This window comes from Longimicrobium sp. (genome assembly GCA_036389795.1).
GTDB lineage: Bacteria > Gemmatimonadota > Gemmatimonadetes > Longimicrobiales > Longimicrobiaceae > Longimicrobium.
Window position 1 is genome coordinate 1 of the sequence record DASVWD010000025.1, and the last position, 50,521, is coordinate 50,521.

The 50,521-nt window shown below is 71.0% G+C and carries 44 protein-coding genes and 1 riboswitch; of the genes, 9 read left to right on the forward strand and 35 right to left on the reverse strand.

Annotation, left to right across the window (positions count from 1 at the left end):
• The 3 genes from VF746_03080 to VF746_03090 form a co-directional block, all read left to right on the forward strand.
• Positions 1-682, forward strand: a 682-nt coding sequence (locus VF746_03080; GenBank protein ID HEX8691402.1) for an ATP-grasp domain-containing protein, incomplete at its 5' end; no start/stop codon positions are given.
• A 170-nt stretch (positions 683-852) separates the two neighbouring features.
• Positions 853-1,086, forward strand: coding sequence for a hypothetical protein (locus VF746_03085; GenBank protein ID HEX8691403.1), 234 nt, complete (start codon positions 853-855; stop codon positions 1,084-1,086).
• A 624-nt stretch (positions 1,087-1,710) separates the two neighbouring features.
• A riboswitch (cyclic di-GMP riboswitch) is annotated at positions 1,711-1,785 on the forward strand.
• 64 nt (positions 1,786-1,849) lie between these two features.
• Positions 1,850-2,584 (forward strand): sigma-70 family RNA polymerase sigma factor, encoded by a 735-nt coding sequence (locus tag VF746_03090; GenBank protein HEX8691404.1) that lies wholly within the window; start codon positions 1,850-1,852, stop codon positions 2,582-2,584.
• Between the two features lie 184 nt (positions 2,585-2,768).
• Here VF746_03090 and VF746_03095 read toward each other — a convergent pair whose 3' ends face one another.
• The gene (locus VF746_03095; protein ID HEX8691405.1) at positions 2,769-3,575 is read right to left on the reverse strand and encodes a hypothetical protein; all 807 of its coding nucleotides are present in this window, start codon (positions 3,573-3,575) and stop codon (positions 2,769-2,771) included.
• Positions 3,576-3,807: 232 nt separating this feature from the next.
• On the opposite strand from VF746_03095, the gene VF746_03100 reads away from it, so the two are divergent.
• From VF746_03100 to VF746_03110, 3 genes are all read left to right on the forward strand, one after another.
• A complete protein-coding gene (locus tag VF746_03100; GenBank protein HEX8691406.1) occupies positions 3,808-4,437 on the forward strand; it encodes a hypothetical protein in 630 nt (209 codons plus the stop codon).
• 118 nt (positions 4,438-4,555) lie between these two features.
• Positions 4,556-4,801: a hypothetical protein gene (locus VF746_03105; GenBank protein HEX8691407.1), complete on the forward strand. Its 246-nt coding sequence runs from the start codon at positions 4,556-4,558 to the stop codon at positions 4,799-4,801.
• A gap of 193 nt (positions 4,802-4,994) precedes the next feature.
• Entirely contained in the window at positions 4,995-7,454 is a 2,460-nt protein-coding gene (locus VF746_03110) for a hypothetical protein (GenBank protein HEX8691408.1), read from the forward strand.
• Positions 7,455-7,457: 3 nt separating this feature from the next.
• On the opposite strand, the gene VF746_03115 is transcribed toward VF746_03110, so the two are convergent.
• The 5 genes from VF746_03115 to VF746_03135 form a co-directional block, all read right to left on the reverse strand.
• On the reverse strand, positions 7,458-8,357 hold the full coding sequence (locus tag VF746_03115; protein HEX8691409.1) for an NBR1-Ig-like domain-containing protein: 900 nt from the start codon (positions 8,355-8,357) through the stop codon (positions 7,458-7,460).
• Between the two features lie 916 nt (positions 8,358-9,273).
• On the reverse strand, positions 9,274-10,500 hold the full coding sequence (locus tag VF746_03120) for a cysteine desulfurase family protein (protein HEX8691410.1): 1,227 nt from the start codon (positions 10,498-10,500) through the stop codon (positions 9,274-9,276).
• Positions 10,497-11,294, reverse strand: a complete 798-nt coding sequence (locus VF746_03125) for a phosphoadenosine phosphosulfate reductase family protein (GenBank protein ID HEX8691411.1) — start codon at positions 11,292-11,294, stop codon at positions 10,497-10,499. Before VF746_03125 ends, VF746_03120 begins: the two co-directional genes overlap by 4 nt.
• Positions 11,287-14,790 (reverse strand): hypothetical protein, encoded by a 3,504-nt coding sequence (locus tag VF746_03130; GenBank protein HEX8691412.1) that lies wholly within the window; start codon positions 14,788-14,790, stop codon positions 11,287-11,289. Before VF746_03130 ends, VF746_03125 begins: the two co-directional genes overlap by 8 nt.
• Positions 14,787-15,782: a DUF4007 family protein gene (locus tag VF746_03135; protein HEX8691413.1), complete on the reverse strand. Its 996-nt coding sequence runs from the start codon at positions 15,780-15,782 to the stop codon at positions 14,787-14,789. The genes VF746_03130 and VF746_03135 overlap by 4 nt, the downstream gene beginning before the upstream one ends.
• Before the next feature lie 361 nt (positions 15,783-16,143).
• On the opposite strand from VF746_03135, the gene VF746_03140 reads away from it, so the two are divergent.
• Genes VF746_03140 through VF746_03150 form a run of 3 tightly spaced genes read left to right on the forward strand, consistent with a single transcriptional unit; the run spans position 16,144 to position 18,913 of the window.
• Positions 16,144-16,686 (forward strand): hypothetical protein, encoded by a 543-nt coding sequence (locus VF746_03140; protein HEX8691414.1) that lies wholly within the window; start codon positions 16,144-16,146, stop codon positions 16,684-16,686.
• Positions 16,686-17,123 carry a hypothetical protein gene (locus VF746_03145; protein ID HEX8691415.1) on the forward strand — a complete coding sequence of 146 codons (438 nt, stop codon included), beginning with the start codon at positions 16,686-16,688 and terminating at the stop codon, positions 17,121-17,123. The genes VF746_03140 and VF746_03145 overlap by 1 nt, the downstream gene beginning before the upstream one ends.
• A complete protein-coding gene (locus tag VF746_03150; protein HEX8691416.1) occupies positions 17,120-18,913 on the forward strand; it encodes an ATP-binding protein in 1,794 nt (597 codons plus the stop codon). Before VF746_03145 ends, VF746_03150 begins: the two co-directional genes overlap by 4 nt.
• A 96-nt stretch (positions 18,914-19,009) precedes the next feature.
• On the opposite strand, the gene VF746_03155 is transcribed toward VF746_03150, so the two are convergent.
• The 29 genes from VF746_03155 to dnaN all read right to left on the reverse strand — a co-directional run.
• Complete coding sequence (locus VF746_03155) at positions 19,010-19,423, reverse strand: hypothetical protein (protein ID HEX8691417.1); 414 nt, start codon at positions 19,421-19,423, stop codon at positions 19,010-19,012.
• A gap of 187 nt (positions 19,424-19,610) precedes the next feature.
• Positions 19,611-20,111 carry a hypothetical protein gene (locus tag VF746_03160; protein HEX8691418.1) on the reverse strand — a complete coding sequence of 167 codons (501 nt, stop codon included), beginning with the start codon at positions 20,109-20,111 and terminating at the stop codon, positions 19,611-19,613.
• Positions 20,112-20,136: 25 nt separating this feature from the next.
• Positions 20,137-20,466 carry a hypothetical protein gene (locus VF746_03165; GenBank protein ID HEX8691419.1) on the reverse strand — a complete coding sequence of 110 codons (330 nt, stop codon included), beginning with the start codon at positions 20,464-20,466 and terminating at the stop codon, positions 20,137-20,139.
• Positions 20,467-20,581: 115 nt separating this feature from the next.
• Complete coding sequence (locus VF746_03170; GenBank protein HEX8691420.1) at positions 20,582-20,836, reverse strand: hypothetical protein; 255 nt, start codon at positions 20,834-20,836, stop codon at positions 20,582-20,584.
• A gap of 51 nt (positions 20,837-20,887) precedes the next feature.
• Positions 20,888-22,009 (reverse strand): hypothetical protein, encoded by a 1,122-nt coding sequence (locus VF746_03175; GenBank protein HEX8691421.1) that lies wholly within the window; start codon positions 22,007-22,009, stop codon positions 20,888-20,890.
• Entirely contained in the window at positions 22,000-22,290 is a 291-nt protein-coding gene (locus VF746_03180; protein ID HEX8691422.1) for a hypothetical protein, read from the reverse strand. The genes VF746_03175 and VF746_03180 overlap by 10 nt, the downstream gene beginning before the upstream one ends.
• 78 nt (positions 22,291-22,368) lie before the next feature.
• On the reverse strand, positions 22,369-22,719 hold the full coding sequence (locus tag VF746_03185; protein HEX8691423.1) for a hypothetical protein: 351 nt from the start codon (positions 22,717-22,719) through the stop codon (positions 22,369-22,371).
• A 25-nt stretch (positions 22,720-22,744) separates the two neighbouring features.
• Positions 22,745-23,095, reverse strand: coding sequence for a hypothetical protein (locus VF746_03190; protein ID HEX8691424.1), 351 nt, complete (start codon positions 23,093-23,095; stop codon positions 22,745-22,747).
• Positions 23,096-23,299: 204 nt separating this feature from the next.
• Positions 23,300-24,211 (reverse strand): hypothetical protein, encoded by a 912-nt coding sequence (locus tag VF746_03195; GenBank protein HEX8691425.1) that lies wholly within the window; start codon positions 24,209-24,211, stop codon positions 23,300-23,302.
• Positions 24,212-24,249: 38 nt separating this feature from the next.
• Complete coding sequence (locus VF746_03200) at positions 24,250-26,415, reverse strand: hypothetical protein (GenBank protein ID HEX8691426.1); 2,166 nt, start codon at positions 26,413-26,415, stop codon at positions 24,250-24,252.
• A gap of 160 nt (positions 26,416-26,575) precedes the next feature.
• The gene (locus VF746_03205; protein HEX8691427.1) at positions 26,576-27,199 is read right to left on the reverse strand and encodes a hypothetical protein; all 624 of its coding nucleotides are present in this window, start codon (positions 27,197-27,199) and stop codon (positions 26,576-26,578) included.
• Positions 27,196-29,802 (reverse strand): DNA cytosine methyltransferase, encoded by a 2,607-nt coding sequence (locus VF746_03210; GenBank protein HEX8691428.1) that lies wholly within the window; start codon positions 29,800-29,802, stop codon positions 27,196-27,198. Before VF746_03210 ends, VF746_03205 begins: the two co-directional genes overlap by 4 nt.
• 307 nt (positions 29,803-30,109) lie before the next feature.
• Entirely contained in the window at positions 30,110-30,427 is a 318-nt protein-coding gene (locus tag VF746_03215; GenBank protein ID HEX8691429.1) for a hypothetical protein, read from the reverse strand.
• Between the two features lie 8 nt (positions 30,428-30,435).
• Positions 30,436-30,720, reverse strand: coding sequence for a hypothetical protein (locus VF746_03220; protein HEX8691430.1), 285 nt, complete (start codon positions 30,718-30,720; stop codon positions 30,436-30,438).
• A 70-nt stretch (positions 30,721-30,790) separates the two neighbouring features.
• A complete protein-coding gene (locus VF746_03225; protein ID HEX8691431.1) occupies positions 30,791-32,572 on the reverse strand; it encodes a hypothetical protein in 1,782 nt (593 codons plus the stop codon).
• 437 nt (positions 32,573-33,009) lie between these two features.
• On the reverse strand, positions 33,010-33,495 hold the full coding sequence (locus tag VF746_03230) for a hypothetical protein (protein ID HEX8691432.1): 486 nt from the start codon (positions 33,493-33,495) through the stop codon (positions 33,010-33,012).
• A 59-nt stretch (positions 33,496-33,554) separates the two neighbouring features.
• Entirely contained in the window at positions 33,555-34,955 is a 1,401-nt protein-coding gene (locus tag VF746_03235) for a hypothetical protein (protein ID HEX8691433.1), read from the reverse strand.
• The gene (locus VF746_03240) at positions 34,952-35,512 is read right to left on the reverse strand and encodes a hypothetical protein (protein HEX8691434.1); all 561 of its coding nucleotides are present in this window, start codon (positions 35,510-35,512) and stop codon (positions 34,952-34,954) included. The genes VF746_03235 and VF746_03240 overlap by 4 nt, the downstream gene beginning before the upstream one ends.
• A gap of 114 nt (positions 35,513-35,626) precedes the next feature.
• On the reverse strand, positions 35,627-35,854 hold the full coding sequence (locus VF746_03245; protein ID HEX8691435.1) for a hypothetical protein: 228 nt from the start codon (positions 35,852-35,854) through the stop codon (positions 35,627-35,629).
• Positions 35,855-35,964: 110 nt separating this feature from the next.
• Positions 35,965-36,363 carry a hypothetical protein gene (locus VF746_03250; GenBank protein ID HEX8691436.1) on the reverse strand — a complete coding sequence of 133 codons (399 nt, stop codon included), beginning with the start codon at positions 36,361-36,363 and terminating at the stop codon, positions 35,965-35,967.
• Between the two features lie 4 nt (positions 36,364-36,367).
• On the reverse strand, positions 36,368-37,273 hold the full coding sequence (locus tag VF746_03255) for a ParA family protein (GenBank protein ID HEX8691437.1): 906 nt from the start codon (positions 37,271-37,273) through the stop codon (positions 36,368-36,370).
• Between the two features lie 141 nt (positions 37,274-37,414).
• Positions 37,415-38,248 carry a hypothetical protein gene (locus tag VF746_03260; protein HEX8691438.1) on the reverse strand — a complete coding sequence of 278 codons (834 nt, stop codon included), beginning with the start codon at positions 38,246-38,248 and terminating at the stop codon, positions 37,415-37,417.
• A gap of 4 nt (positions 38,249-38,252) precedes the next feature.
• Positions 38,253-38,582, reverse strand: coding sequence for a hypothetical protein (locus VF746_03265; GenBank protein ID HEX8691439.1), 330 nt, complete (start codon positions 38,580-38,582; stop codon positions 38,253-38,255).
• A gap of 56 nt (positions 38,583-38,638) precedes the next feature.
• The gene (locus VF746_03270; protein HEX8691440.1) at positions 38,639-43,789 is read right to left on the reverse strand and encodes a hypothetical protein; all 5,151 of its coding nucleotides are present in this window, start codon (positions 43,787-43,789) and stop codon (positions 38,639-38,641) included.
• Between the two features lie 174 nt (positions 43,790-43,963).
• Entirely contained in the window at positions 43,964-44,386 is a 423-nt protein-coding gene (locus VF746_03275) for a hypothetical protein (GenBank protein ID HEX8691441.1), read from the reverse strand.
• Between the two features lie 82 nt (positions 44,387-44,468).
• A complete protein-coding gene (locus tag VF746_03280) occupies positions 44,469-45,665 on the reverse strand; it encodes a toprim domain-containing protein (protein HEX8691442.1) in 1,197 nt (398 codons plus the stop codon).
• Positions 45,666-45,736: 71 nt separating this feature from the next.
• Positions 45,737-47,599 carry an ATP-dependent DNA helicase RecQ gene (locus tag VF746_03285; protein HEX8691443.1) on the reverse strand — a complete coding sequence of 621 codons (1,863 nt, stop codon included), beginning with the start codon at positions 47,597-47,599 and terminating at the stop codon, positions 45,737-45,739.
• Positions 47,600-47,692: 93 nt separating this feature from the next.
• A complete protein-coding gene (locus tag VF746_03290) occupies positions 47,693-48,958 on the reverse strand; it encodes a DNA methyltransferase (GenBank protein ID HEX8691444.1) in 1,266 nt (421 codons plus the stop codon).
• A 78-nt stretch (positions 48,959-49,036) separates the two neighbouring features.
• Positions 49,037-50,521, reverse strand: a 1,485-nt coding sequence (gene dnaN, locus VF746_03295) for a DNA polymerase III subunit beta (protein HEX8691445.1), incomplete at its 5' end; no start/stop codon positions are given.

Consider the following 50,521-nt stretch of genomic DNA (forward strand, 5'->3'; position numbering starts at 1 on the left):
GGCGGTGATCCGAGGGCCCGCGGACGCCGACGCCGCCTACAACGAGGTGGCCGCCCACGGCGACGAGCTGATCCTGGAGGCGTTCGTCCGCTTCACCCTGGAAGTCTCCGTCGTCGTCGCGCGGTCGGCGACCGGCGAGACCGCGTGCTTCCCGGCGGCCGAGAACGTCCACCGGCGCGGCATCCTCCACACCAGCGTGGCCCCCGCGCGCATCCCGCCCGCGCAGGCCGAGGAGGCCCGCCGCATCGCCTCCGCGCTGGCCGAGGGGCTGGGCGTCGTGGGCCTCCTGGCGGTGGAGATGTTCGTGGGCGAAGACGGGGTGATCCGCATGAACGAGATCGCCCCGCGCCCCCACAACTCCGGGCACTACACGCTGGACGCCTGCCCCGTCTCGCAGTTCGAGCAGCAGCTCCGCGCCGTCTGCGGGCTCCCGCTGGGCTCCACCGGGCTGCTGCGCCCCGCCGCCATGGTGAACCTGATGGGCGAGGACGCCGGCACGGGCCTCGGCCGCGCGGGCGTGGCGGCGGCGCTCGGCGTCCCCACCGCGGCGCTCCACCTCTACGGGAAGGCCGAGGCGCGCCCCGGGCGGAAGATGGGGCACCTGACCGCGCTGGGAGAAACGGTGGACGAGGCGCTCGAGCGCGCGCTCCTGGCATGGCGTCTGGCCACGGGGAAGCCGTGATGGAGGGGCGTTGGACCGTCGTCCCCGTGCCGATGCTGCGGGATGCGGCAAGGCAGGCGGTGGCGAGGGCCAGTCTGCGGCAGGTAGCGCGCGCCATCGGCGTGAGCGCGCCAGGGCTCCGTCTATTCCTGGAAGGAGGCTCTCCGCGTCGAGCGACGCAGCGGAAGCTGATGGAGTGGTACATCAGGGGGATTGAAACGCAGGAGATCGCCGCGGACGTGGCGGCGATCGCGATGGCCTTGCTCGTTGCCCGTTTACCCGACGGTCCGCTCAAGCTCGAAACCGAGCGCGAGATCCTTGCGGCAATCCGCAGCGGCCACGAAAAAGCTGGTATCTTACCACCAGAGTGGGTCCGAATGCGCACGGATGCCGATCTTACCGGGTCTGGAGGGAACGACGGGTAATCAGGCTCGAAGAAGAGGTGACATAGTATCCGGCCGGCCGTACGACGTCCGCCCGGATCACACGAGGTGACCGACGCCCTCGATTGAGCGCTCAGCATGTCCACTCCCGTGGGCAGTCGCGTGTAAACTTTATCTATTCTTAACGTTAGGTTTAGAAGGCGGCCCCACCCTATTGGTCTGCTGCGCGGCGTATTCGGTGCGCGGATGGTTCATGTGCACCGGCACCGGTCATGTGATGGAAATTTTCTCGAGCCGAGACGTGCAAATAGATTGCAGTTATCTCCACCGGCGTGTTCAGCTTTACACTAGCTTACACAGCCAATCCGTTCGTCGTGAAATGGACGCGGATTGACGCTTTCCCCATACTCACCAGATTAAACGCGGAGCAATGGAGTTGGCGTTGTTGGAAGGCCCAACCCCTTCGCTCCTGCTCTCGTGACTGCTTGCCAGCAGAAGTTTCGTAGCCTTTGGGAAAGGTGGCATACACGACAAATCCGGGTATTTGCCCTGCACCATGCGACCCATCGACGCACGGATACTGAATCCATTCCTCCAACCGCTGGCGACCGGCTCGGAGCATTGCACCGTTTCCGGTCCCCCGCGCAGTTCCACAGCAATTGCCCCACTCCTGAAGAGCACCCCGGTCGCGAGGCCGGTCCGCAAAGCCAGGGGTCTCACTGAGACAGCCCGGTTGCCGAAGAGTGGCGAGGCTGGCACCACCCAGGGCGCCAGCCACACCCTCCGATCCAAGGAGCATCGTTCAGTGGCCACAGATACGACGCGCGCAGCAGCGCGCGAGCACGACCAGACCCAGGCCGTTATTGCCGATGCAGTAACTGTCGAGCCGGGTTCCGATTCCGTCCAGCCACGCGGGGCGACGCTTCCCCCGCCGCCCAGGCTCGCCGCCCTTCCCGAGAGCGACGAGGAGCTCTTCCGGTACTATGCCGACACCGACTCGGACCGGGCCCTGCGCGAGATCGTCAACCGGTACCAGCCGAAGATCGTGCGGTTCTTCCTGCGAAACTCCGCCACCAGGCATTGTGCGGAGGACCTCACGCAGGAGGTGTTCATCCGGCTGATCCGCAATCGTAAGTCGTACGATCCGACCCAGAAGTTCTCCACCTGGAGCAAGACGATCGCCGAGCGGATCGCGATCAACGCGGCCCGCGGCGTCCAGCGCAGCCGCGTCACCAGCTTCTCCGACCTGCCGCTCGATCCGGAAAACGAGGGAGGGTGGAACCTCGACCCCGGAGACCCGGCGCCCCTACCGGATGAAGTCGCGGAGCGGCGCCAGACCCGGGCCATCATCGACGACGCGCTGATGCGCGTCGAGGAGCGGTACCGCGAGCCGGCGAGGCTGCACTTCTTGGAGGGGCTGACGCACACCGAGGCCGCCCGGCGCCTCGGCATCCCCGTCGGGACGGCGAAGAGCCGCACGCACCACGCGCTCGAGGATCTGCGCTCTCTGCTGAGGGAGCGCGGCTTGGCCGCCGCCTAAGACCGTTTGGGATCGAGCGCGTCCCGCGCTGACTGGACGGTGTGGCGAGAGGAGGGGAGGTGGGGCGGGTTGCAGAGGGGGGAAGGGGAGGGGTCCAGCGGGAGCAGGAAGTCGCGCCAGGTATCCGCGCGGCGAGGCCTTGAGCTTCGCCGCGCGGTCGCGTTCGTTCCGAGCGTCGACACCGTCAGCCAGCACGGCCGCGGAGATCTGCATCGAGAGGCCGCCCGCGTTCCATTTCCCAATCGCGTCCGATCCGGATCACGTATAGCCTCTTGCGGCTGACCATGTGGCGCTGGCCGTTCCCGGCCGGGTAGAGGTCGGGCGAGAGGGTGGTGAGGACGGCCAGCGCCCGCACGTCCCGGCGAGCGGAGCAGCGCCGGAGGCGCTCGATGGCGGGCAAGGTGCCGCCCGCGTCCAGCAGGACCGCGACGCCGGCGCCGGCGAGGAAGATCTCGACGCGCTCGTCCAACTCGCCGTCCCTCAGCCGCGCGTCGCGTTCATACACGATCTCGTCTTCATCCAGCGCACGCGCGAGCAGGTCGATCGCGTCCGCCGGGTCCGCGTACGCGATCCACCGTGCCTCCACCCGCGTCAGCAGGCATCCGACCAGACGGTCGGCTTCTTTGCATCCAGACATTGCGGCGGCCTGGCGGAGAGAGAGAGTCCATTCGCAGAGATAGCGGGGCTGCGAGGCCGCCTGGCGCGCGTCGCGGAGGCGGACGAGCGCCGCCCGGGTCTCGCCAATGGCGCCGCGCTGGACGAGCCAGGGGTCGCTCCGCTTCCCGGTGCGGATGAACACGGTGGGAACCTCCGCCCCCTCCGCGAACGCGAACCCGCCCGCGAACATCGCCACCGGCGGCAGCACTTCCAGGAAGTAGTCGGCGATGCTCTCCGACACGAGCGCCGGCTCGCCGCTGTGCATCGCCTGCAGCACTGCGCGCCAGTCGTCCTCGCTGACACCGTCGTACTCGATGGCGCTCAGGTCCAGCACCTGCGTCGCTGGTCCGGCCATACCTGGTCTCTCCACGGCTGAATGGGAATCGCGCCGGGCCATCCCTGGCCCGTCAAGCGCCTCCGTTTTTCTCTGCCGGGTGTGTGCGATGGTGGATAGGGGGCGGGCCTGATCAGACCGTCGGCCCCTGAGCCCGCACGCAGAGAGTCCGGTGCTCTGGAATAGCGGTTGCTGTGCAGCAGCGGTGTCGGTTTCCGCCCGTGAGGTCTGAATGCCGCGTATCGAACTTCCGTCTCCTCCAGCCCGTGAGTTCCCGGACTTCCCGCTCCCCCTACGGGATCTTAAGACGGCGTGGGAGGGGTTCTCGCCCGAGCGCGAGTTTCACCGCGTCGCGTTTGGCGATTGGCTGGAGTACTTGCTTCCGCAGGCGGATGTGCCTGCCCTTGAGGCCGCTCTCACCGGCGCATCGGGCCGGCCGGACAGTGCCCTCCTGCAGCGGCATTTCTACTGGAGCGCCACGTGCTTCGTCCGGTGCTTCCACCTCTTCCTCAGCTACCTCGTCCTGGATGTCCGCGGGCTGTACTCCTGGGGCGTGGTGACCGGGTACTATTCCAGGTTCTATTTCGCGAAGGCGTTGCTGAACCTGTGGCTCAGCACATGGGTGTGGGCCGAGACCCAGACACCCAAAGGGCTGCGCCCGCAGCAGTTCCTGCTGTACATGGGAACCGGCGGCGTTCGTCTCTTGAGCGGAAATGGCATCCCGTCAGGCCTGAGTCCGCGGAATCGCACGGATCGTGGTGGCGCCTGTTCGGGCAGCTCCAACACGTTCCTGATTTCTCCGAGGACTTCAGCTACGTCCTCTCGGATCCGACCTTCGACCAGGAGCGGCGGCACGAGATGAATTATTCGGATCGGTGGATGGAGGGCTTCCCTGAGCTGGAGTGGTTCGATCACACCCTCGACCAGATGCTGGCGCATGCCGGTTTTTCCGAGGGCGGCAGGACCGGGATTTCACCGACATGGACCGATATTTCGAAGGGTACAGCCCGGAGGACGCAGACGTGGCCGACTTCTATACGGACCCGGTGCAGTCGCTCTGGCAGTCGGTGATGTGCTACCTGGACGTCCTTGAGCAGCTTTCCATTCGACAGGATTTCATTACCCGGGAGAAGCTGGTGACGCTGAGCGAGCGGGCGCTCGATGGGGTGCTGCCCGAAGGGCTGGAGGGAATCAGGCGAGCGCTGGAGGGATCGAATGCAGGGTAACGAACACTCCGCCGTGTGAACCTCCTCCGCGGTAGCCGTACCAGCCCGGATTGCGTCCATTCATAAGTTTGCGCAAATTTCCTTTCTGTTGGTGCACTCTGCCTACGCGTCCCGGGCCCCCAGGCGTGGAAGCCACTCCTCATCTCCGCGATTGTCCTCAAGCCCTGCCCCGCAGCTACTTCCCGCACTACCAATGACCCCTGAGAAACTGTTTCGAGAGCTGTTCGCGGCCGGGTGCGAGTCGGACGTCGATGCCATCGTGGCCAGGCATGAGCATCTGTTCGCGCCGGCGAACTGGAGGCCCTACGGGGGGAACGACAACAACTTCGGCGTGGTGGAGAACCAGCAGGCTTCACCGATTCCGGCGCTGGCCGAAAAGGTGATCAACTCCATCGACGCGGTGTTGATGCGCCGCTGCCTGGAGGAAGGAATTGATCCCCGCTCCGCCGCAGCTCCTCAATCCGTGCACGAGGCGGTGCAGCGGTTCTTCCCCGACTCCCAGCACTGGGACTTGGGGCACGTGCGGAGGGCGCAGGCCGAACGGATCCAGATCGTGGCGGACGGGCCGAAGCGGGATACCTCCGTCATCATCTACGACGAAGGCGAGGGGCAACACCCCGAGGATTTCGAGGCCACGTTCCTGTCGCTGCTGCGCGGCAACAAGAATGAGATCCACTTTGTGCAGGGCAAGTACAACATGGGCGGTGCCGGCGCGATCGTCTTCTGCGGCAAGCACCGCTATCAGCTGATCGGGTCGAAGCGCTACGATGGGTCCGGACGCTTCGGCTTCACGCTTCTGAGAAAACATCCGCTGCAGGGCGCGGAACGGCAGACGAAGAAGTCGACGTGGTACGAGTACTTTATGATGGATGGGGTCATCCCGGCGTTCGAGATCGACGAGCTCGAACTGGGGCTGCACAACCGGCGGTTCCGGACGGGCACCGTGATCAAGCTGTACTCGTATGACCTGCCTGGGATCAGCGATCTCTCGCGTGACCTGACGCTGAGCCTGAACGAGTACCTCTTCAGTCCCGCGCTCCCGCTCTATGTGGTCGAAAAGGCGGAGCGCTACCCGAGGCAGCAGCGCCTAGAGCGTCCGCTGCAGGGCTTGCGCTATCGGTTGGAGGAGAGCGGGAGTCGGAAGTACTTGGCGGAGGAGCCGTTCTCGGAAGAGTGCGAGGATGCGCGGATCGGGCGCGTGAAGGTGACGTGCTACGTCTTCAAACCGCGCGTCGACGATCTCTCGACGGCTGAGACGAGGAAGCGGGTCCGGGACGAGTTCTTCGTCAACAACATGTCCGTGCTGTTCACGCTGAACGGCCAGGTGCACGGGAGCTTCACGTCGGAGTTCATCACCCGCTCGTTGAAGTTCCCGCTGCTGAAGGACTGGCTGCTGATCCACGTGGACTGTACCGAGGTCAACCTCGAGGTGCGCAATGAACTCTTCATGGCCTCGCGCGACCGGCTGAAGGAAGGCGACGAATCCCGCCGCCTGCGCCAGATGGTGGCGGAGATCCTGAAGCGCGGCCGCCTCAAGGAGATCCATAAGGAGCGTAAGGACGCGATCACGGTCGACGCCGGAAAGGACACACAGGACCTGCTGCGGAGCGTGACTCGCCAGCTGCCCCTGAACAGCGATCTTGCGAAGCTGCTGGACCAGACTTTTCGCCTCGGGCGGCAGGAGCCGGGCAAGGGCCCTTCCGGGAACGGGAAGGAGAAGAGTCCACCGAAGCCGCCGCCGACGCCACGCCCGGAAGCACCGCCCTTCATCCCGCGCCGGTTCCCTTCGTTCTTCCGGCTGGAAGCAAAGTCGCCACAGGATGGGGACGGCATCCCCACGGTGAAGCTGCCGCTCGGCGGCCACCGCACGATTCGATTCTCGACGGATGTCGAGGATCAGTACTTCGACCGCACCAGCGAGCCCGGTCACCTGCAGATCGCCTTGCTGGACTACTCCCCCACCCGGACGAAAGGCGGTACCGCGCCGGGACTGCCGGACCGTCCGACCGCTTTGTTGGATGTGGTGAAGTCCAGTCCCAGCAAGGGTACGATCCGGGTCACCGTCTCACCGAACCAGGAGGTTTCGGTCGGTGACGCGGTGAAGGTGCGCGCCTGCCTCTCGGGTGCAGGGGAGGAATTCGATCAGGTGTTCTGGGTGAGGATCACCGACCCCGAGAAGCCGCCGAAGGAGCCGGAACCGGAGCCAGTGAAGGAGCCGGAGCTGGGCCTTCCGCAGCTGATCCGCGTCTCGCGGACGGGGGAGGGGATCGAGATGAGCTGGGAACAACTGGAAAACCAGGGGGTCGAGGTCGGCCCCGAGGTTGTGGTTGTGCCTCAGGGCGACGGGGAAAAGCTCACCACGATCTACCTGAACATGGATAGCTCGGCGTTCCTGAGTTACCGGGCGAAGTACTCGGGAGAGAAGGCGCTGCTGGTCGCCGAGAAGAGGTACGTGACGTCCGTGTACTTCCACACGCTGTTCCTGTACGCCATCACCAGGAGCCAGGGCTTCAGTGTGCAGCGGACGGAGAACGGGCACGGCGAGACCCCGGTAGCCATAGAGGACTACATCAGGGATGTATTCAGGAACCACTACTCGGCGTTCCTGCTGAACTTCGACACTGCGGATCTGCTGACGAGCTTGGAGGAATAGTTCTCAACCGGGTGAGGGCGTATGCGTGTGAGGAGGTGGCGGAGAAAGACCGACGCCCGTCTTTGCTGAAGGAACCGTTATTTCGGCAAAGATCGTTTCAGCTCCACCTACCCGAATGGTATTGCCGTAAGGGTCGACCAGCTTCCACTCCTCACGGTACGTGCCGGGAGAGGCAGGCGCCATCATTGGCACGCTAAAGATATAGGTGCCGTCTGGCTCTACGGGCTCGCTGACCGCAATGTCGGCCTGCGACGTGCTTAGGAGCCCGGCCGTGTTGGAGAAGTACTGCAGCCTAATCGGTGAGTCCCAAACGCAGTTGCTACCTTTGTTCCGTAGCGTCCATGTCTTGGTGAAGCTCTGCCCTGCTGGAACTTCCGTTTTCTGAGGATGGCTTTCACTCACGAGAACCGCTGCCGATGCCTCGGTGCACAGTGGCCTGATTTGCTTTCTCGGAACGCCAAGCTGGAGCTGACCACGTTCATGACGGAGTTGTTCTATTTCGCCGCGTAACTCGGCTCTGATCCGCTCAGGGAACACTAGATCTTCGAAGCGCGTCGGCCCTCCGCTCAATTGGCCACGCGCAGCTGCACGTAGCACGCGAAAGTGAGCTCCAGCGGTTGCGAGGGTGAGGTGAAGACCCGCATTTGTCACAATACCATTATAACGCATGATCAGCTTATCTATCTCTTTTGTGACAAGCATGATCTCTCTCAGCAAAACAGCATCGTTTCCTGAGAAGGTGTGGCCATCGAGTAGCTTGGTTAATGTACGGAAGTCTTTGCCATTCTTAAATGTTTTGTGAAGGACGTCGCTGATACCTAACAGCTGTAGCATCGGGCCGTAGAACTCATTCAGCTGCCGCGTAATCTCGTCAGACCTCTCGCGATTGCTCTGAACGGTCAATGTCCGTTCGTTGACCCTGAGCGTCCATCGAGCCGTCAAATAGGTAAGCAGTAGTGCGACGATGGCAACTGCTGTCGGGCCCAAGTCCTTTGCATAGCTGACCCAATCGGGCGAGCTGGCGGGAGCTGCCTGCGTTATCGTTACCTGAATTATCATAGGTCACAAAGAATGAAGCGTTCAAGAACGACGGGACTAAACACATAACCGCGCAGCATCCTCTGCGCAACGAGAAAGACTTGCTGCACCGTCAGAAACTAAGCCACGCTTATCGCGCGGCCAAAGAAACGATCCACGAGATTGGCTGCGTAGTCTCGCTTGTGACAACCGGTGGTTTGATGCTTAACCCACAATGCTCGACCGTGAACCCGCTTTCAATCATGAGGTTCTTCCAGTCGTCCACGCTATATAGCGAAAAATATCGTCCATTTGCGTCAATGAGATCTCCAGTTCCCTCGCGGACCGATGCGATGAATACACCGCCGGTTCCGAGAACTGCGTGGACCGCCTGTAGAATCGCTAATATTTCGTCCCGATGAACGTGCGACAACGAGGCAACGGACCACACCACGTCAAAGGAAGCCGATCTAAATGGGAGAGCACGCATGTCTGCGACGATCATAGGCTGGCAGGACACGCGTTTCGCAATCTTGGCTAGAGCGAAGGAGAGGTCCATCCCAATGGCTCGGTATCCTCGGGCTCCCAGCTCTTTGAGGTCGCGTCCTGCTCCCGCACCAAGATCCAGGACCAGCGATCCCGGCTCCACCCTGCCGTCGAGAAGCGACCAGAGTTCCTTTACCTCCCCAGCAAGCGTAAGCTCGGCATATGCGTCGGCATTGGACTCGTAAAATTCGTGAGTCGAGTGATGCAATCCCAAACTCTCCCTCTCTTAGTGCACCCGTGAGCGCCGGTCGATGCGTCATCGCAACGAATGCCGTATCTTCGTCACGGCCTCCGATACCCACTTGCCCGCGACTTCGATCTCGGTGTCCGTAGTCGATCGTCCCAAGCCGATCCGCAGAGAGCCCCGTACTACTGCATTGGTGAATCCAAGTGCAGTTAGCACGTGCGAAGGGGCGTCGACACTGGACGCACAAGCCGAACCGCGTGCGAGGGCTACCCTGCCCCGGAGTTGCGCGACCACGGCAGAACTCGGCACATCCGGGACGGAGATGTGCAGGTTGCCCGCGAGGCGATGTTCAAGATCGCCGCTCACCATCAGGCCGGTGATGGAATCCACCAGGGAGGCTTGCAGCCGGTCGCGCCGGCGCGCGATGGCCGGCTCATCCTGCGCCATCTCGGCGGCGCGCAGCCGGCACGCTTCGCCGAGTCCAGCAATGCCCGGGACGTTGAGGGTACCGGAGCGCAGGCCGCGCTGGTGCCCTCCGCCGCGGAACAGCGGCTCCAGGTATAGGTCCGGATCCACGATCAGTGCGCCTACGCCCTTGGGGCCGTACATCTTGTGGCCGGCAAGCGCAAGCATGGAGATGCCCCAGTCGCGGACGCGAATCTCCACCTTGCCGGCGGCCTGCGTGGCGTCGGTGAGGAACGGGATGCCGTGCCGCCGTGCGATAGCCCCGATCTCCGCGAGCGGGTAGAGGTTGCCGATCTCGTTGTTGGCCGCCATTACGACGAGCAGGTCGATCCCGTCCTGGCAGGCGTACTCGACCGCCTCTAGGTCGATCCGGCCGTGGCCGTCGACGGGCAGCATCCGGAGGCTGGCTTCGCCGCGGTCCGCGAGGTATTGGCAGACCTCGAGGACCGCGGGATGCTCCACCGGTGGGAGCGCGATACGCACGAGGCCGGACGAGCCGGTACGAGCGAGTTGTGCGCGGACGAAGCCCTGCAGTGCTAAGTTCAGGCTCTCGGTCGCCCCAGAGGTGAACACGACACTTCGCGGAGAAGCGTCGAGCAGCGTGGCGACGTGGCGCCGTGCCGCGGCTACGGCCGCGTCAGCCTCGTCGCCGTACTCGTGGTCCTTGCTGCTGGCGTTGCCGAACGCGGTCGTCATGTGGTGCATGACGACCGCGGCGACTCGGGGATCCACAGGAGTGGTGGCGTGATGGTCCAGATAGATCGGCAGCCGAAGACCATCGGCGACGATGTCGGCCACTCCTGCCGGACCGGAAGCGGTCAGCACGCTCATAGGTGGCACATCAGGCATCCCAGCTCGTCGTCCTCCTCGTCTAGCGCGGCCGCGAGGACCTGAGCAAGGGGGCGGTTGGGCTGCCGAGCGCGCTCGCGCTCCTCGAGCTTCTCGTGCGCATCCAGGATTTCGTCGCGGCGCGCCAGGAGATCGCGGAGACTTTCGCCGTGCGACCAGGTGAACGTGCGGCCGTCGCGGTGCTTCTCCTCGTACTCCACTGCCTCCCAGAAGAGCTTCGGGTGCTCGTCGTGGAGCCTCACCCACTCCGCCTTCCGCTGGAAGAAGCAGAAGAAGCACCCGGAGCGGGTCCTCCACTTGTAATAGGCCGGGATGCCGATGCCGCTCTCCTCCAGCAGGCGGAAGATGTCCGCTTTGACCAGGCCTTCTTCCTTGAACGGGTAAACGGCGCGGATGGTCGGCTTGGTGGAGATGTAGCCGGCCCGGTTCTCGTCCGCGCGAATGCCGACGTAGCTGATCGCCTCGTCGTCCCCGATCCACTCCTCCAGCGGCTCGATCTTGAGCACCTCCGTGCACCACCGGATGTTGGGCGACGGAAGGAAGCCACCCTTCACGTCCAGCCAGTAGTCGAAGCCACGCTGGGCGTTGAGCCGCACGATCTTGATGCCGAGGCGTGCCTCCAGACGGCCGAGGTATTCGTAAGTCTCAGGAAGCTCCTTGTGCGTGTCGCAGAAGAAGTACTCCATCTCGGGAACGCGCTTGTGCATCAGCACGGCGAGGGCGGCGCTGTCCTTGCCGCCGGAGAGCCCGAGGATGTGCCGTACGCGCTTACCCATGTCTTCTCTGTGCCTCCATGCCGGGCGCCTCATCTCTCCGCGGCGCGGGCGGCGCGAGCACCCGCTCGGCGAGCCGGACGATAATGGCCTGGCGCTGTTGTTCGGATCGGATGTGCTCCAGCTGCCTGAGCACCGCCTCGACCTGCTGCTCGATGAGATCGCCGTCCTCGCCCGCGATCCACACCATCTGCTGTAGCCTCGTCCCGTCCGGCTCCATGATGGTGATCCGCCGCGGGTGGAATCCGGCTCGCGCTTCGGCGAGAGCGTCCTCCTGCATGGCGTAGAGTGCCAGGAACCGGCTGGCCAGCTCGCTCAGGTTTAGCTCGAAGACCAGGAAATCCTCGTCGCTCCAGATGTCGACGGGCTTGTCGGCGATCACCATGGCGACCGATTCCAGCCACCGGTCCTTTTCGGTATCCTGTTCGACTAAGGCCTTGATGAGCGCGTGCAGGCGGTCCTCGATCACGCGACCGTCCAGGAACCGAGCCCGGACGCGGACATCCTCACGCGTGTCGGCCAGGGTCCCCGCGCAGCGGAAGGCCTGGTGCAGCAGGCGATGGCAGCTATCCAGCACCGTGTCGTAATACCCCTGCAGTTCTCGGAGGGCGGTGAGCAGCGCGCGGCGAAAGGCGTCGCGCCGGTGCGTCTCCACTTCGCCGTCGATGGGTTCGCTGCCGAAGGGATCGAAGCCGAGCGCACGGGGCAGTTCTTCGAACAGCAGGCGGTCGGGCTCCTGCACTCGCAGCAGTGCGTCGAGCGCCGCCACCGTGGTGGCCGGTAGCCGGCGCGTCCCGCGCGTGACGGCGGGCAGCTTGAGGGCGAATCTCGTGAGCGGCCTCACGACGGAGAGCACGGTGGCGTTGCGTACTCCGGCAGGCACCTTCCGCGCGCCGGGCGCGGTGAGGATCGCCTCCATGTCACGGAAAACGTCCAGGCGGAGACCTTCCAGGCGGAAGTGCTTGACCGCAAACTCCGCCGGGTGCTTGATCAGCAGGTCGAAGTGCTCGATGCCCAGGATGGGGAGGAAGCTGCCGTGCCGGTACACGCTGACATCGTCGGCGTGGTACAGGAGCACGGCTGCCAGAAAGACCGGGATGACGCCGGACTTCACTCCGTAGGGAGGGCGGCCGAGGAGGTCGTAAAGCTCGCTGACCGGCCGCGGCCGGTCGACAGCGGATTGGCAAAAGTTTTCGATCGCTTCCCAGAGGGGGACGACGCCGTCGTCGTTCGGCCGCTCGATGCGCCACCCGTCGGGGCCATGCCGGTGAATGCCCGTCCGATCGAGGAGAGAGGCGTACATCGCCACTTCCGGGCCGTGGCCCGACAGGCCGAGTTTCTCCTTCTCGGGCGAGTTGAGGAGCGCCGCGATCAGGGTTTGCCGGGCGCGAACGCCTTGCGCGGTCAGTTCACGGCGGTTGACGAGTTCGTTCCAGATGATGGGTGTCTGCCCGTAAGCAGCATCGCATGCATCCGAAAGCGCCTCGTTCAGCCCCGTGCCCGAACGGGCTTCGCCCCTGACCCAGAATGTCCGTCCGTCGCCCGGCGTGAATGCCGTGGCAACCGCCTCGTCGAGCGCACGGCGGGCGAGCACGAGCCTCTGACGCACTTCGCGCTTGGCGACGCCGTCGTTCTGGAGCGACGACCTGTCGCGGTCGAGCTCAGCAAGGGCGATGAACTCACGAACGGCGGCGCTGAGGGTGCGGAGCCCGTGGGCAGGCAGCACCACGAGGGGCTTTCCGTCGCGCGTCTCCGCGGGGACGCGCGCGGGGCTGGCGTCGCCCACCCAATGGGCGATCACCCCGTCTGCGTCCGGTACCCGGCACTCCACCGCCGCGAGCGCGTCAGCCGACCCGACGTAGTGCCGCTCGAAGTAGCGCAGGGTGCCCGACTTGTAGCTGGCCCGCTGGGCGACGGCTGGCTGGAGCGGTGCTGCCTCCGACAGCAGTTCCTCGACCGGGCGCCGCTCGGCCTCCACGCGCTGCCGGAGCAAGAGGGATACGTCGTGGTGGGAACCTTCCCAAACGCGAAGCTCATCGACGCTCTCGCGATAGGTGACCGAGCCTCGCGCGATCAACCGGTCGATGACCTCCGTCCAGGCCGTTTCCTCGCGCTCGTCACCAGGGGTTTCACTGAGCGCGGCGATCACGAGCGCGCGTCCAGCCCGGAGCGCCCCCGTGGAGCCGACCAGATTCAGGGTGCCGATCGTCTTGAGGACCTGGAGTTCGTGCGGGTCCTGTCCGAGGGCGTCACGGACGATGCTGTGGATCTCGGCCCACCGCTGGAACTGCGGCCGCGCGTAAAGCGCGATCCCCGCCACGTCCACGAAGTAATCGTACACGTCGGCCAGCCGGAGCCACGGCAGCTTATCCTCGCCGGCCTCGCGCTCCGTGAGGAACCGCGTCATCGAGTGCGGTTCGGGACTCGCGAGGAAGGTGAACAGGGAACGCTCGTTCTGGGCGTAGCGCGCGCATAGCGTCGGCAACGCGAGCGCCGCCAGCGGGTGCAGCGGATAGAGCTGCCGGATCCGGTCCGGGGGGAGTGTCTCGCAGATGTAGGAATCCGTCGAGACGCGGCTCAGGCGCTCATGCCAAGCGCCTGATGCCGAGTGGATCAGGTCCGCGATCGGCTGCGGCGGGTCCGCCTGGATGGCGGCGGCCGCCAGGCGCAGCATCTGACCCGGCGCCTCGGCGAAGGGCACGTCCGCGAAGCGCCCATGCACCTTCTCCCACTCGCTCCTGCTGGAGGCTGCGAGCCCGTCCGCATATTCGACGAACGCGTGGTGCATCAGGCCCAGCACCAGCACCGGCGGGTCCGACTCTCCGTTGGGAAGCTCGGCCAGCTGCTGGAGGAGGTAGAGGTCTTCGCCCCCGCCGCTACGGGCAGCTGTCTCCAAGTTCTTGCCCAGCTCGTCAAGCACGATCAGCACGCCCGTACGGCTGACGGACGCCAGCTCGCGGACGAGCTCGGGCAGGCCAGCGACGTCTGGCTGCTCGCCGCGCTCGATGGCGTCGAGTAAGGCCCTGACCCGCTTCAGCGCGCGGGGCCGCGGTCCCTGACGGTTGCGCCAGAACCGGTCGGCGCCACCAGCGAGCGCGCGGACGAGCGTGTGCGCGAGCCGCTCGCGGCGCCCCGCGGCTACGGCGCAGATGAACCCGTCGGCCGGGACCGAGTCGCGGAACTGCTCGGCGAGCGATTGGGCGCCGTCTGCTCGCAGCAACTGGAGGGCGAGACGCCGTGCCGGGTGCTCCGCGGGAGCGTAGAGCGAGGACAGGAACTGCGCGAATGCCGACTTGCCTGTGCCGTAGACACCTGTGAGAGTCCAGGCGCGCTGGGCGCGCACCTGGACCTGCGCGGTGACGATTCGTTCGGCGAGGTCGCGGATGCGTGGAGTCAGCAGATAGCCGTCCAGCGCTTCGGCCGATTCCAGGTCGCGCTCGATGTTGACCGAGCGCGCGTAGCGGCGCCCGATCCTGAAGTGATCCGCGAGCAGGGTCATGCGGCCTCCTGACGGCCGGGACGGCCCAGTCGCCGGGCGTAGTGTTTCTCCCGGAGTTGCTCGGCCAGTTGCAGCGGATCAGCCTCGTAAGCGAGTTGGACTACGCCGGCGGCTTCGGACAGGGAGATGCCGACGGATCGCGCGGCGACGGCCTCCAGGGCCGCGTAGACGGCGCTCTCGGTCAGCTTGAAAGCCATCCCGGGACTGCCGGGCTCGTACACCAGCCTGGAGAGCGCGATGGTGCGGGCCTCCGACACGGAGGCTGCAAACTCAAGGCATGCCGAGGCGATCACCGCGTCGGGCAGGGAGAGCTTCGGTCCGATGGAGAAGGCATAGCCGCCGTGCAATGTGCGGCGGAGAAGCCCAAGCTCCGTGAAGGGTGACTGGAAGGTTTCCTCGCTTGGCCGACCGCCCGTTTCCTGGAACGCGTACATGCGGGCGAGGCAGGAAGCGTCCTTCTCATACGACGAGCGTGCGTACCGGGCCTCCGGGAACGTGCGTGCGACGTAGCCTTCCAGCGCCTCCTGGAGCGCGGGCACGGTGAATTCCGTCCGGCCGAAAAGGAAGAACGTGTAGTACCAGGCGGTCGCGAGGTCTGGCCGGTTCACCAGCCGCCAGTGGAGCAGCCAGAGCGAGGCCGGGTCTTCGAGAAACGGGTCGTAGCCGCCGTCGTCGGCCAGCAGGCTGAGCCCGAAGTCGGTTGGGCGTGCGACGGTGTGGCCAGCCTCGTCGATCGCGGTCTCGAGCACGCCGAAGGCGTGGCACCAGTACCGGATCGCCCGGACCATGTTTTTCCCTACGCCCAGCACCACGGGAGCGTCGGCGCGGGTGAATAGGTCCGGCTCCCGGCGCGCGAGGTCGAAGCCCTTCTTGATCCAGCCGTACCGGGGCGCGAAGGTGTCGTGACGGGCAAACGCCGGTCCGGCCGGCGCGGCACCCGTAGAGGACCGGGGCCTACCGACCGCGGGGTCGATCTTGATAGAATCTGACATTTGGACAGTCTGGGAGGGTGGGGTGCTCGCCCGACGGCTCGGTGCGGGAAACCCTGCGGGAATAATACGGCAATCGCGCATGCTAGTAAACACGGTAGCATGTCGGCATGCCGGCATGCCGCTTTCCCGTCCCACCAGTTGATGGGTGGCGTTGAAGCTCGCCTGCCTGTCCCATGTAGGTACGGAGGGCAGCCACGCGGGCGCGCAAGGGGTTGCGGCCGGCGGAGCGGCTCTCCAGATTTACAGCGTCCCATTTTCCCGGCCGCCGATTTCGCGGCGCCCGAGGGCGGGACGAAAACCATCAGGGGCGAACCGTGGTCTCGTAGAGAGGCCGGCTATTCGTACCCGGGAAGGAAAACTGATGTACTTCTCCTCGCCTGGCGCGTCGAGCGCCGGCGACGGCGTCCGGTACGCCGTCGTCACCCGCCTGCAGGACCAGCTCACCCGAAAGAAGCCGGGGAGCCGCGCGTACGAGATCCTCGACCGCGCCATCTCCCTGACCCTCAGCTCCCGGCGCGCCGTCGTCTCGGCCGCGTACCTGGAGCGCAACGTCCGCCGCGACGCGAGGCGCATCCTTGCGCGCGCCCGCGGGCGGACGGTCGTCGACCCGTTCACCCCCGACACCGTCATCGGCCGCGCGGTCGAGCAGGGGCTGCACCCCGCCCTGGTGGAAAACGTTTCTACTCCGGAGGCGCTCGCCGTCGCGTCCAGCCTGCGCCGCGCCATCGAGGCGCGCGTGGTCGCCCGGCTCGGGCTGCGGGGGCTCCGCTGCTTGACCGGCCTCATCGACGCCGAGACGCCGCAGGAGACCGCCGACGCGCTGGGCGTCTCCAGCCGCACGGTCGACCGCCTGCGCCTCAGCGTCCGCGACATCGCGTCGGCCCTCGTCGCGCAGGAGGCGTGATGCGGAGCCTGACGCTGATCTTCGCCGCGCCCGCGCGGCACGCCTTCCCCCTGCGCCCGGCCGTCATCCGGGCGCTCGTGGGGGCGGGCAACCCCGGCGTGTACCTGCTGCTGCGGGACGGCCGTCCGATGTATGTCGGGCGCTCGGACACCTGCGTGCAGACGCGCCTCGCCACCCACCCGTACCTGGGCGTGGCCGATCACTTCGTGTGGCAGCCCTGCCGGAGCCCGCTCCACGCGTTCCACATGGAATCGTACTGGTACCATTCGCTGCAGGATGCGGGTCGCGCCGCCAACCTGATCCACCCGGCGCGCCCGGCGGGCACTCTGGAGCCGTGCCCGTTTTGCCACGCGGCTGAGAACATCTCCATCATCAACGCCGAGCCCGTGACTGCGGGTGCGGCCGACATCGACGCCAAGGCCGAGGAGGCTGCATGACCACCACGCGACGCCCGGCCGCCCCCGCGGCCGCCACCACCACCGCCGCCAAGAAGGCGGGTGACGACGACCGGGTTCCGCTTTTCCTGGGAAGCTCCGGCCTGCGCTCGCTGCGTGACAGCGGGTTCCACTTCTCCGCCGCGCTCGGCGAGCCGATCGACAACAGCCTGGAGTCCAAGGCGAACAGGATCTCGGTGGTGCTGGAGGACGGCACCATGCCCTCGGGCCGTAAGGGCATCGCCCGCGTCATCATCGCCGACGACGGGACGGGCATGGAAGACACGGTGCTCCGGCGGTACCTGCAGATCGGATTCTCGACGCGGTACATGTCCACCAAGACGATCGGCAAGTACGGCGTCGGAGCGAAGCTGGCGGCGCTCAGCGTCGCGCAGCGGATCGACGTCTGGAGCCGGACCAAGCCGAATGCCCCGTGGCGGCACATGCACCTCGATCTCGAGGAGCTGGAAAAGGCCGAGGAGGCCGGCGAGGAGATCTTCCTCGGCGAGCCGGACGAGCTGGCCTTTCCTGCCGGCGTGAAGGAATACGTCCCCGCAGGCACCGGTACGGTCGTCGTCTGGTCGAAGGTGGACCGGCTCGAGGAGGGGCGGCGCGCGCGCGACACGGGCAGGCTCCGGGCGGAAGTCGAGCGCGAGATCGCCCGTATGTTCCGGAACTTCCTGGAGGGCGGCATCCGGATCGAGGTCAACGGCAAGGCGCTGCTCCCGTTCGACCCGCTCTTCCTGATGGAGGGGACGTACAACGACGCCGTGCTGACGAAGGAGTACCCCGAGCCGGATCAGCCAACCCCCAAGGCGGGCGGCGCTGCCGCGGACGCGAAGGTGCGGCATTTCGCGCCGGAACTGATCGCGGACGAGAACATCCCGGTGGGCAACTCCTTCGCCCGGCTGCGCGTGACGCTCTATCCGCGGGAAGTGCTCCGCGAGCGGTTCAAGGGCGGTGACGAGCTGGCGAAGCGGCTGAACATCCCGGGTTCGGAAGGCGTGATCAGCTTCGTCCGTCTGGATCGGGAGATCAACTACACCCTGGTGCCCCGGATCTTCCCGTCGGCGGTGCGCGAGTTCGACCGCTTCATCGGCATCGAGGTGGCCTTCCGCCCCGAGCTGGACTCGTACTTCGGGGTGCGCAACGTGAAGCGCGGCGTGGAGCCGGAGGACCAGCTGCGGGACGAGATCCGCACCCGGCTCTCGCGCTACGTGAACACGGCGCGGAAGCGCCTGAAGGCCGTGTGGGCGGCCGCCGACACGGCCCAGCACAAGGGTGAGCACGACCAGGTGCTGAAGGCGGTCGCCGATGCGGATCGCACGCTGCCGAAGGGCCGCGTCACGAAGCCGGCGGACCAGGACAGCGAAGGGCTCCTGCGCCAGATGGCCACTGATGTGGGGCAGGAGACGGAGGCGGGGGTGTCGCGGTATGTCGAGCAGCACCGCACCCTGCCGTTCGTGCTGGAGTCGATGGACTTCCCCGGCAACAGCTTCATCGAGGTCCAGCACACGAGCGAGCAGACGCTCATCCGCCTGAACGTGCGGCACCGCTTCTACAAGGAGCTCTGGGGGCCGCTGCGGAAGATCGTCGACGCGGCGGAGGGCACCTACACGGAGGACATCGTGGAGATGGCGTCCCGCGGGATCGAGGCGCTCACGCTGCTGGTGCTGGCGTACGGCAAGGCGGAGTCGATGCAGACCAACCCCCACGAGCTCTACGATGAGCTGCGTGACTACTGGGGGATCTTCCTGAACCAGTTCATGTCCAAGGTACGCGACGTCATCTGACGGTCAGGGCCCGGGCGGGGGAGACCCCGCCCGGGCCTTTCGCCTCAGTGTCGCCTGGCGAGAGGCCGCGAAACGTCGTCTCCGCGATTTGGGGTCTCAGGTGGAGAGGAAGCGGGAGTCGACGTGGACTTCGTCCACGGCGCACGCCGCGTGTGCCGCGCGGAGCTCCGCGCGCGGATCCCCGACCGGCCACCGCACCTGGGTCTGGCGGTGGTGCGCTCGGACAACGGTGCCGCAGTAAGGGCAGAGGGGCAGCTCCGGCCGGCCGGCGGCGAGCTCGGCCCGCAGCGCCGCTGGGGCCTCGGCGGTGGGGACGAGCTGAAGCACTGCGTCCCAAGCCTCGCTCGCGGATGCGCCGCGGTAAAGGTGGTCACCGTGGATGTAGGCGGTCGACCTGTGGGCGCTTCGCGGCAGCGCGTCGACACGAAAGAGCTTGTTCTTCTGGTCACCGGCGCCTGCATGGACGGAGAGCTGGACACGGTGGGCCGGTCCGACGAAGACGTGCTTCATTGCCAGCTCCAAGCGCTAGGAGAAACGAAGCCCTGGCGGGTGCCACGACCTGGCAGGGTTTGGCTTTAGGCTCAGCCGCTCGATCAGCAGTGGTGAGGTCGAGCGAGATCCGGTGCGTGCAGACCGTGGGAGGTTCGGCGGAAAGCCGGGACGGGGTGAGTGAGCGCCGCGTGCCGGGGGGCTGGCGTCACCATTCGAACAGGGACGCCTGCCCGTGGGGCTCGTGCGCGGCGGCGTCGAGCACGGCCAAGAAGAAGGCGGTGAGGTCGGGCAGCGCGCTGGAGTCGATGCGCACGAGGCTGGCTTCCTCGTTCTCCGCCGCCCGACGAAGCTCCGCGAGCACCGCCGGCGCCTCGCCTCGGGCGGTGGCCCTCGCCGCCTCGCGCAGGAGACGAGCGGCGCGGCCGTCCCGTGAGCCCGGCGGGCCGTCTCGCGGCAGGGTGTCGCAGAAGCGGTGGCCGACGGCGGCCGCGGCGTCGTGCGCGCTCTCCAGGAGGCGCGCCATCGCGCCGCTCACCGCCGGCGGGAGCAGGAGCAGGATGCCTCTCCGGCAGGGCACGGCGGGCGCGGACGCTTCGGATTCGGCCAGCTCGCACATCCGCTCGATCGCCACCGCGACCCCGGGGAGCGACCCGAGCGTAGCGGCGGCGCCGAGCAGGAGCAGCGCCGGCGGCGGGGTGGCGCTCATCGCTGTGTCCCTCACGGACGAGGTCTCAGGCGGCGTCGCGGATCAGGTCGAGCTGGTGGGGCGCAGCGCGCTGGACGCGGCGGAGCGCGCGCCGGATGTGGCCGGCGTAGACGGAGACCGCGCGCCAGTAGACGGCCATCGGCGCCTTTCGGGTCTTCCAGCTGTGCTCCGCCCGCTCGGCGGCTTCGAGGTGGATCTCGTGCAGCAGCTCGCAGAGGACCTGCAGCACGTCGGGGTGCAGCGCCGCCAAGCGCTTGAAGGCCCGCAGCCCCAGGATCGGGTTGCGGACCTCGGCGAGACTCGCCCGTTCCACCTGGCTGGACCGCGGGTCCGCCCGTCCGGCGCTCGGCACCATCTCCCCTCCGGGATCATTGGGATCGCACGCTCCTCCGGCCGTAGACGCTCCCCTTCCGGGCTCACCAGCCACCCGCTTTTCACCGGCGGGGTCGTCGCGCTGCAGGGGAGGAAGGCTACCGTGGGATGGGGGGCTGGCACGCCGCCGCGGCCTCGCGGACACGCTCGACCAGAGCGGACGCGTAGCCGTTCCCGTTCAGCTCGCCGAGCAACTGTTCGACGCGGTAGAGGAGCTCCGGCAGCTGCGCGAACTCGATGGCGTGGCGCTGATCCTCGGAGGTCCGGGTGCGGGTGCTCACGCCGAAGTGCGCCAGGGGGCGCCGGGCGGGGTCCAGGACGGTGATTCGTCCGCTGCGCGCGAGGCGCAGCATGCGTTGCTCGGGTAGGGGCATGATCGCTCCAGTAGGGGGCCGCGATGGCGGTCAGCCCCGGTACAGGTGTCCGTCGTACGCGATCGCGAGCAGCGCTGAGCCCTCGCCGTCGGGCGCCCAGACGCCGACGAAGCGCTCGGGCTCACGCCGGGACAGGTCTAGGGCGGCCGCCGTGGCGGACGCCGCGTCGGGATGCGCCGGGTCGTCGGGCGCGGGGCACTGCACGTCCCCGGTCCGGTAGCTGCGCGGATCGGTCATCAGGTGATCGGGAGGAGGAAGGAAGAGCGGCGGGAGCGTCACGTCGCGCGCGCGAGCCGGGGATTCCCCCCCGGGCGCGGGCGGGACCTCGGCCGGCGGGAGCGAGGTGGCAGCTCCTCCGAAGAGCTCCATCTGCGGGGCCCCGTTGCGGATCTCGTCGGCGAAGCGCTCGAAGCGCTGGACGGTCCAGAGCGGGAAGGCGGAGTCCAGGGAGTCGGCGCCCACCTCCCGGGCGAAGCGCGCCTTCGCCGGCGTCCCCGCCCGGGCGTAGTGGAGCGCCAGTCCGCGCGCCTCGCACCAGCGCTTCCAGCGGGCGGCGTGGGTGACCTTCCAGGTGCTGGAGCCGCCCAGCAGGATGCCGCGGAAGTGCATCCAGGTCGGCAGCCCGTCGAACCAGCCGCAGACGGGGCACGGGCGCTCCAGGTGCCCGGGCTCGATCCCCGGCTGGACGGCGAGGTAGAACCAAGTCTCTGAGAGCGGGTCGTCCTCCTCGTCGTACTCCACCCCGTCGGTCACCGCGTCCTCCGCGTTCATCCGGAAGTCTTCCCAGAAGCGGTGGTACCACTCGACGGACGTGGCGAGGCTCCGCTCGCCGTCGCCGACGCGGTCCGGGAGAACCACGATCTCCGGCTGGCGGTCCCAGCCGAGCTCGCCGGCGCTCAGCACCTGCTCGTACCAGGTGTCGTAGTCGTATTCGAGCTCGGAGGCCCGGCCGCCGGCGAGGAGCGCGTCGACAGACGCGAAGCCGAGCGTGCGCGCCTGCGCGGCGGCCTGCGCGTAGACGCCGTTGTCCAGCATCCAGGGCTCGTGCGGCCACGGGTCGAGCCGGCGGTCGACCATGCAGCGCCCCCAGCCGAGCTGCTTCAGCCGGCCGATCATGCGGCGGCTGCGCGTGTGCCCGACGATCACTCGCATCGGGAGGCGGGCGGGCGCTCGCGGAAGCTGGCGAGGAGCGAGCTCTCGCGGATGCGGGCGGCCTCCTCGGGGGTGATCCCGAGGCGGGTGTTCGCCTCCGCGCAGATCGCGTCCGCCTCCTCGCGGGTCTGCCCCCAGTACCACGGCTGGGCGCACGGGCCGTTGCCGGCCAGGGGATAGAAGCCGGACTCGTCCTCGAAGACCACGACGGGGATGTAGCCGTGCTCGTCTCGGCTGTTCTCCTCGATGGAGTAGCACCAGGGGCGGGAGAAGTCGGGCATGGTCGGGTTCCTGAATACGCGGCGAGGGGACCGGAACGGTTTCCTCGGTCGTGGGGATGGATGGGGGCGGCCGCGGGCCTACACGCAGAGGAAGAGGCGGACGCCGGCGGCGAGCCCCAGGCCCCAGGACTCCCCGCCGTGGTGGACCAGGGACCAGCGCTCCGGGTCGCCCTGCAGGCTGGCGATGCGCAGGACGTCGGCGACGGCCGCGCGGTGGTCTACGAAGGAGACCCAGGTCCCCTCGGGATCGATGCGGACGCGGAAGACGTCCGGGAGCGTGACGGGCTCGCCGTGCTCCCGGTCGCATCCGGGCTCGCCGAGCCGCCAGGGCGTCACCACCGCGCTGGTCCCCACGCGGGTCACCTCCGCCTTCCCCCAGTACTCGGCCGGGCCGTGCCAGGCGGGGCCGGCACTCGTGCTCTCCTGCATCGTGCTCCTCGGGCTGGGGGAAAGCTCAGCTCGCGGCGAGGGGCGTCTCCGCCGCCGTGCTGGCGGGCCCGAGCGGAAGCGGCAGGCACGCGCTGGTGCTGGCGCGCTCGTGGAGCTGCTCGCTCACGTGCTGGAGCGACGCGATTGCGGTGTCTACCTGGCGGGCCGCGCGCTCGAAGCGCGCCGACTCCGTCTCGCCCGCGCTGCCGCGGTAGAGCTCGACGGCCAGGAAGTCGGCCAGGGGATCGCTGCCGTTGGCCGCGCGGGGCTCGATGCCCTCGTAGGCGGAGAGCGCCGCGGCGGTGACCCTGAGTGCCCGCGGATCGCGACCCGGGGCGGCCCCGGCGGCGGCCGGGACGGAGGCGGTGCAGATCATCGGTGGCTCCTCTCGCAAGCGTGGTCCTCGCGCCGGCCGGCACCGATCCCCGGCCGGCGCGCCGCGGTCGGAGCCGCGGCATCACCCCAGCTTTTCACCGCCGGGGTTGCTCCTCCCCCTCCCCCAACACGACCGGCCCGCGCCTGGGAACGAGGCGCGGGCCGGGAGCAGCAGGTGCGCAGCCGGTCGGCCGGCGGGCAGCGCTCAGGCCGCGGTGGCCGTTTGGTCGGCGCGCAGCAGTGCCTCCACGGCGGTGTCGAGGTCCGCCAGGGTCACCACGCCCGCGAAGGGGGCGAAGAGCGCCTCCGACACGGACGCGTGCACGATCCCGAGGGTGAGCACGGCCGAGCAGGCATCCGCCGCCGCCCGCTCGAAGTCGGCGGCCTCACCCGTGGTCCACCCCCCGTGGAAGGCGACGGCGAGGGCGCTGTCGGTCACCCGCCGCGCCTCGGCGACCGTGTCGGGGGCTGGGAGCCACGTGGCGATCGCCTCCGCCGCCATCGCCCGGGCCTCGGCGAGCCACGCCCCGCCCTCGCGGCGCCGCGCCTCCGCCGGGACGACGCGGAACGACTCGGCGCCGGCCGGGTCCAGCCGGAGCGCGAGCGCGGTGAGCGCGGCGACGTTCCGGGCGTAGCGGTCGCCCAGCGAGTCGACCACCTCCGCGGCGCGCGCCGGCCACCGCACGTCCTCGGTGTCGGCGACGTCGACCCGGTTCCCGGCGCGCCCGTGCCAGACGTCCGCCACCACGCGCAGCAGCGTGCGGGTGTCGGCGTCTTGGGCGGTCACCGTCGGGCAGTCCGGCTCGCCGCACGGGCACTCCAGTACCCGGAACGTCCGCGCGAAGGCGAGGAGCCGCTGGCGGAGGAGCGGCTCCCGGCGCGGCTCCGGGCGGCCGCGCCACTCGGTCGCGACGGCGCGGAGCATGGAGACCAGGCTCATGGTGTCGACGTGCGCCTCGGGGCACCCGGGCAGGCCGCAGGGGCAGAGGTGCCCCCGCAGGAAGCCGTGCGTGCTCCCGAAGCGGCGCAGGTGATCGCGCAGATGCGCGAGCGCCGCGTCCAGGGCGGCGGGCGCGGCGGCGAGGGGTGAAGGGGCGGGGGCGGTCTCGGCGGTCATAACGGGTCGGGTGGGGCGGGCGCGGCCCGCGGACAGAGTCAGAGCGAGGGGCCGGAGCGGGCGAGCGCGCGCCCTTGGTCCTCCATGAGCGCGGTGAGGCCGGGGATCTGCCGCATCACCACGCGGCGGTCCTGCTGGTGCAGACCGGTGAAGGCGCGCTCCAACTCCTTCGGCGTGGGGACCTTGCCCAGCGCCTCGCGGTCCCGGATCGCGGCGGCCTTCTGCTCGCCTGCCTCGGCAAGCCGGGCGGCGCACGCGGCCCCGACCTCCTTGAGCGACGCGCCCGCGTCCAGGCCGAGGTGCCTCGCCGCGTGCGCGCGGGTGATGCTCCGAGAGCGGATCGCGTCCAGGTAGCGCTCGCCGGCGGACGCCGTCAGGACCCCCGCGCGCTCCATCGCGCTCACCGCGCCCACGCCACGGCCGGTGCCGGCGAGCTCGCCGGCGTCCCCGAAGTCGCGCCCGTAGCGGGTCGCGAACTCGCGCGCGAAGTCGCCCGGCCGCTCGCGCAGCACACGCAGCGCGTCGCGCTTCTGCTCGTCGGTGAGCTGCGTGAAGGCCGCCTGGAAGGCTTTGGGGTCGCGGAAGCTCGCGCGGATCTCCTTAGCGAAGCCGTCGGTGGCGCCGCGGATCTCCTGGTCCGCCCGCTGCAGCGCGCCGGCCCACTTTCGCACCGACTCGCGCATCTCGTCCGCCTCCCGCACACGCGCCTGCAGCTGGTCGTGCTCCTGGACGCGGCGGGCCATCGCCAGGAACGACTCGGCATCCACGCTCCCGCGCGCCGCCTCCAGGTTGCCGAGATGGTTCACGTCGTACAGCACGGAGCGTCGCACCTCGCCCTCGCGGACCACCGCGTCCAGCTCGGCGGCGGTCGGGAGGAACACCTCCTTCGGCCCGCGCGCGGCCTCGATCCGCTCGTGGAGCGGCCGCTCGGGGATGAACTTCCCGATCTCGCGGCCCGGGTTCAGGTCGGGGAGCGAGGTCAGCTCCCGGATCTTCTCGGCCGGGATCCCCTGCGCGGCGAGCTTCGCGCGCACCTCGCCGAGGAAGCGCTCCACCGCCGCCTCGTGGCGGGCGAGAGCGCTCTTCCTCCACTCGGGCTCGGCGGAGAAGCCCTCGTCGACGCCGGAGTGCGCGGCCGAGCGGGCGTAGGGCGAGAGTCGCGGACGGGGCTCGGCGAAGTGGCTGACCTCCACCATCCGGTCCTCGCCCACCAGCGCCATCCGGGGGTCCCACCGCTCCACCAGACGTGCGCGAGTCTGGCGGCGGAGCTCGGGGTCCTCGATCTCGCCGGCGCGGTCCCAGGCGGCCCGGAAGTTCTCCTTCCGCCGGGCGTTCCACTCCTCGTCGGCCAGGTAGGCGGCGGCCTCGTCGGCCCCGATCCGCGCGGGGTCGTAGTGGGCGTCGTGGTTCGCGAAGTCGGGGTCGGGCCGGCCGTGGCGGGACCGCCCCTCGCCCGGGGTTTGGCCGGTGAAGTCGGAGAGGCGGGTGCCGCGCTCGTCGAGCTCGAGGCCGTCGTACTCGCCGTCGTCTTCCACCCCGCCGAGCTGCGCCTCCTCCACGACCCGCGACTCCGCCAGCGCGCTCCCCAGGTCCTCGCCCCCGACGCCCCGGCGCCAGCGGTCGACCTCGGCGACCCGCTCGGCGATCTCGGCGAACGCCGGGTCGTGCCGGAAGGTGCGCTGCCGGTCCTCCCGCGCGGCCTGTTCTGCGAAGAGCGCGTACAGCTTCGGGTGGATCTTTCCGTTCGCGTCGTGGCAGGTCTGGCAGACGGTGTAGTTGCGCTCGCCGGGGCCGAAGTGCTGGAGCTGGCCGGGCGCGAGCTTCTCGCGGTCGAGGCCGTGCGTTGCCGGGTCCCCCAGCCGGTTCTCCAGCTTGCGGTACTCGCAGGCCACGCACTCCACCACGCGCGGCTTGAAGTCCTTCACCTCGCGGTGGCGGGAGCCGGTGATCCGGGCGGGGTCCTGGAGGGCGGAGTGGTAGGGGAGCGGGATGGAGCCCGCGAGCACCGGCTCGCGGGGCTCGCCGCGCGCGGGCCCGAGGCGGGGCGGCGCGGGCTGCGTCTCCGCCAGCCTGCGGTCCACCTCGGCGGCCATCTCGCGGGCGCGGCGGTTGCGCTCCGCGGGAGTGAGGGCGGGGGCGGACGGCGTCTCCCCGGGCCCGGACGCAGGGGTGTCCTGGAGGAAGGGGATCGGGGTGCCATCCATGCGGACCGTGCCTGCCGTGAACGGAAGGAGAGCGCGGTCCGGAAAGACGGAGCGCGGGCCCCGCGAGCGCGCGGGTGGCCGCACCTGTGGTACCCCGCCCCGGAAAGGGCGGTTCTGAGGGCGGGCGCTTCCACCAGCGGGCCAATCGCCCGCTTTCAGCTCAGAGGAGACTGAGCTGGAGAGGTGGATCCGTGTCCGTCGGCGGCAGGTCGGAAGGCGGCCGATTCCCGTCCGTGGCCGGTGTTTCCGGAGGGGTACCGGTTCCGGGCCGCACCCCCAGGAGGCGCCGCGCTTCGGCCAGCAATGCGGCCCGGCCGATCCTGCGCTGGCGAGGGCCGGGAAGCTCGGTGATCACGAGCGACGGGCCGCGGGAGTCGAAGTGGAAGCCCACATTACCCCGCCAGAAGCCGAGCGTCGTCATCTCGTCGGGCTCTCCGGCCGGCCCGCCCATCTCCTGCACGATCGCCGCGGCGAGCTGCGCGTCGGACATCGCCGGCCAGTGGGCGCGGCGGCACGCCCAGCGCTCCTCCGCACCCTCGAACGGGTGCAGGGCGATCCAGAGGATCCGCTCCCGGTCGAGGTCTCCGCCTTCGCCCCGGTACCGGCCGAGGAGGGACATGCGGCCCGAGCCCGCGCTGCGGGACACCCGCGCGCCGGTCATGACCTCCCAGGCCGCCAGCGCCTCGCTCTCCGGGGTTCCGGGCGCCGGAGCCTGGGGGAGCAGGTCCGGGCCCAGAGTGCAGAACGGGGGGAGCACGGGCCCGGCGGGGGTCGGCGGATTCATGCGGCGATGCGGTACTCGGGGGTGAACACCGGCGCAGGGCGGGGCGCGCGGGCGCTCCGCGCGGCCGCCAGCGGGACGACGCCGGGGATGTTGCGGATCTGCGAGAGGACGAGCGCCCGCGCGGTGGATACCGGGACCGAGTTGCCGACTTGGCGGGTCTGCTCGGCCTCGGTCCCCACGAACTCGTACGTCGTCTCCTCGTCGTCGAACGAGTGGGAGCGTGCCAGCTCCCGGTTGCGGAGCATGCGGAAGGCGACGTCGATCTGCACCAGGACTCCGTCCACCCAGATTATCCGCCCGCCGCCGAGATCGATCCGGTCGGCGACGGCCGGCCTCGCCTCCGCGAGCGGCAGCTCGAGCGCGCCCTGCGCGGCCGCATCCGCTCCCGGGCCGAGGAGGCTGAGCTGGTCGCCCGCGCTGGCGCTCACCACGCCCACCTGCGAGCCGCCGCCGGTGAGCGTGGGGATGGGGAGCCCCACGTGCCGCGGGGCCGGGCCGCCGCCCATGCGGCTGTGGCGCGGGGAGATGATGTAGGACTCCGCTATCCCACAGCCGGTCTTGCCGGTCACGGTCCACAGCGGGTCCCCCGTCCCGCGCACGCACGCGCCCCCCGCGCCCGCGTTGTCGAAGCGGACCATCACGGGGACGACGAGCGCGCCGGCGCCGTGACTGGTCACCGCGGGCGCAGGGAGGTCGATCCGGTGGACGCGTGGCGCCTGGCCCGGCCGCTCCCCGAACTGCGGCACCAGGTACGGTGTGATCGCCGGCAGGCAGAAACCGTAGCGCGCCTTGGTGGTGACGGCCCCGAGCGGCGAGCGGAGCGCGGCGGCCGCGTTCCGGCGCCCGACGTTGCTCCCGAAGAAGGCCGCGACGTACCCCTGCACCGCGTCGTGGACGTGCGCGCCGCGGACGGCGGGATCGAGCAGGGCGAGCCCGCGCGTGGCGGTGAGGCCCTGCAGTGGCTCGCCCACGTCGCGCACCCGCCGGCCGTTGTTGCCGCTCGGGCCGTCGCCGTGGTTGACGGCGACGAGGTACTGCCGGAGCGCCGGGCCGCCGGCACGGGACGCGAGAACGGGGACGGCGAGCGAGATCGCGCCCGCGGTGGCCACTGCGGGGATCGGCTGCGTGGTCGGCCGCGGGGCGCCGCAGGACTGCTGCGAGAGCACGTACGCCTGCACCCCGGGCCGGGCGAGCCAGAGCCCGCCACCGGTGCCGGTCAGCACGGGCGCGAGCGGCTGGTGGACGTCGCGGGGTGCGTTCTGGGTGCGGTTCGCGCAGGTGTACGAGAACCACCCTCGGTCCCGGACGCTGGCCCGCGAGAGTGCGACGTGCAGCCCGCCGGCGGTCACGGTGGGCGCCGGGGCGGCGACCGGGCGGAAGGTGTTGGTCCCGTACAGCATCACCAGGTACGGGTCCGGCGCCGCCGCCGGCGCGACGAGCTCCGCCGAGCCGTCCGGGAGGTGGAGGAGCTCGCCCGGATGGAAGACGACCTTCGCTTCGGCCGGATCGACGCGCACCGCGCCGTCCTCCGTCCAGCGGAAGCAGAGGAGCGCGCGGCGGTCGGGCCGGTCCACCCCGGCCTCGTCCAGCCGCACCAGCTCCATCTCCTCCTCGATGGCCGCCGCGAACGCGTGGCGCCACGGGCCCGTGAAGCGGTCGGTCCCCGCCCGGACGCGCCGGAGGGTGTTCACCGCGAGCGCGCGGAGCTGCCGGCTCCCCCTGGGCGCCTTGTAGCCTTTCCGGCGCGGGCGGCGGTTGAAGATGGAGGTGCCGCGGTCGCTCCAGTCGATGATCTCCGCGGCCCCGCGCCACTTCGGGAGCATGCGCCCATGGGCGTCCACGCCGCCGTGCTTCGAGTGGGTCGCCTGGGGCCACTTGATCGCGACGCCGTCCTTGCGCGCGATCATGAACCAGCGCTGCCGGCTGGTCGGGTCGCCGTAGTCGGCGCAGGTGAGGATGCGCCACTCGACCCGGTAGCCGCGCTGCTCGATCTTGCGGATCCAGCGGCGGAAGTACTCGCCCTTGCGCCCCTTCATGGGGCGGTCGGTCTTGGGGTCGATCCGGCACCAGTCTTTGAACTCCGGGACGTTCTCGCAGATCAGGACGCGGACGTCGATCTCGTCGATCCAGCGGATGATGGCCTCGGGGTCCATCCGCTTCTGATCGCTGTTCGGCCGCCCCCCGCGCGCCCGCGAGAAGAACACGCAGCTGGGGCTGCAGAGCAGCACGTCCAGGTAGCGCTCCGGGACGATGTCCACCGGGTTCGCCGCCCGTACGTCCTCGATGTAGTGGCGGACGTGGGGGTGGTTGAGCCGGTGCGTGGCGATGGCGACGGGCCAGTGGTTGACGGCGGCCATCACCGCCTCCAGCCCCAGCTCCCGGAGCGCGCGCATCGCCCCGCTGGTGAAGCCGCCGGCGCCGCAGAACAGGTCGCAGAGGAGGAGCACGCGACGGACGCCGTGCCGGTCGTAGGGACCGACGATCCGGTCCATCCACCCCGAGACGTGTCCGGGCCGCTGGGCGCCCGCCGCGGCGCGGTCGGGCGCACGAGGCCCCGGCGGGCGCAGCCCCCCGGGCGCGCTCCTGTCGGCGATGGCGATCACGGGACCGGGGAGAGGTGGGGAGGAAACGCGAAGGGGGCGGGCGCCCGGTCGGGCGCCCGCCCCCGCTGTCGGAGGTCTTGCTTAGAGAACGGCGGTTCAGGCGGGGGATCCGCTGGCGCAGACCGGAGGCCCGCTAACCCACGGACACGCGCCGGCTTTTCTCTGGGCTGGGGGTGACAAGATCCCTTTCACCACGGGGGCGGCCGGCGCACGGATGCCGCGTCAGCCCCAGCCCCGGCGAAAACGCAGCGAGCCCGCACCGGAATCCGGTGCGGGCTCGCTCAGGCCGAGGGGCCGAAGGGTTCGTCTACAGGTCGTCTCTGTCCTTGTCCGCCCGCTGCAGGCCGACCAGGAACGGGTCGAACTCCTGGTGGAGGGCGTCGTCCTCGGGCGGGACGAGGCTCGCCCCGTGGTCGCGCAGCCAGGCCGCTTCCTCCGAGTTGCGCTTTACCGGGTAGTACTTCCCCTCTAGCTCCCACACCTCGCCTGGGCTGGGGAGATGGTCGGCGAAGGTCCGCGCGCCGGCGATCGTGCGGGTCGTGAACATGTACGTGCGCGGGTCGAACGGCGGGAGCGGCGGCAGCTCCCCGAGGATGTCCTCCGGGGCGTCGGGCTCGGTGGCCATTGGGTCTCCTACGTGCCGGAAAGCGGCCCGACGATCAGCTCGGGCTCGTGCGCGAGGGTTTCGGCGAGCCGGGGGTCGGCCCGAAGCAGGAGCCCGGGGTCGTGCGCCACCAGGTGGCGGAGAAGGGCTTCGCCGCCCTCGCGGCCGGCGCGCACCAGCACCAGCCCCGCCAGCTCCAGCCCCCGCTCCAGCTCGCTCTCGTCGCCGGCCGCCGACTCCAGCGTGGCGACGACGTCGGCGGGGATGCTCGCGAATGCCGGACCTTCGCGCGTGTCCACGAACAGGTGTTGCACGTTCCCCCTCGTCTGGTGTCGTTGGGCGGCTCCCCCGCCGCCCCTCGCTCCCGCTTTTCTGCCGCCGGGGTCAGAGCCCGGCCGGCCCTTCCCTCAGCGTGCGGGCCACGCGGGCCGCCTCCACCGTCGCCCGCGCCATCCCCGCCGCGACGTGGAGGGCGGACGCGCCGGTGATCCCGGTGATCTGGCGCATGGCCACCTGCTTCTGCTCGGGCGAGAGCACCTCCAGCGTCTGCTGTGCCGCCTTCTCCGCGCCCTCGACGCCGCCGAGCGCTTTCAGGCGCTTCTCGCCCGCGTCGATCTCGCGCTGCCGGCCCTCGTAGACGCCCTGGGCCGCCTCGCGCACCTTCTCCCGCCCGACCACCTTTTCCCCGTCGGGGGTGGTCCACTCCACCTCGCGGCGGGTCGCTGACTCCGCCTTCCCGAACGCCTCTGCGCGAGCCGCGAGCCGCGAGCGCGCGTCGTCCCCTGCTGCTTCCTCTCCTCCTGCCGAGCCCCGCCACGCCCGCGCGGCGGCCTGCGCCGCACGCCGGAACGGTCCCGGCTCACCTTCGGTGCGGAGCTCGCCGAGCAGGGCGGGATCCTTCTGCAGCCGGGCACGCGCACGCTCGAGGCCGTCGGCCGCGACGGCCTCCTGCCACCGGCGGATGGCGCCGTCTGGGTCGCGGTACACCTCGGCTGCGACCGCGCGGAAGTCCCGGCGGGCGCGGGCGAGCGTGTCGTCCTGCTCTTTGAGCTCCGCCAGCTTCTCCTCGGCCTTGCGGCGCTCCCCACGGAGGGTGCGGAGCCGCTTCGTGAGCTCGCGCGCCTCCTCCAGCTCAACGTGCGCCTGCACGGCCGCGTCGACCGATGGGTCGCCGGTGGATACGGGGCCGTTCGCACCGCCCGGCGTCCCGTCCTCGACTCCGCCCGGTGCACGGCCTTTCCCTTCGGGACGGGGCCCGGGCGCGTCCGGGGCGGGGCCGCCCGGGCCAGGCTCGCCGTGGCCAACGCCCCGGTCCCTCTGCCGGTTCAGGTGCGCTTCCAGCTCGGGGCCCCGCAGCTGGACCGCTGCCTGGATCCCCTCCATCGCGCGCTCAGCGTCCCGGGCGCCGAGTCGCGCCTCCGCAAGCGCGTCCTGCGCCTGGAGCCGCTCGGCCTCCTCCGCCCCGCGGACGCGGTGGTATCCGTACGCGGTGCTGGCGTAGTCCGTCGCCGACCTGGCGAGCTCCCGCGCCTGCGCGGCCCCTCCGGGCAGGTCCTCGCGCAGCGGCCCCAGGACCGTGGGGTCGCGGCGAACGAACCCGATGGCGTCCATCCCCCGCTCGTCCACCATCTGGTGGAGCCGGGCCTCGGCGGCGAGCGGGTGCTCGTACGCGCCGGCGAGCCGCTTCCGCAGGCCGTCGGAGGCGGCCAGCAGACGCTCCCGGAGGTTCTGCGAGAGGTCGCCGGCGGCTTCCTCCAGCGACCGCGGGAGAGGAGCGGAGCGCTCGTCGGCGGGAGGCTGGACCAGCCCCGCGCGCACGCGCAGGTGGTCGCGGGCCGCGGCGAAGCGCGCGAGCTGCTCGGCCTCGGGGGGGCTCACCCCTTCGCCCAGCACGTCGCGGGAGCGGCGGGTGAAGAGTCCGGCCGCCTGGTCCGGCCCGTACGCCCGGGTCAGCGCGTCCCACGTCGCGCGGACCTGTTCCCGGTCAATCCCGCGGACCGCCTGCAGCCGGTCGGTGAGGACCTGGTCGAGCAGGGCGGCGCCGACCTTGGGCTCGCCCTCGGCGACGCGGGAGTGATACGCCTTCGCGCCCAGCACCGCGGCCTGGCGCGCGACCGCCTCGCCGCCTTCCTTCAACGGCCCGAAGTGCGCCGGGTCGTCCCGCATGCGGATCGCGGCATCCGCCGGGCCGGCGCGGGATGCCTCCTCGTAGAAACGCCGGGCTGCGTCCTGCGGGTCGGCGTACGCATCCGCGAGCCGGGCGCGGTACTCCCCGCTCAGCTGACGGGTGTGCTCTCTGAGCACTTCGTCAGGATCGACAGCAGTTGCGGGGTTCGCTGCGGAGTTCATCAGCGGTCAGAAGAGGGGCCGCGTTGGGGACGGTTGGTCGCGGCCAGGGGCCGCCGCGGAAAGCCCCGAAAATAGTCGGCGTCAGGCGCTCGCGAAAGCGGAAGAAACAGGTGATTTTGGGCCGGGTGGAGGTTGGCGCGTTGGGAACTCCTTCGAGCCGCCAACATTCCCGGTCAGGGCCGTTGGCGGTCGAGCAACACCTCCGCTGGTACCCCGGTATGTGCGTCGGGGCCGACTGAACCCCTATCATGGAATCAGAAAAGGACTCCCTGGCCGTCCTCCCACCGGTTCACCGGCTCCTCGGGAGGAAGCTCCCGGGCCGGGACACCGAACGCACATCGGAAGGCGTCGCACACCGCGCCGCGTTCCCACCTGACCTTCGAGTCCCCGGGAACATCGCCGGGGCGCGGCTCGACGGCGAGGGTCCAGTAGAAGGCGCGGCGGCCCATCGCGTCCGGTGGATCCCAGCCGCCGGCGAAGACAACGGTGCCCATCCACTCCGGGGCGACGCCGCGATTCCGGTAGACGGAGTTGCCACCGCACATCAGGTTCGCCGAGAGGAAGTCGGAGACCTGCCGATCGTCCATCCCTTTCCCGCGCCCGCGCTCGAGGAGTGAGATCTGGTAGGAGGAGACGTAGCGGCCCGGCGACGAGACGAGATCGCCGTACGGGTACAGGCGCGCCTCGACGGCGGCGCGCAGAAGGTCCAGGTGAGGGTCGCCGGTATCGGGCCACTGCACCGGGCGCGAGGGCGTCCAGCGCTCCTCGGCCGCGTGGCGGCGTTTCGTTCGTGCAGGCATCAGAGAGGTTCGGTGGAAGAGAGCGGGCGCGGCCCGGCGTGGCTGCGGCCACTCCGCAGCTCGGGGCGGATTTCCTCGGGCGGGATCGTGGTGGGGTAGAAGTCGCGGCGGTGGTCCCGCCGCCGACGCTGGCCGCGCGCGGCCTCCTCCGCCAGCAGCCGCTCGGTCAGGGGGCGGTGCCGGATCTCGGTCTGGCGCCGGTACCAGGCCGAGCAGCCGAGGCCGGTGAAGTAGGCGTGCTTCGGCGGGAAGGATTCCATGCGGACGCCGCTCTCCGGCTCCCACCTCAGCGCGACGGCGGTGCCGGGTGGTGCATGGACTCTGCGCCAGTCGCTCCACGCTCCCTCCAGCGCCGCCGCGATCTCCGGCTCGGTGGCGCCGGGGCGCGTCTCCACCTGCCGCACCCACGCGGCGTCGTGCACCTCGGTCTCCCCACCGCGCCTCACCTCGATGCGTACGTGCCCGCCCTCCCACGCCAGGCGGAGCGCTGCGGCGGTGTGGCCGCGCTGGGCGGGCGCGCGCGCCTTCGCCACGGTGCGGGCGCTCAGCCGCCGCCCCGACCGCAGTCCGACCGCCTCCCGCGTCCAGCGGCCGCCGTTCGTGCGGCCGGTGTAGTGGAAAGCGAGGATCTGGTAGATACGGCCGAGCATGTTCTCGTACGGGTCGGCCCAGGTGGTCACGCCCTTGATGTAGCCGCGCCCGCGCCCGCGGTCGGCGCCGGCCGACTCGCGCAGGAGGCTCAGGTGCTCCGGGGCGAGCGCCTCCCCGCGCAGGAGCCGCTGGTGCGCGGACCAGAGCGCGCGGTTGCGCGCCTCCAGCCCCGCGAGGCAGCGGCAGAGGAACCAGCTGGCCGCCCCGTTGCCGAGCGGCGCTCGGTCGACGTCCGCGGGAGAGAGGGCGAGGCGGCTGAGGGCCGCGTATTCGGCCTCCGTGACCGTGAGGTGCCGCCGCTGAACCGCGCTGCGGGTGCGGTCGGCGGGAAGGAGGACGAAGTTCTCGCGGGCCCACCGGGGCCGGCACACGCGGCTGAAGACGGCGACGCCGAGCAGGGCCTCGCCGCGGTACAGTCCGAAGGGGAGCCCGCGCATGCCGGGCCCGGCCGTGTAGTGGTTCCGGGCCAGGAACTCGCCGATTACGCCGGTGGAGCCGCGCGGCGGGATCCGCCGCACAATGCACCCGTCGGGACGGAAGAGCGGCCCGTCCGGTGGTCCGGCTGGCCGGCGGTGGGGGAGCGCGGCGTCCCAGAGGCCAAGCTGGTCGAGGAAGAGCGAGGGTCCGCGCGCCGGATCCGCTCCCGGCCAGGCGAGCGGCGAGGCCGGATGCACGGCGCACGGACGGCGGCGCGCCGGCCGGGTGCCGCGCGGCGCCTGGCATCGGCGGGTGGATGCGGCCCGGATCACGCGGCGATCCGCGTCGCGTCCGCGGCCTCCGGGGCGGGGGAGACGAACTCCGGGCGGGAGACGCTCCGGGTCACGCGGCCCAGCACCTCGCCCGCGCCGCGGCGCACCACCGTGACGTCCGACGTCTCGCCGTCCCGGTCGCGCCTGAACTCCAGCTCGTCCACGGGGACGGCGGTGGCGGCCGCCACCCGGCGCTTCAGCGTCTCCGTGAGCACGATGGTGCGGCCGCGCAGTTCCGCGCGGAGCCGGTCGTTCTCGGCGAGGAGCCGCTGGACCAGCTGGCCGGCCGCGTGCACCACCCGCTCATCCCCCTCGCCGAGGAGGCAGGCGAGGAGGTGCTGGCACACCACCTGGCGCCAGGTGAAGTCGCCGCAGTCGCAGCGCTCCACCGTCGGGTCGATCAGGTCTACGAAGTGCCGTTCGGCGCCGCCGGTCACCGCGTACCGGCCCCGCTCGGTACGGCGGACGGTGAGGGTGAGGGCGCGCGCCAGGCGGTCCGGGTCGACTCCCCCGGCCGCGTCGATGTTCACCAGGGCGATGATGCGGGTCCCGTGCATGGTGCGTCGGAGCGCAGGGAAAAAAGGCGAGGCCCCGCGCCGGACCGTCCGACGCGGAGCCCCGCCTCCTTTTCTCCCCCGGGGTTGAACCCCTCACCCGCCTGCTGTTCCCGGCTACTGGCCGCCGCGTCCGCTCCTCGGCCGGCACGAGAGGGACCTCCACAGCTCGCCGAGCGCCGCACGGAGGTTGCGGACGAAGCCGTCCAGCAGCTCCCCGCCGGACGAGTGCCGCCGTCCGGGCGCCGCCGCCCGCGGGCTCGCGGGTGCAGGCCGGTGCGACCGGAACTCCACCGAGCGGCACCGGTCGCAGACGCGGCCCGCCAGCGCGAGCTCGCCAACCATCACCGGTGCGGTCCCCGCGCGGACGGCGGTCCAAGTGCCCATCCGGCCTTGGGTGCAGCTCCCGCAGGGATCGGCCGGTGGCTCCTCGACCACCATGGCGGGCGTGCCGCTCACGTCGTCCTCGCCGGCAGGAAGCGCAGCAGGTACTCCGTTACTTCATCCTCCGAGTCGCAGAGACCCGCCACGTCCAGCCCACTGCGCAGCACGGCCTTCACCAGGCCGCGCACGAGCGCGCTGCGGTCGAAGGTCGTCTCGGTGCGCAGGCGGATCGCGAACGCCGTGGTGTCGAGGTAGTCCCGCGGCTCTTTATCGAGCTGGAACTCCCGGGGGCGGAAGGACCGCCCGTCGGCCGGCGCCGCTTCGGCCGCGGGCTTCGGCCGGACCTCGCGCGGCGGAGCCGCAGGTAGCCGGGCTACCGCGGTGTCGGACGGGCGTGCCACCCCCGGCAGGCGCGGCACGCGGCCGGGAACGGGCTCCAGGCCGCGACGGGGGAGCGCTTCGTCGGACATGGTCCTACGCGGCGGACGCGGTCACGGGTGCGGGGAGGAAGCCCAGGCGCACGCCGCGCAGGCGCACGTCGGCCGCGAGCTCCCGCGCGTCTACGCGGCCCCACTCGACGCCCCGCAGCAGCACCTCGGCGGCCAGGTCGCGGTAGCACTGGGCTCCGGTGGAGCGCAGCCGCGGGTCTTCCTGGAAGATGGTGCGGAAGTGGTCTTGCGCCCGCTCGATGGTGACGTTCCGGCGGATCACGGTCTCGAACACCGCGGTGCCGTAGTCGGCGCGGATCTCGGCCTCCCGCTCCTGGGTGTCTACGAACTGGTAGTTCAGGTCGGTGAGCAGCACGCCCATGATGTCGGCCATCGGCTCGGCGCTGGTCGCGCGCAGTGCGATCAGGCGTTCCATGAAGCGGAAGAGCCGCCCGGTGCCGTGAAGGGAAAAGCGCTCGAGCTTGGTCGGGATGATGAAGCGGTCGCCCGCGATCATGGCGAGCGTCATGGGCAGGCCGATCCCCGGCGGGCAGTCGAAGAGGACGACGTCGAACGGCGTCTCCAGCATCGCGAGCGCGTCGCGGAGCCGGGTGCGGAAACCGGGGACGCGGGCCAGGCGGATCAGCTCGTCCTCGTCGCCGAGCGCCTCACAGGCGGTGATGAGGTGGAGGTTGGGGGTGGTGGTCGGGCGGATGGCCTCCTCGATGTGCATCCCCTCCAGCAGGACGCCGCCGAGATTGGGCCCATCGTCCTCGGCGCCCAGGGTGAGCGCGAATGACGTGCTCGCCTGGGGATCCATGTCGATGATCAGCGTGCGGAAGGAGCGCGACGCGATCCCGATCTCGCCGGCCTGGGCCAGCGCGGCTCCGAGGTTGATGGTGGTGGTGCTCTTTGCGACGCCGCCCTTGCGGTTGACGATGGGGATTCTCATGCGGGTGCGGGAGGAGGTGGGCTGTCTCTCTCCCGCACTGGTACCCCGGGTGCCGGGGGGCCGCCGGGCCGGGCGCCCGGGTATCCGGGTGGCCTCGCCAGCGCTCCGCGTCTATCGCCGCACCGGATCAGCGATGCGACGTCACGAACCGCCGATGTCCAGGCGCATCGCTCCCTCCTGTTTCAGCACTAGGTCATCGCCCCGCAAATTCACGTTCCTGTGGAAGAAATCACACGCTCCGTCAAGATCGAGGACGGATTCCAGGAGTGACGCTCGGGTGGTCCGGTTGACCGACTTAACGCCCAGGCAGACAAAGCCGTGCGCCAGGGCGAAGTTCCCGATGACATCGGCCGCCTGCACCATCGCGGACTGCTCGTCCGGCAACACCCGGAGCTCGTCCATCACCGGAGCGCCCGGGTGATGAAGGTTCCGGAAGCCGTTGTAGAACGCCCGGAGAAGCACAGCCGCGGAGAGCCGTGCGGCCGGACCGGAGCCTGCCAGCTTGGCGAGCAACTCCCTACGGTCGTCGCTGTCGACCTCGAAATCGGCCACGGATCCGGGAGCGATCCCGTCCATTACACGCTGGAACGCGACCAGCTGCGGGCCGAAGAGCTTGGACGTCTCCAACAGCCTCCGGTCGTGCTGCTGATTCCCGATATACGCCGCCTCCATCAAACCGGTGATTGCGGAGGTGATCCGGTCGCGTTCGCCTGCGCTGTGGAGGACAAGGGTGATCCTAGACGGGGCGTTGTCCAGCACCGCGTCGCGCACCGCGGACAGGAACTCCGCGTAGGCGGGGGCGTGAGCGGGAGCGAACTTCCGGGCGTGAAACACAGCGAGGCCGTGTTTCGCCAGGATTCGCTTGGTCTCGGCCTCCAGCGCGGTCGCCGCGATCTCGGGAAGGATGACGTAAGCGTACCCGTCCACCTGCTGCGTACCCGAGGCGATCTCGTCCGTCCCGACGATCAGCTTCATCCGCTCACTCCCCCGGGATCTCTTCGTTCCACGGCAGGGTCGAGCCCCGGTGGTGCCGCAGCCGCTCCTCGCGGCCCATGTCCTTCTCCCAGCGCGGCACAGCGTACACGACCCCCTGCGGCAGCACGAGCTCGTCGTCCGACTGCTTCCCATCCCGGAAGACGGCGAGACGGTAGCGCGGCTGCCGGTCCGCCTTCGTGGGCGGGAGCAGCTCGATCACCACGCCCTCGCCCGCCTCCCGGCCGGGGCCGTCCGACCACGCCAGCCGGTCGCCCAGCGTGTGCTCGTGCCGGGGCTCCGGCTTTACTCGTTTCTTCCCCGAACCGCCGCTCATGCTCCCTCCGCGCGGGCGGGGCGCACCGCCCCGCCCGCCTGTGGTTTTCCGATGCGCTACGCCGCCATCGCCACCGCCTCGGCGTCGTCGGAGACCTCCTCCGGCTCCTCCTCCACGGTGGCCACCTCCAGCGCGCCCAGGTCCTGGCGCTCGCCGGGCTCGTTCATCCGCAGCGCCCGCTCGATCTCGCGCAGCCGCGCCACCAGGGCATTCAGCTTCTCCTCCTGCGGGAACGGCTCGTCCGTGATCCCCTCCAGCTGCGCGGCCTGCGTGCGCAGGTAGGCGACCTGGTGCTCGTAGCTCTCCGCGATCCCGTCCAGCCGCCGCGGCACCGCTTCCAGGCTCTGCACCAGGTGCACCGGCGACTGGAAGAGCTGCACGTCCTGCTCGTAGGTCCGCGCGCCGCGCAGGATCAGCGCCGTGTCCATGCGCGGGTGCACCGCCGCCAGCAGCTCGAAGCCCGCGAAGCTCCCCACGGCGACCGTCTCGCGCCCGCGCGAGGCGTGGCACGCCTCCTCCACGAAGCGGCGGAGGGCGGCGCCGCCCTCCGGCCGCTTGGTGTAGAGCTGGCCGGCGACGGTGATCCGGAACGCCTCCCCGGCCGTCCCCTCCCGGCGCGCCAGGTCGGCGCGCGTGGCGGCCAGCATGGCCTCCGCCTGCTCCAGCCGGCGCGGGAAGTCCTGCCGCTCGGCGCGGGCGCGGATCTGCCGGTCCAGGAACGCGCTCCGGGCGCGCTTGAGCCGCGCGATCTCGGCCTCGGCGTTCGCCTTCTCCAAGATCATCGGGTTCCCGGCCGCCAGCGCCTTCACCTCCGCGTAGCTCAGCGTCACGCTGTCGTTGTCGGCGATCTCGCGGATGCTGGGGTCACCCATCATCACGCGGTTGATCATCTCCAGCTTGTAGTGCAGGAGATTCCAGACGTAGAGGTCGAAGGAGCGCTCGGTAACGTAGCGCCGGATCCAGAGGTACGGCCAGATGTTTCCGCGCCGCGCCCCGCGCCCGTCGCGCTGCTCCACGTCGCTGGGCCGGTAGGGCGCGTCGAGGTGGTGGATGGCGAGGATGCGGTCCTGGACGTTGGTGCCGGTGCCCATGTTCACGGTGCTCCCGAGCGTCACGCGCACCAGCCCCGCGCGGATCGCCGCCTGCAGCGCCGCCTTCTTCCGCGAGTTGTTGGCCTCCTGCATAAAGGCGATCTCGTGCGCCGGCACCCCGCGCGCGAGCAGCTTGTCGCGGACGTCGTTGTAGACGCTGAACGATCCGTCGTAGCGCGGGACGGAGAGGTCGCAGAAGACGAGCTGGGTGGCCCGGTCGCGCTGCGTCTCCTCCCAGCGGCGGAAGACGTCCTCCACCAGCAGGTTCACCTTCGAGCCCGGGTGGTCGGGGAGCCGCAGGTCGATCAGCCGCATGTCCAGCGCGGCCTTGCGGCCGTCGTTGGTGACCAGGAGCATGTTGTCGACGCGCGGGTCGACGTACTCGTCCGGGTCGCGGATCCGCTCGGCGCGCTCCACCAGCGTCTCGGTGTACTCCAGTAGCTCGTCCGAGGGCTGGGCGGTGACCACCTCGGGGCGCCCGCCGAAGAGCTTCGGCCGGGGCAGCTGGAGGAGCCGCTTCGGCCCGCGCTCCCGCACCCGGATGCGCGGCCAGGCCGACTCCTGCATCGACGGCGGCGGAGAGAGCTCGGGCTCGGGCGCCTGCTCCTGCGCCTCGGCGGCCGCCGGCGGCGGGTCGTAGAGCGACTCGGCGAGCTGGATGTCGATGCGCTGCGTGATGATCCCCAGCAGCTCGGGGACGTTGGTGAAGTGGAAGCGCTCGCGCATCCGGAAGCCGCCGCCATCCGGGCTCGGCTCCAGCTGCCAGGTGCGGCGGATGAAGTTGGCCGCGAAGGCGTCGAAGTGCTCGATCCCGTACTCGCGCAGGAGGTCCGGCGCCATGTAGCGCAGGTGGACGTGCAGCTCGGCGATGGTGTTGGAGATCAGCGTCCCGGTCATCCCCACCACGCCGCGCCCGGGCCGGAGCGACTCCAGCCAGGCGCACTTCATCATCAGGTCGGAGGAGCGCTTGGACGGCTTCGCCGCCCGCGGCATCCCCGCGATCTTGGTCCGGGTCGCGGCGTTCTTGTAGAGGTGGATCTCGTCGACGAAGAGCCAGTCGACGCCGAGTTCCTCGAAGGTCAGGTTCTCGTCCTTCCCGCCGTGGTGGGAGACGGCCTTGAGCCGCGCCTCGTACTGGCGGAGCACCACCTGGATCTGCTTTACGGTGAGGCTCCGCTCGCCCTCCTCGACGATCGCCTCCTGCAGCAGCTCCTCGAACGCCGCGACCTCCGCCTCCAGGAAGCGGATCTCGAACGCCTTCGACATCCCCAGCCGCTCGAAGGCGGAGTGGGTGACGATGATCGCGTCGTACTCGCCGCTGGCCGCCCGGGCGAAGAAGAGCCGGCGCTTCTCCTTGCTGCTCACGTCCTCCACGTGCGCGGTGAGGAGGCGCGCCTCGGGGTACGCCTGCAGGAACTCGCGCGAGTACTGCTCCAGCATGTGGTTCATGGTGGCGTGCAGCGGCTTGGAGCAGATGCCGAGCTGCCGCATGCGCATGCTGGCCAGGATCGCGGCGAGCGTCTTCCCCGCGCCCACCACGTGCGCCATCCCGGCGTTGCCGTGGGAGACGATCTGCCAGGCGACGTTCTTCTGGTGGGGGTCGGGGACGAGCGCGGAGGAGAGGCCGGGGAACGTCATGTGGCTGCCGTCGTAGTCGCGCAGCCGCACGTCGTTGAAGCACTCGTTGTAGCGCCGCACCAGGTAGTCGGCGCGGTCGGGGTCGGCCCACGCCCAGCGCGTGAACTCGTCGGCGATCTGCTGCGCCTTCTCCTGCGCCTCCAGCGTGGCGTCGGCGTTGCGGACGGTCTTCTCCTTCCCGTCCTCCTCCACGGTGTCGTAGATCACCGTGGCGCGCTGGTTGAGCAGGTCCTCCAGGAGCCGGTAGGCGCTCGCGCGCGCGGTCCCCCAGACCTTGCGGGCGCGCACCGAGTCGCGCAGCTCCCGCGAGGCGCGCACGGCCCAGAGCGCCTCCTTCTCGACGTGCGCGAACTGCACGTCGGCGCCCGCCTCCAGCTCCATCAGGTCGAGCACGAACTGCCGGTAGGCCGCGCGCTCGATCCAGGTGGCGCCGAGGGCGACCGCGATCTCGGAGGGCCCCACGTCCGCCGGCTGCACCATCTCCAGCGCGTGGACGTTGATGCGGAAGCGCGGGTCGTGCTCCGCCGCCTCGCGCGCCTCGCGGAGCTTCCGGCGCACACGCCCGGAGAGGTACTCGTCGTCCGTCTCCCACGCGGCGGTCGCGGGGTTCAGGAAGATGCGGCCCTCCAGCTCCGCGACGACCTCCTCCTCGGTGCGCCCCCAGAGCCGCGCGATCAGCGGCAGGTCCACGCGGGCCGCGCGGTCGAGCGACAGCAGGAGCGCCTCCTCGGCCGAGGACGCCTCCTCCACGAACGCGAACGGCCGCACCACCCGCTGGGTGAAGATCGCCGCCTTGCGCACCGTGCCGGCCTCGGCGTCGTAGTGCTCCAGCGCGGCGACGTTCATCGCGTACGGGTCGTCCCGGAACGCGTCGAGGTTGGGGCGGCGGACGATCACGTTGCCGGCCGCGTCCTCGATCCGCTTCTCCAGGTTCACGGGCCCGTACTGGCGGACGAACGCGTCGTAGGCGCGGTTCAGCTCGCGGCGCGCGGCCTCCTGCTCCTCCTCGGCGCACTCCTGGTTCTGCGTGCGCAGCACCTCGCGCTGCGCGTCGCGGATCGCGCAGAGGGCGACCACCTTGTAGACGTCGCGCTCGTGGCGAAGCCCGTGGAAGACCCAGCGGCCCTCCCGCCAGCGGCGCAGGCGCCCGCGCACCACCTTGAACGCCCCGTCGGCGAGCCCCGCCGCCGCGGCCGCGTCGGCGAAGTCGATCGCGCCGGCCACGCGCCGGGGCTGGTACACGTCCTCCGGCAGCAGCGCCGCGATCCGCGCGAGCTCGCCCTCCAGCGTGGCGCCCGGGGCGAGGACCACCGCGGGCTCGCACTCCCGGAACTGGCTCTTCCCGGTGAGTCGGAGGTGCCCGGCCATCATCTCGGGGCGGGCGGCGAAGTACTCGTTGACCCGGGCCGGGCCGTCCGGGGTCTCCACCTCCACGCTCTCCAGCCACGCCGGCCCCTCCGCCGGCTCGCCGGCCTTCCGGCGCCGCAGGATCAGCAGGTCGGTGGTGACCCGCTGCACGGCGCGGCCGCGGAAGGCGCTCTCCGGGAGCCGCACCGCCGCCACCAGGTCGGCGCGCTCGGCCAGGTGGGCGCGCACCGCGGGGTCGAGCGCGTCCAGGGTGTAGCGGCTGGTGACCAGCGCGACGATCCCGCCGGGGCGGGTGAGCGCCACGCTCTTGGCGATGAAGTAGTTGTGGATGGTGAAGAGGCGCGGGTTGTGGACGGGGTCGTGCACTGGATAGTTGCCGAAGGGCACGTTCCCGAGGACGAGGTCGTAGGCGTCGCGCGGGAGGACCGCGTGCTCGAAGCCGCAGACCCGGATGTCGGCGGACGGGTAGAGCGCCCGCGCCACGGCGCCGGCCAGCGGCTCCAGCTCGACGCCGGTCCAGCGCACCCCCGACTCCGGCGGCGGGCCGTACCCCAGGAACGCCCCCGAGCCCATCCCCGGCTCCAGCGCCTGCAGCCCGTCCCACGCCGGCCCTTCGATCCCCAGCCGCGCGAGAAGGGCGTAGATCCCGCGCACCAGGGCGGCGGGGGTGTGGTTCGCGTTGGGGGTGCTCGCCTGTGCGGCGCGCCACTCCTCCGGCGTGAGCAGCTCCTTCAGCTCGCGCCCGAAGCGCCCCCACTCCGGGTGGTCGTCCACGAAGACGCCGGGGAACGGCCCCCAGCCGATGTAGCGGGCCAGGACCTCCTGCTCCTCGCGCGTGGGCTCGCGCGCCTCGTCCCGCAGGACGTGGAGGAGCCGGACCGCCGCCAGGTTGGCGCGTACCCGGGCGCGGGGGCCGCCCTCGGGCGCGGGGGTCTCGGGGAAGCGGAAGTCGGGGAATCCGACGGGGACCACCACCGTCTTCGTCCCCTCGCCGGCGTCCTCCGGAACGGTGATCACCAGCGACCCCTCCGGCGTGAAGCCGAAGAAGCCGAGCTGGTCCTCGGACGGGTGCGTGTCGGCGGTGGGGTCGGCGGGAGCGAGCGAGGCCATTCTCTCCTCATTGCACACAGTGGGGACGCGGGAGGCGCCGGGCGCCGGAATCCACCCCGCTTTTCTCCGCCGGCGGAGTCTCGGCGGGCGCGCGGCGCCTCCCGCGCACGGCCCGGAACGCGGAAAGGCCCACCTCCGAGGGGGAGGCGGGCCTACGACGGGAACGCGCGAGGTTCAGCGGGGCGCGAGCGACGCGGTGGGCGCGCTCCCGCGGAGGAAGTCGAGCAGCTGCTGCACCACCCACGCGGGGACCAGCCGGCCGACGGGGACCTCGTCGTCGGGCGCCGCGTTCAGCCAGTGGAACACCCACGGGCGGCGGCGGAAGAGCCACGGGTGAGTGGCGGGCCCGACGGCGCGGCCGGAGGCGTCGGTGACGAAGACCTCCCAGGCGGCGACTGCGGCCGGCGGCACCGCGGCCCGCGGCTCGCACCAGCGGTGCAGCGCCGACGCCTGCACCGCGACCAAGTAGGTGCCGGCCGGGAGCGGCGCGAAGACGCGGCCGCCGTTCCCGTCCGCGCACGCTTCGGTGAGGAGGTCGAGGAACGGCTCGCGCGCCCCCGCCTGCGCGGACGCGGGGGTGAGCTGTGGGTTCGGCATCCGTGTATCCGTACGAAAGCGAAGCCGGGCGCTGCTCCTGGCGGCGCCCGGCGGGGAGGAAGCGAGGACGGAATGCGACCGGCTACGCGGCGTGCACCTCCGCCGCGCCGGTGCACTCCCAGGCCCGCGTCTCGAGGATGGCGGCGAGCCGCCCCTGCTGGTGGAGCGCGTTGGGGTCTACCTCAGTGATCATCCGCCGCCAGCGCTGCGCGACCCACGGCTCGCCGTACGCGGCGACGAGGCGTCTGCGGAGCGCGGCGGCGCCCCGGTCGCCGGCCCGCTTCGGATCCCGACAGTCGTACCAGGCCACGATCCGGAGCGCGCCGCCGAGCTCCGCCGTCCAGGGGTCGAGCCACATGCCCGCGCCGTAGAGACCGGCCGCGGGCTCGCCGAGCTGGCGGAGCGTCTCCGCGTTCAGCTCGCCTTCAACTACGTGCACGGTCGGCCGGCGGAGTGCGTCGGCCTCGTAGGGCCAGAGCGGCTTGGCGGCCGCCAGCGTGCGGTAGCGGTTGTGCTTGTAGTCCGGGTGGTCGGGGAGGAGGTTGCGGAAGCGGATCCCGACCACCTCACCGGCGCGCCGGAAGGGGATCAGGAGCGCCGGGAAGCAGCCGTTGAAGGGGAGCGTCACCGCTCCGTCCTCCGCAAGCGGGAACCCCGCCGCGGCGAGCTCCTCCATGCCGTAGCTCCCGGCCAGCCGCGCGGCGAGTGCGGCCCAATCCCGCCGTCCGTCCAGCGAGCGGTAGCCGTACGCCTCCGCCGCGGCCGAGTCGAGGCGGCGCTCGCGCGCCAGGTACGCGGCCCCGCGCCCGGTGAGCCGCAGACCGTCGAGCACGTCGGAGTAGACCGCCGAAGGGAGGCGCGCGCCCGGGAGCGCGAGGACGGCCGCGAGGTTCCGCTCCTGCGCGCTCGGCTCCCCGGCGGGTACGGCGGCCGGCCGGGCGCGGGGACGAGACCGGCGGGGCCGCGGCGCGTCCGCGTCGTCGTCATAGACGATGCCGAGCAGGTCGGCGAGGCGCCGGCAGGCCTCGGCCAGGCCGCAGCCCCAGTGCCGCATCGCCACGTCGAGGTTGGAGTAGCCCCGGCACCCCCGCGGCTGGTCCGCGCCGCACGCCGACCAGCACCCGAAGCCCGCGCCCTCGCCCGGGTAGGCGTGGAGCGCGTCCGAGGAGCCGCAGAACGGGCACCCCCACTTCCGCGCCTCGGCCGCCTTCGGCAGCCCGATCCGCTGGGCGACCGTCTGCGACTCGCGCGCGTTCACCTCCTTCCACGGCAGCGGCACCGGCTACCTCCTGTTGCGGCGTGACGGCGGGCGGCGGACCCGGCCCGCGGCTTTCCTGCGGCTGGGGCGGTTCATCCGGGCCCTCCCCCGCAGCGGTCGCAGTTCCCGCAGCGCGGCGGCGCCTCCTCCCCGAAGTAGCCGAGCAACGCGCGGCGGCGGCATCCTGCGCCCCGCGCGTACGCCTCCACGGCGTCGACGCGGCGCAGCCGCACGGCGCGCCTCCTCGCCAGGGCGTCCCAGTCCACGGGGAGCGCGTGGGGCCGGAGCCCGCGGCGGAGCACCCGAGTCCCCGTCTCCTGCTCCCGCCACTCCACCAGCCCCTCCTCCGCGAGCCGCTCCAGCCGCTCCCGCGCGCGCTTCAGCCCGCCCGTCAGCGCGTCCAGGTCGGCGCGCGCCACCACCTCGCCCTCACCGGGATCGGCGCCGGCGCGGCGGAGCGCCCGCCAGAGGCCGCGGAGGAACCCCAGGTCGTCCGCCCGGGCGGGACCGGCGAGCGTCGCGGTGATCCGCTCCGGCTCGGCCGCGATCCGGGCGCGGATGCCGGCCTTTCCCACGGAGACGTGCGATACGACGCCCGCGAGCGCGAGCACGCGGACGCTCGCGTGGAGCGACCGGGCAGCGGGTCCGCCCAGCGAGCGCTCCAGGTGGGCGAGCGGGCCCGGGAGCCACCCCTCGTCGTCCACGGCGGCCTCCAGCGCAGCGTACGCCTCCTCCACCAGCGCCCGGTCGGGGAAGCTGCGGTCCAGCAGCAACTCGGCGATCCGCCGGTCGTCGGGGTCGTGGAGGAGGACGCACTCGGCGGGGAGCCCGTCGCGCCCCGCCCGGCCAGCCTCCTGGTAGTAGGACTCGAGGCTTCCCGGGGCGGCCAGGTGCACCACCGTGCGGACGTCCGACTTGTCGACGCCAAGCCCGAAGGCGTTGGTGGCGACGGCGACGCCGACCTGCCCCCCCATGAACTGCTCCTGCGCCTCGGTGCGCGCGGCGGCCGGCAGTTTCCCGTGGTAGGCGACCGCTGGGAAGCCGCATTCGCGCAGCACGGCGGCGAGCGCCATGACGTCGCTGCGGGTGGAGGCGTAGACGATGGCCGGCCCCTCGCGCTCGTCCAGGATCTCCAGGACCTGGCGGACCTTGTCGTCGAACCCGGCCGCGGGGCGGACGCTCCAGCGCAGGTTCGGGCGGTCGAAGCCGGCCACCTGCACCACGGGCGCGTCGAGCCGCAGCACGCTCACGATGTCGTCGCGCACCTCCGGGGTCGCCGTGGCAGTGAGCGCCACCACCTGCGCCTCCGGGAACGCCGCCCGGTGCCGTCCCAGGCGGACGTACGCCGGACGGAAGTCGTGCCCCCACTCGCTCACGCAGTGCGCCTCGTCCACCGCGAGGAGGCGGACCGGGAGGCGCCCCACGCGCTCCCGGAACTCCCGCGAGTCGAGCCGCTCCGGCGAGACGTAGAGGAAGCGGAGCATCCCCGCCTCGGCCGCCTTCACCGCCTCCTCGTTGGCGCGGGGCGTGTTCGTGGAGTTGATGGCGGCGGCGGGGATCCCGGCGTCGCGGAGCCGGACGACCTGGTCGTGCATGAGCGCGATCAGCGGGGAGACGACGAGCGTGAGCCCGCCCCTGCACAGCCCGCCCAGCACGTACACGAAGGTTTTCCCGCTCCCCGTCGGCTGGATGGAGACGAGGGTGCGCCCCGCCAGCACGGCGGAGAGCGCCTGCTCCTGCGCCGGCCGCAGCGCCGGGAGGCCGAAGTGGTGCCGGAGGAGGCTCGTGGCGTCCTCCAGCGAGGGCGCCGCCGCCACACGTGGAGCGGGGCCGCGCGGCCGCGCGGGACGGGCCGCGCTCCGCGCCCGCCGCGGCGGGGCCGCCACGGGGCCGCCGAGGAGGTCATGGATCGCGTCGGCGTCTGGAGCGATGGTGGGCGATGCGACAGGGGCCATGGAGGTCGCCTGGAGACGGTGGCGGGGGAGCCCCGCCGAGCCGGGCGCCCCCGCCATGAGGTGGTACCCCGGGCCGCGCCGGGCCGCCGGGAGTCAGGCCGCGAAGAGGTCGGCCTGGGCGGGCGGCGCCGGGCGCAGCGGCCCGGGGAGGAAGGAGCGGAAGCCGGGGCTGCGCTCGAAGTGGAAGCTGGAGCCGCGGACGTAGGTGAGGGACAGGTCGCAGGCGATCCAGCGGCGGCCGAGCCGCTCCGCGGCCGCGGCCGTCTCCCCGGAGCCGGAGAAGAGGTCGGCCACCAGCCCCGCGGGCGGGGTGAGGAAGCCGATCACCCGCTCGGGGAGCTCGGGCGGGAAGCGCGCCGGGTGCGGCGGGAGCCCCGTCTCGCGGCAGCGCCGGAAGTAGTGCGAGTTGCTGTCGGTGTTGGCGGCCGAGAGGAGGGCCCCGGCGATCGCCCCGCCGTTGTCGGCGGAGAAGGCGCCCGGCGCGAGCACGTGCCCGCTCGGCCGTGCGGCGCCCGCCTCCCCGCCCGCGGCCAGGCGCCGGCGCATCGCCCGGCTGTACGGGCGGAGCACGGCCGTGTTGTCGGCGTAGGGGTGCGGGTGCTTCGCGAACCAGAGCACCGGCTCGACGTCTGGGACCAGCCGCTCGCGCCGCAGGCACACCCACTCCGCGGGCGCGGGGAGCTTGGCGGGGTTGTGCCAGTAGAGCGTCTGGCAGAGGACGAGCCCCAGCTCGTCCACCATGCGCAGCACCAGCCGGTGGATCCACGTCGATTCGGCCGGCGCCCCGCGCTCGAACGGCGCGGCGAGGTTCAGCACCATCGAGCCGCTGTCGCGCAGCTTCGGCCGGACCCGCTCCGCGAGCGTGAGCGCCCAGTCGACCTGCTCGCGCCCGGAGCGCTGCCCCTCGTAGGCCTTCCGCTGGTCGGGGTAGGGGAGGCTCCCCAGGAACAGGTCGATGGAGTCGTCTTCCACGACCGCCAGGGCGGCCTCCGCCTCCCCCCAGAGCATCACCCCCTGCTCGGTCACGAACACCTGCACCACCACGCCGGGGAGCGCGTTGTGCAGGGCACGCTCGCCGCGGTCCGTGAGCTCCCACACGCCGCTCTCGGGTGCGTGCGCCAGCCTCGCCGCCCGGGCGAGCTGGTGCACCCAGCGCACGTGCCGCCCCCACTCGTTCACCTGCGGCCCGGCGGCCCCGGCCCGCACGCGGCGGGTCCGCTGCTCCTCGTCGAGCCCCGCGGCGTCGGCGAGCCGCGCGCGCACGGTGGCGCTCGTCGCGGCGCCGCCGGCGTCGGCGAGCACCTGGAGGAACGGGAAGAGCAGCGCCCCCTGCGAGGGGAGCTTCTTGGCCTCGGACATGGCTGGAACGCGTGGATGGGGCGCGCGGAAGCGTGCCCGGGCCGACGCGGGCCCGGGCACGGGGATGGACGCCGCGCGTCAGTTGAGGAGCCGGAGCGGCATCACCAGCATCTCCGTCGAGATGCCGTCCTCGTCCTCCACGGGGCGGAGCATGGCCGCCCGCTCGGGGGCCTTGAAGCTCATCCGCACCTCGCCGGCGGGGAGGTAGCGCAGGAGCTCCAGCAGGTACTGGGCGTTGAAGCCGATCTCCAGCGGGTCGCCCTGGTAGTCCACGGGCACGTCCTCGTGCGCCGCGCCGAGGTCCGGGGTCTCCACCGAGACGCGCAGCATCGGCCCGCCGAGGGAGAAGCGGATGCGGTGCGTCTGCTCGCTGGCGACGATGGCCATGCGCCGCACCGCCGCGCTGAGCGCGCCCCGGTCCGCGATCAGGACCCGGTCGTTGTCCGCGGGGATGACCTGGCGCCAGTTCGGGTACGGCCCCTCGATCGTGCGGGAGACGATCTCCCACCCCTCGCCACGGAAGCCCAGGTGGTTCTGGGTGCGGGCGACGCGGACCTCCTCCTCCTCGCGCGGCAGGCGCGCCACCATGGCGAGCGCGCGCGGGTGCACGATCACCTCGTGCTCACCGAGCGCCTTGCCGCCGGCGATGCGCGTAACCGAGAGCCGGTGACCGTTGGTGGCCACCATTGCCATCTCGTCGGGGCCCAACTCCCACAGCACGCCGTTCAGGATCGGGCGCGTCTCCTCGGTGGAGGCCGCGAACGAGGTGCGCTCGATCAGCAGCGCGAGCGTGGCGCCGGGGACGGTGAAGTAGTTCTCGTCCCACTGGATCCCGGGCGGGGTCGGGAACTCGTCCACCGGCATGGTCGCCAGCTTGTAGCGGGTCCGGGTCTCCTGGCACCAGAGGTGGAGGGTGTCCTCCTCCAGCCGCACGTCCAGCGTGCAGCTGTCGGGGATCTCGCGCGCGATCTCCTGCAGCTTCTTCCCCGGCACCAGCACGGCGCCCGGCTTGGCGACCGCCGCCGCGACCGTGCGCGTGACGGTGGTGTCGAGGTCGGTGGCTGTCATCCGGATCAGCCCGTCGCCCTCGGTGGCGATCAGGACGTTGCTGAGGACCGGGAGGGTGGTCTTCGTCGGAAGCCCGGCGACCACGGCGGCCAGCCCCGCCTTCAGCACCTGGGGCTTCACCGCGAACTCCATCTCGCGCACCGGCTCCGGCTCCAGGAGCGCGGTCTCGCGCGTGCCGGCCTCCGCGGCCTCGTTCGGACCGAGGTCCATGGCCAGCGGCGCCTCGCCCTCCGGCACCTCCGCGTCCGCCCCCGCCTGGGCGTCGTGGCCGCTGGTCGCCGGGGCCGCATCGGCGGCCACGCCCGCGTCGAGCCCCGTCTCCACCTCCCCGGTGGCGGCCGTCACACCGTGCGCCTCCTCCACCACCGCTTCCGCACCCACCACCTCCGGCCCCGCGCCGGCCGCCGGGCTCTCCACCACCGCACCGGCCTCGGCCTCCGGCGAGACGGCACCCGCCTCGGTCCCGTCCGTGCCCCGGCGCGACCGCCGCGGCCG

Coding starts and splice junctions, on each gene's coding strand:
- VF746_03100 (HEX8691406.1), top strand. CDS start 3,808: ATGCCGCGTATCGAACTTCCGTCTCCTCCAGCCCGTGAGTTCCCGGAC.
- VF746_03260 (HEX8691438.1), bottom strand. CDS start 38,248: ATGAAGCTGATCGTCGGGACGGACGAGATCGCCTCGGGTACGCAGCAG.
- VF746_03250 (HEX8691436.1), bottom strand. CDS start 36,363: ATGTCCGACGAAGCGCTCCCCCGTCGCGGCCTGGAGCCCGTTCCCGGC.
- VF746_03120 (HEX8691410.1), bottom strand. CDS start 10,500: ATGAGCGTGCTGACCGCTTCCGGTCCGGCAGGAGTGGCCGACATCGTC.
- VF746_03205 (HEX8691427.1), bottom strand. CDS start 27,199: ATGAATCCGCCGACCCCCGCCGGGCCCGTGCTCCCCCCGTTCTGCACT.
- VF746_03200 (HEX8691426.1), bottom strand. CDS start 26,415: ATGGATGGCACCCCGATCCCCTTCCTCCAGGACACCCCTGCGTCCGGG.
- VF746_03270 (HEX8691440.1), bottom strand. CDS start 43,789: ATGGCCTCGCTCGCTCCCGCCGACCCCACCGCCGACACGCACCCGTCC.
- VF746_03170 (HEX8691420.1), bottom strand. CDS start 20,836: ATGCTGCGCCTCGCGCGCAGCGGACGAATCACCGTCCTGGACCCCGCC.
- VF746_03190 (HEX8691424.1), bottom strand. CDS start 23,095: ATGATCTGCACCGCCTCCGTCCCGGCCGCCGCCGGGGCCGCCCCGGGT.
- VF746_03130 (HEX8691412.1), bottom strand. CDS start 14,790: ATGACCCTGCTCGCGGATCACTTCAGGATCGGGCGCCGCTACGCGCGC.
- VF746_03185 (HEX8691423.1), bottom strand. CDS start 22,719: ATGCAGGAGAGCACGAGTGCCGGCCCCGCCTGGCACGGCCCGGCCGAG.
- VF746_03150 (HEX8691416.1), top strand. CDS start 17,120: ATGACCACCACGCGACGCCCGGCCGCCCCCGCGGCCGCCACCACCACC.
- VF746_03085 (HEX8691403.1), top strand. CDS start 853: ATGGAGTGGTACATCAGGGGGATTGAAACGCAGGAGATCGCCGCGGAC.
- VF746_03240 (HEX8691434.1), bottom strand. CDS start 35,512: ATGCACGGGACCCGCATCATCGCCCTGGTGAACATCGACGCGGCCGGG.
- VF746_03180 (HEX8691422.1), bottom strand. CDS start 22,290: ATGCCCGACTTCTCCCGCCCCTGGTGCTACTCCATCGAGGAGAACAGC.
- VF746_03285 (HEX8691443.1), bottom strand. CDS start 47,599: ATGGCCCCTGTCGCATCGCCCACCATCGCTCCAGACGCCGACGCGATC.
- VF746_03125 (HEX8691411.1), bottom strand. CDS start 11,294: ATGGGTAAGCGCGTACGGCACATCCTCGGGCTCTCCGGCGGCAAGGAC.
- VF746_03195 (HEX8691425.1), bottom strand. CDS start 24,211: ATGACCGCCGAGACCGCCCCCGCCCCTTCACCCCTCGCCGCCGCGCCC.
- VF746_03135 (HEX8691413.1), bottom strand. CDS start 15,782: ATGTCAGATTCTATCAAGATCGACCCCGCGGTCGGTAGGCCCCGGTCC.
- VF746_03245 (HEX8691435.1), bottom strand. CDS start 35,854: ATGGTTGGCGAGCTCGCGCTGGCGGGCCGCGTCTGCGACCGGTGCCGC.
- VF746_03165 (HEX8691419.1), bottom strand. CDS start 20,466: ATGGTGCCGAGCGCCGGACGGGCGGACCCGCGGTCCAGCCAGGTGGAA.
- VF746_03275 (HEX8691441.1), bottom strand. CDS start 44,386: ATGCCGAACCCACAGCTCACCCCCGCGTCCGCGCAGGCGGGGGCGCGC.
- VF746_03225 (HEX8691431.1), bottom strand. CDS start 32,572: ATGCGGGACGACCCGGCGCACTTCGGGCCGTTGAAGGAAGGCGGCGAG.
- VF746_03255 (HEX8691437.1), bottom strand. CDS start 37,273: ATGAGAATCCCCATCGTCAACCGCAAGGGCGGCGTCGCAAAGAGCACC.
- VF746_03215 (HEX8691429.1), bottom strand. CDS start 30,427: ATGGCCACCGAGCCCGACGCCCCGGAGGACATCCTCGGGGAGCTGCCG.
- VF746_03110 (HEX8691408.1), top strand. CDS start 4,995: ATGACCCCTGAGAAACTGTTTCGAGAGCTGTTCGCGGCCGGGTGCGAG.
- VF746_03175 (HEX8691421.1), bottom strand. CDS start 22,009: ATGCGAGTGATCGTCGGGCACACGCGCAGCCGCCGCATGATCGGCCGG.
- VF746_03155 (HEX8691417.1), bottom strand. CDS start 19,423: ATGAAGCACGTCTTCGTCGGACCGGCCCACCGTGTCCAGCTCTCCGTC.
- VF746_03145 (HEX8691415.1), top strand. CDS start 16,686: ATGCGGAGCCTGACGCTGATCTTCGCCGCGCCCGCGCGGCACGCCTTC.
- VF746_03160 (HEX8691418.1), bottom strand. CDS start 20,111: ATGAGCGCCACCCCGCCGCCGGCGCTGCTCCTGCTCGGCGCCGCCGCT.
- VF746_03265 (HEX8691439.1), bottom strand. CDS start 38,582: ATGAGCGGCGGTTCGGGGAAGAAACGAGTAAAGCCGGAGCCCCGGCAC.
- VF746_03140 (HEX8691414.1), top strand. CDS start 16,144: ATGTACTTCTCCTCGCCTGGCGCGTCGAGCGCCGGCGACGGCGTCCGG.
- VF746_03290 (HEX8691444.1), bottom strand. CDS start 48,958: ATGTCCGAGGCCAAGAAGCTCCCCTCGCAGGGGGCGCTGCTCTTCCCG.
- VF746_03105 (HEX8691407.1), top strand. CDS start 4,556: ATGGACCGATATTTCGAAGGGTACAGCCCGGAGGACGCAGACGTGGCC.